The 55238-nt window shown below is 52.4% G+C and carries 56 protein-coding genes and 14 pseudogenes (1 of these 70 only partly in view); 28 read left to right on the top strand and 42 right to left on the bottom strand.

What is annotated here, in order from left to right; genetic code table 11:
* The first annotated feature begins 109 nt into the window (after positions 1-109).
* Positions 110-448, top strand: coding sequence for a hypothetical protein (locus tag HA50_RS27245; protein WP_084879882.1), 339 nt, complete (start codon positions 110-112; stop codon positions 446-448).
* Between the two features lie 10 nt (positions 449-458).
* A complete protein-coding gene (locus HA50_RS27240) occupies positions 459-1988 on the top strand; it encodes a conjugal transfer protein TraG N-terminal domain-containing protein (RefSeq protein WP_084879881.1) in 1530 nt (509 codons plus the stop codon).
* Positions 1989-2026: 38 nt separating this feature from the next.
* On the opposite strand, the gene HA50_RS27235 is transcribed toward HA50_RS27240, so the two are convergent.
* The 3 genes from HA50_RS27235 to HA50_RS27225 form a co-directional block, all read right to left on the bottom strand.
* Positions 2027-2341 (bottom strand): hypothetical protein, encoded by a 315-nt coding sequence (locus HA50_RS27235; protein ID WP_208617347.1) that lies wholly within the window; start codon positions 2339-2341, stop codon positions 2027-2029.
* 618 nt (positions 2342-2959) lie between these two features.
* Positions 2960-3280, bottom strand: coding sequence for a polyamine aminopropyltransferase (locus HA50_RS27230; protein WP_084879880.1), 321 nt, complete (start codon positions 3278-3280; stop codon positions 2960-2962).
* On the bottom strand, positions 3280-3615 hold the full coding sequence (locus tag HA50_RS27225) for a hypothetical protein (RefSeq protein WP_084879879.1): 336 nt from the start codon (positions 3613-3615) through the stop codon (positions 3280-3282). Before HA50_RS27225 ends, HA50_RS27230 begins: the two co-directional genes overlap by 1 nt.
* A gap of 1116 nt (positions 3616-4731) precedes the next feature.
* On the opposite strand from HA50_RS27225, the gene HA50_RS27215 reads away from it, so the two are divergent.
* The 10 genes and pseudogenes from HA50_RS27215 to HA50_RS27170 all read left to right on the top strand — a co-directional run.
* Positions 4732-5622: an integrase domain-containing protein gene (locus HA50_RS27215; protein ID WP_084879877.1), complete on the top strand. Its 891-nt coding sequence runs from the start codon at positions 4732-4734 to the stop codon at positions 5620-5622.
* On the top strand, positions 5615-5830 hold the full coding sequence (locus HA50_RS27210; protein ID WP_084879876.1) for a hypothetical protein: 216 nt from the start codon (positions 5615-5617) through the stop codon (positions 5828-5830). Before HA50_RS27215 ends, HA50_RS27210 begins: the two co-directional genes overlap by 8 nt.
* 511 nt (positions 5831-6341) lie before the next feature.
* Entirely contained in the window at positions 6342-6665 is a 324-nt protein-coding gene (locus tag HA50_RS27205) for a hypothetical protein (RefSeq protein ID WP_244193691.1), read from the top strand.
* 74 nt (positions 6666-6739) lie between these two features.
* Positions 6740-7111, top strand: coding sequence for a hypothetical protein (locus HA50_RS27200; protein ID WP_084879875.1), 372 nt, complete (start codon positions 6740-6742; stop codon positions 7109-7111).
* Positions 7112-7188: 77 nt separating this feature from the next.
* Positions 7189-7506, top strand: coding sequence for a hypothetical protein (locus HA50_RS27195; protein WP_084879874.1), 318 nt, complete (start codon positions 7189-7191; stop codon positions 7504-7506).
* A 109-nt stretch (positions 7507-7615) separates the two neighbouring features.
* Positions 7616-7924 (top strand): hypothetical protein, encoded by a 309-nt coding sequence (locus tag HA50_RS27190; RefSeq protein WP_084879873.1) that lies wholly within the window; start codon positions 7616-7618, stop codon positions 7922-7924.
* An 80-nt stretch (positions 7925-8004) separates the two neighbouring features.
* Positions 8005-8616 carry a hypothetical protein gene (locus tag HA50_RS27185; protein WP_084879872.1) on the top strand — a complete coding sequence of 204 codons (612 nt, stop codon included), beginning with the start codon at positions 8005-8007 and terminating at the stop codon, positions 8614-8616.
* 72 nt (positions 8617-8688) lie between these two features.
* Positions 8689-9672, top strand: coding sequence for an ArdC family protein (locus tag HA50_RS27180; protein ID WP_084879871.1), 984 nt, complete (start codon positions 8689-8691; stop codon positions 9670-9672).
* 96 nt (positions 9673-9768) lie between these two features.
* Positions 9769-10719, top strand: a complete 951-nt coding sequence (locus HA50_RS27175) for a DUF1281 domain-containing protein (RefSeq protein WP_084879870.1) — start codon at positions 9769-9771, stop codon at positions 10717-10719.
* Positions 10720-10846: 127 nt separating this feature from the next.
* Positions 10847-11245: pseudogene (locus HA50_RS27170) on the top strand (SAM-dependent DNA methyltransferase); the annotation flags it as partial.
* A gap of 109 nt (positions 11246-11354) precedes the next feature.
* Here the strand turns inward: HA50_RS27170 and HA50_RS27165 are convergent.
* From HA50_RS27165 to HA50_RS27125, 9 genes and pseudogenes are all read right to left on the bottom strand, one after another.
* Positions 11355-11732: an ASCH domain-containing protein gene (locus tag HA50_RS27165; protein ID WP_208617346.1), complete on the bottom strand. Its 378-nt coding sequence runs from the start codon at positions 11730-11732 to the stop codon at positions 11355-11357.
* A gap of 201 nt (positions 11733-11933) precedes the next feature.
* Positions 11934-12029: pseudogene (locus HA50_RS31870) on the bottom strand (GrpB family protein); the annotation flags it as partial.
* 146 nt (positions 12030-12175) lie between these two features.
* The gene (locus HA50_RS27155; protein ID WP_084880281.1) at positions 12176-12532 is read right to left on the bottom strand and encodes a nuclear transport factor 2 family protein; all 357 of its coding nucleotides are present in this window, start codon (positions 12530-12532) and stop codon (positions 12176-12178) included.
* Positions 12533-12824: 292 nt separating this feature from the next.
* Positions 12825-13010, bottom strand: a pseudogene (locus tag HA50_RS27150) (transposase); the annotation flags it as partial.
* A gap of 65 nt (positions 13011-13075) precedes the next feature.
* Complete coding sequence (gene istB / locus HA50_RS27145) at positions 13076-13855, bottom strand: IS21-like element helper ATPase IstB (protein ID WP_084879867.1); 780 nt, start codon at positions 13853-13855, stop codon at positions 13076-13078.
* The gene (gene istA / locus HA50_RS27140; RefSeq protein ID WP_084879866.1) at positions 13855-14877 is read right to left on the bottom strand and encodes an IS21 family transposase; all 1023 of its coding nucleotides are present in this window, start codon (positions 14875-14877) and stop codon (positions 13855-13857) included. Before istA ends, istB begins: the two co-directional genes overlap by 1 nt.
* Before the next feature lie 45 nt (positions 14878-14922).
* Positions 14923-15777, bottom strand: a pseudogene (locus HA50_RS27135) (NAD(P)/FAD-dependent oxidoreductase).
* Between the two features lie 87 nt (positions 15778-15864).
* On the bottom strand, positions 15865-16317 hold the full coding sequence (locus HA50_RS27130; RefSeq protein ID WP_244193690.1) for a helix-turn-helix domain-containing protein: 453 nt from the start codon (positions 16315-16317) through the stop codon (positions 15865-15867).
* Positions 16318-16426: 109 nt separating this feature from the next.
* Positions 16427-17194, bottom strand: coding sequence for an ABC transporter substrate-binding protein (locus tag HA50_RS27125; protein ID WP_084879865.1), 768 nt, complete (start codon positions 17192-17194; stop codon positions 16427-16429).
* A gap of 267 nt (positions 17195-17461) precedes the next feature.
* Between HA50_RS27125 and HA50_RS27120 the strand changes: the two genes are divergently transcribed.
* Positions 17462-17923 carry an amino acid ABC transporter permease gene (locus HA50_RS27120; RefSeq protein WP_244193689.1) on the top strand — a complete coding sequence of 154 codons (462 nt, stop codon included), beginning with the start codon at positions 17462-17464 and terminating at the stop codon, positions 17921-17923.
* Between the two features lie 185 nt (positions 17924-18108).
* On the opposite strand, the gene HA50_RS27115 is transcribed toward HA50_RS27120, so the two are convergent.
* Together HA50_RS27115 and HA50_RS27110 are read right to left on the bottom strand one after the other, a co-directional pair.
* Entirely contained in the window at positions 18109-18537 is a 429-nt protein-coding gene (locus HA50_RS27115; RefSeq protein WP_084879864.1) for a transposase, read from the bottom strand.
* Entirely contained in the window at positions 18538-19137 is a 600-nt protein-coding gene (locus HA50_RS27110) for an IS110 family transposase (RefSeq protein ID WP_084879863.1), read from the bottom strand.
* A gap of 249 nt (positions 19138-19386) precedes the next feature.
* Here HA50_RS27110 and HA50_RS27100 point away from each other — a divergent pair.
* A pseudogene (locus tag HA50_RS27100) lies at positions 19387-20116 on the top strand (amino acid ABC transporter ATP-binding protein).
* A 614-nt stretch (positions 20117-20730) separates the two neighbouring features.
* A pseudogene (locus HA50_RS27095) lies at positions 20731-21841 on the top strand (IS3 family transposase).
* Positions 21842-22447: 606 nt separating this feature from the next.
* On the opposite strand, the gene tnpC (HA50_RS27090) reads toward HA50_RS27095, so the two are convergent.
* The 5 genes and pseudogenes from tnpC (HA50_RS27090) to HA50_RS31865 all read right to left on the bottom strand — a co-directional run.
* Positions 22448-24040: an IS66 family transposase gene (gene tnpC / locus HA50_RS27090; protein ID WP_084879862.1), complete on the bottom strand. Its 1593-nt coding sequence runs from the start codon at positions 24038-24040 to the stop codon at positions 22448-22450.
* Positions 24041-24070: 30 nt separating this feature from the next.
* A complete protein-coding gene (tnpB, locus tag HA50_RS27085; RefSeq protein WP_084879861.1) occupies positions 24071-24421 on the bottom strand; it encodes an IS66 family insertion sequence element accessory protein TnpB in 351 nt (116 codons plus the stop codon).
* Positions 24418-24857, bottom strand: a pseudogene (locus HA50_RS27080) (transposase). Before HA50_RS27080 ends, tnpB (HA50_RS27085) begins: the two are co-directional and overlap by 4 nt.
* A 486-nt stretch (positions 24858-25343) precedes the next feature.
* Positions 25344-26524, bottom strand: a pseudogene (locus HA50_RS27075) (IS3 family transposase).
* A gap of 418 nt (positions 26525-26942) precedes the next feature.
* Positions 26943-28274, bottom strand: a pseudogene (locus HA50_RS31865) (IS3 family transposase); the annotation flags it as partial.
* Between the two features lie 76 nt (positions 28275-28350).
* Here HA50_RS31865 and tnpA (HA50_RS27065) point away from each other — a divergent pair.
* The 3 genes and pseudogenes from tnpA (HA50_RS27065) to tnpC (HA50_RS27055) form a co-directional block, all read left to right on the top strand.
* Entirely contained in the window at positions 28351-28986 is a 636-nt protein-coding gene (gene tnpA, locus HA50_RS27065; protein WP_084880278.1) for an IS66-like element accessory protein TnpA, read from the top strand.
* Positions 28983-29330 (top strand): IS66 family insertion sequence element accessory protein TnpB, encoded by a 348-nt coding sequence (gene tnpB / locus HA50_RS27060; protein ID WP_084879859.1) that lies wholly within the window; start codon positions 28983-28985, stop codon positions 29328-29330. The genes tnpA (HA50_RS27065) and tnpB (HA50_RS27060) overlap by 4 nt, the downstream gene beginning before the upstream one ends.
* A 19-nt stretch (positions 29331-29349) precedes the next feature.
* A pseudogene (gene tnpC / locus HA50_RS27055) lies at positions 29350-30731 on the top strand (IS66 family transposase); the annotation flags it as partial.
* Positions 30732-30802: 71 nt separating this feature from the next.
* On the opposite strand, the pseudogene tnpC (HA50_RS27050) reads toward tnpC (HA50_RS27055), so the two are convergent.
* The 4 genes and pseudogenes from tnpC (HA50_RS27050) to HA50_RS27035 all read right to left on the bottom strand — a co-directional run bounded on the left by tnpC (HA50_RS27050) (position 30803) and on the right by HA50_RS27035 (position 34565).
* A pseudogene (gene tnpC / locus HA50_RS27050) lies at positions 30803-32341 on the bottom strand (IS66 family transposase).
* A 48-nt stretch (positions 32342-32389) separates the two neighbouring features.
* Positions 32390-32737 carry an IS66 family insertion sequence element accessory protein TnpB gene (gene tnpB / locus HA50_RS27045; RefSeq protein ID WP_084879858.1) on the bottom strand — a complete coding sequence of 116 codons (348 nt, stop codon included), beginning with the start codon at positions 32735-32737 and terminating at the stop codon, positions 32390-32392.
* Positions 32734-33117 (bottom strand): IS66-like element accessory protein TnpA, encoded by a 384-nt coding sequence (tnpA, locus tag HA50_RS27040; protein WP_084879857.1) that lies wholly within the window; start codon positions 33115-33117, stop codon positions 32734-32736. The genes tnpB (HA50_RS27045) and tnpA (HA50_RS27040) overlap by 4 nt, the downstream gene beginning before the upstream one ends.
* Positions 33118-33449: 332 nt before the next feature.
* A complete protein-coding gene (locus HA50_RS27035; RefSeq protein WP_084879856.1) occupies positions 33450-34565 on the bottom strand; it encodes an IS110 family RNA-guided transposase in 1116 nt (371 codons plus the stop codon).
* Between the two features lie 43 nt (positions 34566-34608).
* Here HA50_RS27035 and HA50_RS31575 point away from each other — a divergent pair.
* A pseudogene (locus tag HA50_RS31575) lies at positions 34609-34743 on the top strand (transposase domain-containing protein); the annotation flags it as partial.
* A 94-nt stretch (positions 34744-34837) separates the two neighbouring features.
* Here the strand turns inward: HA50_RS31575 and HA50_RS27025 are convergent.
* The 12 genes and pseudogenes from HA50_RS27025 to HA50_RS26960 all read right to left on the bottom strand — a co-directional run.
* Positions 34838-35011 (bottom strand): annotated as a pseudogene (locus HA50_RS27025) (helix-turn-helix domain-containing protein); the annotation flags it as partial.
* Positions 35012-35213: 202 nt separating this feature from the next.
* Positions 35214-35759: a hypothetical protein gene (locus HA50_RS27020; RefSeq protein WP_084879854.1), complete on the bottom strand. Its 546-nt coding sequence runs from the start codon at positions 35757-35759 to the stop codon at positions 35214-35216.
* Between the two features lie 698 nt (positions 35760-36457).
* Positions 36458-36826, bottom strand: a complete 369-nt coding sequence (locus HA50_RS27005) for a hypothetical protein (protein ID WP_084879851.1) — start codon at positions 36824-36826, stop codon at positions 36458-36460.
* 41 nt (positions 36827-36867) lie between these two features.
* Positions 36868-37644: a hypothetical protein gene (locus tag HA50_RS27000; protein WP_084879850.1), complete on the bottom strand. Its 777-nt coding sequence runs from the start codon at positions 37642-37644 to the stop codon at positions 36868-36870.
* Between the two features lie 694 nt (positions 37645-38338).
* The gene (locus HA50_RS26995) at positions 38339-38749 is read right to left on the bottom strand and encodes a DUF1380 family protein (protein ID WP_084879849.1); all 411 of its coding nucleotides are present in this window, start codon (positions 38747-38749) and stop codon (positions 38339-38341) included.
* A gap of 43 nt (positions 38750-38792) precedes the next feature.
* On the bottom strand, positions 38793-39230 hold the full coding sequence (locus tag HA50_RS26990) for an antirestriction protein (protein ID WP_084879848.1): 438 nt from the start codon (positions 39228-39230) through the stop codon (positions 38793-38795).
* 495 nt (positions 39231-39725) lie between these two features.
* Positions 39726-39956: a hypothetical protein gene (locus tag HA50_RS26985; RefSeq protein WP_084879847.1), complete on the bottom strand. Its 231-nt coding sequence runs from the start codon at positions 39954-39956 to the stop codon at positions 39726-39728.
* A gap of 14 nt (positions 39957-39970) precedes the next feature.
* Positions 39971-40615: a DNA methyltransferase gene (locus HA50_RS26980; protein WP_084879846.1), complete on the bottom strand. Its 645-nt coding sequence runs from the start codon at positions 40613-40615 to the stop codon at positions 39971-39973.
* A gap of 332 nt (positions 40616-40947) precedes the next feature.
* Positions 40948-41283 carry a hypothetical protein gene (locus tag HA50_RS26975; protein ID WP_084879845.1) on the bottom strand — a complete coding sequence of 112 codons (336 nt, stop codon included), beginning with the start codon at positions 41281-41283 and terminating at the stop codon, positions 40948-40950.
* Entirely contained in the window at positions 41280-41528 is a 249-nt protein-coding gene (locus HA50_RS26970; protein ID WP_084879844.1) for a hypothetical protein, read from the bottom strand. The genes HA50_RS26975 and HA50_RS26970 overlap by 4 nt, the downstream gene beginning before the upstream one ends.
* Before the next feature lie 36 nt (positions 41529-41564).
* The gene (locus HA50_RS26965; protein WP_084879843.1) at positions 41565-42527 is read right to left on the bottom strand and encodes a DUF1281 domain-containing protein; all 963 of its coding nucleotides are present in this window, start codon (positions 42525-42527) and stop codon (positions 41565-41567) included.
* 658 nt (positions 42528-43185) lie between these two features.
* Positions 43186-43392, bottom strand: a complete 207-nt coding sequence (locus tag HA50_RS26960) for a helix-turn-helix transcriptional regulator (RefSeq protein ID WP_244193688.1) — start codon at positions 43390-43392, stop codon at positions 43186-43188.
* A 608-nt stretch (positions 43393-44000) separates the two neighbouring features.
* Here HA50_RS26960 and umuD point away from each other — a divergent pair.
* Both umuD and umuC read left to right on the top strand, forming a co-directional pair.
* A complete protein-coding gene (umuD, locus tag HA50_RS26955) occupies positions 44001-44423 on the top strand; it encodes a translesion error-prone DNA polymerase V autoproteolytic subunit (protein ID WP_084880276.1) in 423 nt (140 codons plus the stop codon).
* A gap of 8 nt (positions 44424-44431) precedes the next feature.
* Complete coding sequence (gene umuC, locus HA50_RS26950) at positions 44432-45706, top strand: translesion error-prone DNA polymerase V subunit UmuC (protein WP_013512848.1); 1275 nt, start codon at positions 44432-44434, stop codon at positions 45704-45706.
* 311 nt (positions 45707-46017) lie between these two features.
* Here umuC and HA50_RS26940 read toward each other — a convergent pair whose 3' ends face one another.
* From HA50_RS26940 to HA50_RS26920, 5 genes are all read right to left on the bottom strand, one after another.
* Complete coding sequence (locus tag HA50_RS26940) at positions 46018-46257, bottom strand: hypothetical protein (RefSeq protein WP_084879840.1); 240 nt, start codon at positions 46255-46257, stop codon at positions 46018-46020.
* Between the two features lie 178 nt (positions 46258-46435).
* Entirely contained in the window at positions 46436-46687 is a 252-nt protein-coding gene (locus HA50_RS26935) for a hypothetical protein (RefSeq protein WP_084879839.1), read from the bottom strand.
* Positions 46674-47468, bottom strand: a complete 795-nt coding sequence (locus tag HA50_RS26930) for a ParA family protein (protein WP_084879838.1) — start codon at positions 47466-47468, stop codon at positions 46674-46676. The genes HA50_RS26935 and HA50_RS26930 overlap by 14 nt, the downstream gene beginning before the upstream one ends.
* A gap of 422 nt (positions 47469-47890) precedes the next feature.
* Positions 47891-48220, bottom strand: a complete 330-nt coding sequence (locus HA50_RS26925) for a type II toxin-antitoxin system RelE/ParE family toxin (RefSeq protein ID WP_084879837.1) — start codon at positions 48218-48220, stop codon at positions 47891-47893.
* Complete coding sequence (locus HA50_RS26920; RefSeq protein WP_084879836.1) at positions 48189-48425, bottom strand: ParD-like family protein; 237 nt, start codon at positions 48423-48425, stop codon at positions 48189-48191. The genes HA50_RS26925 and HA50_RS26920 overlap by 32 nt, the downstream gene beginning before the upstream one ends.
* 463 nt (positions 48426-48888) lie before the next feature.
* Here HA50_RS26920 and HA50_RS26915 point away from each other — a divergent pair, with 463 nt between their 5' ends.
* The 3 genes from HA50_RS26915 to HA50_RS26905 all read left to right on the top strand — a co-directional run bounded on the left by HA50_RS26915 (position 48889) and on the right by HA50_RS26905 (position 50391).
* Positions 48889-49131 (top strand): hypothetical protein, encoded by a 243-nt coding sequence (locus tag HA50_RS26915; RefSeq protein ID WP_139811048.1) that lies wholly within the window; start codon positions 48889-48891, stop codon positions 49129-49131.
* Positions 49132-49205: 74 nt separating this feature from the next.
* The gene (locus HA50_RS26910; protein WP_084879834.1) at positions 49206-49832 is read left to right on the top strand and encodes a recombinase family protein; all 627 of its coding nucleotides are present in this window, start codon (positions 49206-49208) and stop codon (positions 49830-49832) included.
* Positions 49833-49872: 40 nt separating this feature from the next.
* Entirely contained in the window at positions 49873-50391 is a 519-nt protein-coding gene (locus tag HA50_RS26905) for a hypothetical protein (protein ID WP_084879833.1), read from the top strand.
* 109 nt (positions 50392-50500) lie between these two features.
* Here the strand turns inward: HA50_RS26905 and HA50_RS26900 are convergent, their stop codons facing one another.
* Entirely contained in the window at positions 50501-51232 is a 732-nt protein-coding gene (locus tag HA50_RS26900) for a hypothetical protein (protein WP_244193687.1), read from the bottom strand.
* Positions 51233-51487: 255 nt separating this feature from the next.
* Here HA50_RS26900 and HA50_RS26895 point away from each other — a divergent pair, with 255 nt between their 5' ends.
* A complete protein-coding gene (locus tag HA50_RS26895; protein ID WP_084879832.1) occupies positions 51488-51817 on the top strand; it encodes a hypothetical protein in 330 nt (109 codons plus the stop codon).
* Here HA50_RS26895 and HA50_RS26890 read toward each other — a convergent pair.
* Positions 51795-52613 (bottom strand): DUF4225 domain-containing protein, encoded by an 819-nt coding sequence (locus tag HA50_RS26890; RefSeq protein ID WP_084879831.1) that lies wholly within the window; start codon positions 52611-52613, stop codon positions 51795-51797. The two genes, HA50_RS26895 and HA50_RS26890, sit on opposite strands and share 23 nt — an antisense overlap.
* Positions 52614-52740: 127 nt before the next feature.
* Here HA50_RS26890 and HA50_RS26885 point away from each other — a divergent pair.
* From HA50_RS26885 to HA50_RS26875, 3 genes and pseudogenes are all read left to right on the top strand, one after another.
* Positions 52741-53022: pseudogene (locus tag HA50_RS26885) on the top strand (Tn3 family transposase); the annotation flags it as partial.
* Between the two features lie 566 nt (positions 53023-53588).
* Positions 53589-54170, top strand: a complete 582-nt coding sequence (locus HA50_RS26880; protein WP_084879830.1) for a hypothetical protein — start codon at positions 53589-53591, stop codon at positions 54168-54170.
* Between the two features lie 248 nt (positions 54171-54418).
* On the top strand, positions 54419-55238 hold the 5' portion of the coding sequence (locus HA50_RS26875; RefSeq protein ID WP_139811047.1) for an Abi family protein. The gene runs 137 nt beyond the window's last position; only the first 820 of its 957 coding nucleotides appear in the window; the start codon lies at positions 54419-54421; its stop codon lies off the right edge, out of view.

Raw genomic sequence — 55238 nt, 5'->3', positions numbered from 1 at the left:
GAACGTCAGGGTGCCCGTAACCAGGATAACCAGCTGCAGCAGAAATCCGGCAACCAGGACCAGGGGTTCAGCCAGATGAATCAGACGCAATCCTCCGGAGCACAGTGATATGAAACGCTCTTTTCTCCGCGGTCGTACGGGCCGCATTGTCCTGATGGTTACCGCCTTACTGCTTATAACCGTGGCCATGTTCGCACTGGCCTCTGTGTTTATGGCATACGACCCGGACGGCCACCTGACCCGACGCTGGCTGCATGACAGCCGATGGGCACTGTTTGCCTGGCGGCTGCTCATGTATGCCGGCATCGCGGTAGCCTGGCGGATGAAGGTCCGGCCGCAGATGCTGGCGCGCTGGCCGGAAGTCCGGAGTCGCCTGCCGCGCACGGAGCTGCTCAGTGTGTTGTTTATCGCGGCCACGGAGTTTGTGGCCTGGGCAGGCGTAGTGTGAGGAGAGGACAATGACTGCGAACAGTTTTCTGGAGTATTTTCTCATCCTGTTCGGCTGGGTGATGAACAACGCCATGTGGACCATCCTCGGCAATACGGGGCTTTTTGCCCTGCCTCTGGTCTTTAAGGTGATGGGTGTGTGGCTGAAAGTTCGGGAGGAAGGGGCGGACGAAGGCAACAAAGGACTGCTGGCACTGCCCCGTATCGAGCATGCCATCTACGTCTCCTTTGTCGTGATGCTGTTCTGCTGCATTCCGCTGCTGCCGGTGGATATCAGTACCATTAAATTTGACAGTTCACGGGCAAAACAGTGCGGGGTCAGTGTTCCCACACCGCAGAACTCCGGTTACAGCGGACTGGTGAACGACTTTGACGGCCGCACGGCCGAGGTGCCCATCTGGTGGTATCTGCTGCACATGATGTCGAAGGGCACCACTCAGGCGATGATTGCGTCCATCCCCTGCGGCACGCAGCTGCGCCAGATGCGGTTTGACGTGCAGAACACGAAACTGCGTGATCCGGTACTGCTACAGGAAGTGCAGGACTTTGCCGATCAGTGTTACTCCCGGGCGTACTTCCGTCTCAAAAACAGCAACAGCCAGCTCAGCGATGCCACCATCAACTCGGTGGGCTGGATAGGCAGCGACTATTTTCTGAATACGTCCGGCTATTACGATTATTACACCGCCACCACACCGAGGAGTCAGTGGCCGTATGACAGTACGCGTGACAGTGGCTACCCGAATACCGGTCAGGGAGGCTATCCCACCTGTAAAACGTGGTGGTCAGATAGCTCCTCTGGGCTGCGCAAACGGGTGCTGGCCAGCTTTGGTGACAACACGCGTAAGGAGATGCAGCGATCATTTCCGGGGACTCAATGGGAAGAGGTAGCCCTGCGCTGGCTGGTCAGCCCCCGAAATGCCGGCCTCTCCGGAGACGGAACGACGTATGCTGTGGGAAGTTCTGATAATGTGACCGGCGTTGTCGGTAATGTGACACGACTGACATCCACCATCGGGCTTGGCCTCAAGCAGGCAGAAGCGCTGCCGGGCTTTGATGCGCTGAAACAGGCCCTGCCGATGATTCAGGCGCTGCTGCAGATGATGATTATCACGGTGATCCCGGTGCTGATGATGTTCAGTGCCTATGAGCCCAAAACGGTGGTGACCATATCATTTGCACTGTTTGCGCTGCAGTTCATCACATTCTGGTGGGAACTTGCCGGGTGGCTTGATGACCGTCTGATCTCCATCCTCTACGACAATATGGCACAGCAGGGGCTTACCAGCAGTTCTGTGCCGTTCGCTAACTTCATGAGCTCAACCAACGACGGCTGGATCATGAACCTGGTGTTGGGAATGATGTATGTGGTGTTTCCGGCATTCTGGGTGGGAATGCTGGGATGGGCAGGAGCTAGGATTGGCGGAGTCATAGATTCAGCGATGTCGGCTGCCTCTAAAATGCCGCAGAAAGCTGGAAGTGATGGGACAAAAGCAGCAACTGACACAGTAAAAAAAGTAGCTTCAAAGGGGGCGAGTTAACCTGAGAAGGTTAGGCCAACTTATAGTAACCAGTTGGCCTAATCTTTTATTCCATTACGATAATACCCATAACCTTGCGTACCATTCATCCAGCCATCTACATCATCTGAATTCAGCTCATCATAAACGTCATCAATCTCGCTATGATTGCCAGACTTATTTGAGTTAGACACTATTGATGCGACAACTTTTAGAATCGATGAACCACACTCATTGGTTGCACTAGAGAATGCAACAGGTTCTGGCGCTTTACGTTTCAGCTTAGCTTCGTCATAAACGATGTCACGACGTTTACCAGCGAACCGGGCCAGGGTGGTGCTCAAATCATCGGCATCGAATCCATTGTTACTCATACTATGGTTCCTTGCTCTTTGGATGTCTCATATGTTGGGTTTTGCAACCACTCATAACGTTGAGACCAGGTTACTAAATTTCAGAAGAACTGGCAAATTATTGAGCAATCGAGCACGCCTTTTCTCCTCATACCCGATTACGTTGAAAAGGGAGTAACTTCACCAGACTCATTCCGCCAGTCCTTCACTGACTTTGACTTTAAATCCGCGTAAACATCTTCCATGCGGTTAACTGTGATGACGGTGATAACAACATTGACTTCTCAATCGTCACTTTCCACACCCTGGTAAACCAGCCTGAATCCATATGTCGCGATAGTGAGAAAACCTTATGAACGCAACCATGAATAGTGCGTTTTTGAGCGTTACTCGTTTGTCATCGTCCGTGTGAAATATGAATCCGCAACAGCATTTATATAATGAGGATTGTGTAGCACATTGTCACGGGTCAGGTCGGGAGGTATTAAAAAGGTTTTGGCCAGAATGATAACCTTCGGGACAATGTATCAAAGTCACAGCTAAACATCTTACCGACAGAATTACCCCGCTCCTGGTATGTTGACAGGGGAGTTTGATGATCTGTTTTACAGGCATAAATAATCACGTTGCCACTGGGCGTTATGCAGTGAAGAACGCTTTTAAAAAGCGAGTGTAATAAATATGAGAATGGAGAGGAAACGTCAGGGGGAATATGATAATTAATGACCAGCCAGCCAGCCAGCCAGCCAGCCAGCCGTTGTCGTTAAGACGGTCAGCACAGGAATGTAAAAAACTCCGTTTTGCCTGTAGGGGAGTCATGGCGTCGTCTGAATAAAGATCTGAAAATATAATGTCATATCGGTCCTTGTTTTTGCGATTCATAAAATCATTCGCGTCCTGAATATAGTAATGAGTTTGGGTATTGTCAGGTAGTGACAAATAGTCTTTTGCAACACGCATTACCGCTTCGGAAGTTCTACAACATCAAGGACGGTTTCATTATTACAGGCATTGATTGCACGAACCAGACAACCGCCTCCGAGTCCTAATACAAGTACTTTTTCAATAGTGGTAAAACTGAGGGACATTAACATCGCTCTGATGTATTGGTGAACAGGCACCAGCGGCGAAGCCTTAAGTATTTTGCTTTGTTCATAAATCATATCAAAGGTTAAAATGAAATGGTTGCGACTTTCAATAACGATAACATTTCCGTACTCATCCTCCAGTTGAACCAGTCTTTTCCCGGAGATACGGAAAGGCGAATTTAGTTTAACGGGATCTGAAATAGACATTAATTTTGTTCCAAAACGTTAAAGATAATGGCCTGAGAGGCTGGCAGGATTATTACATGAACGTGCGACTGGTTTACTCAGTATGTAAATGTTGATAATACGTCCTTCGTTAACTTTCCACTGTGCAGATATTAAATCTCATTTTTGCCACTTTAACATGTTGGGTCTTTTTTCTCATCTGAAAAACAGCCTTAAACCAGGGTGAGTTTCCGGTTTTGATGAACCACTTGAAAAGTGATCCCGACACGATCTACTATCTGCATCGTTGTAACGTTGCGTAAAAGCAACATGCCAATGTCCCGGCAATCTGAGAGGGACGCCTTCGGGTGATTGCATGCCAAAACCGTCATGACCTGAGAGACGGTGCCTTCGGGCGGTAAACCCGTTAGCCTTTGAAAATGGGGATCGCCGTAATAGCGATAAAGGATATTCCTTCACTAAATAACTGTCTCTGACAGTCTTACTGCAGACTTTCTGGTCTGTCTTCTTCGTTTCGTCTCGATTCTTTGACGACTGCATCCGTTGCAAACTTTGCGGAGTGGGTATGACCATTTGGAACATTTGGGCATCTTCCACGACTGCATTGAGAGCAGAGGAGCGCGGCGTCACTTGCGTTCGAGTGAAACGAGTACCAAGTGACGCGCGCAGCGCACAACTGGCAGAGCTGACGCACTGCCGTTTCAACAACTCTTTTACCAACTGACCAACACGTACTTAAAGGTTTTAAGGGCCTTAAAAACGTACATCATTCACTTTTTGTTCATTTATCAACCAAACGTTTTACCCATAAAAACGGGTCAGGACTTCATTCAGAGAGGAGAAAAATCGACACGATATCGATGGCGACACCAGTCAACATACTGGTGTGTGGAAGCAGACTGATTCATTTCAGCCCGGTGAAAACCGCGAACAGGTCAGAGACCTGGGGAGCTTCGCAATAACTCAACATTTCGCCGCCCCGATGCACAGATATCTGTCGAGACGCAGGAAGCGCAACCGTAAACCGTGCCGTCGGGGTGAAATTCATCGTCTGTAGCTGTGGCGCAGTCGGTGTCAGTGCTTTTCCGTTCACACAGACGGAAAAGCAATGACACCTGTTTAAATGGAGGGTTGACTATGGCAAAACTAAATAAGAATTTTAAAACGCTTGCCCGACAGGCTGGGGGAAGTTTTAAAACTGTTTCTGACCGTATGAAAATTGCGGACAGGTTCGCTGAACGTTTATTAAAACTGAACGTACAGATTAGAGATATTAAGAACATCAGGACCGGGCATATTGAGTTGTATATGAAAAGCCGCCTTTCCGAAGAGATTTCCAGACGTACACTTCAGAATGAAATGTCGGCTATCCGGGCTTTATTACGGGTTGCAGGAAAAACATTTATGGCTAATCCGGCTCACGAAAAACTGAGTAACCAGGCTCTTGGTATTTCAGAAACCAGCCGGGACGGAACAAAGGTTGCCATTCCCGATACTTATTTCAGGCAGGTACTGACGAGTGTGGAAAAAAAGGATGAAGGTGTTTCCTGTGCATTGAGGTTATCCCGGTTACTGGGTTTACGAACGGAAGAAACAGTACAGTCCGCGAAATCATTACGAACCTGGCAAAAAAACTTGCTCAATGGTGACGTAAAAGTACGCGTTGTCTTCGGGACAAAAGGAGGACGTCCCAGAGATACGACAGTGTTAGATCGTGAGGCAACGCTTTCCGCAATTAATACCGCGTTGAAATATCTGGACAAAAATAACGGAAAGTTAATCGACAAGCCTTCATTACATACCGCTATCGAACGTTATCGCAATATAGTTCGTGAAGCCGGATTAACAGGGAAATATGCACCCCATAGTTTGCGTTATGCCTACTCTGTTGATGTTATGAATCATCATATGAAAAACGGTTTCAGTAAAGAAGAGGCGCAGGCTCTTGCATCAATGGATTTGGGGCATGGGGATGGCAGGGGGCATTATGTGGCTCGTGTGTATAATAAGGTTGAGAGTAATGAGTGAAAAAGTTTTTGTTTTTGTCAACAATTTGGTTACTGGACGTGTATTTTTGAAACTGAGACACAGAATTGCACGTATTATCGACAGGGGGTACTACGAAGTGGCCTGCTCACAGGAGGCTCATGCGCATTACGGCGATAAGTTCACCCAAACTGATGCGTTTCTGTATTTCATACATGGCGCACTTTCTGAAATTTTCAGTGAAATCTAAGTGAAAGGGGAGGCGATTATGACCCATGAAAATATGATCCTGTGTTCTGGTCATTTTAAACAGGACACTTTTTCTCACGGGATATTTTCAGCCGTAGTGGCATTTCCGTTGAGGACTTCCTCTCCCTGGCTTACACCACAATATGGGAAGAACTTTGCGCTGACACTATTGCCGGAGGTGCGGGAATTGTGTACGCTTAATTTGCTAACGTTGTCTCTGACAACTGCCAATGCCTGAGTGATTTGAGACAGGCGCCTTCGGGTAATCACATGCCAATGCCATCATAACCTGAGAGATGGCGCTTTCGGGCGGATCAAACCTGTTAACCTTTGCAAACAGGGATCTGGTAACCAGATTAAGGTCCATTCAACTAATCTTCTGAATTTTCATCCCACGGGACAACGCTTCCCGTATCGGGTGGTTGTTTCCCTGAATCCCGGAGAGGCAACCATGCATTTACTCGGTTTTATTCATTCTTTTTCCATCGTTGCTGAACGCACACTGCGTTCATGTGCACCCCGCTCACGGCTGTCAGAGTGGTTTTTCTGGTTCAGAGCTGACGCGTGCCAGAGCCTTTATTCTGCTCGAAGATGAAGCGGAAGCAAAGATGCTCACTGAGTGCAGCGTTTACCATGCCGCTTATTTCTTCGGAGACCGTCAGTACCACGGTATGAAGAAACGCTGGCCCCGTGTATTACTCACTTATTTAACCAGAATCGGACTGGAGCTTGATGCCACCCAGTGGCAGGAAGGATGCCATAACGGTTTCCGGGAAGCGCGGCAGTCTCAGGCAGGTACGTTTGTACCCTGCTCATCAACCTTTGATTACGTCTGACTGAGTCAGGCATTCATCTCACCCGACGGGGACCTGCTCCCTCCCGGGCGGGTTTCCTTCACAGGAACCCGATCATGCCTTTATCACACTCATTGTTTGATTATTACGAGTCTCACTATGCCAGCGAGCAGATCGCTCACAAAATCACGCTGGCAAAAGCGGAAGGCAAGCTGCTGAGTATCGCAGCGCTTCGCCGCCTTGACCTTAATACCGGGACAGATGAAGACGGCTTTCCTTTTTACGTCTGGGATATAGCTTCTGTTGCCCGGGAACTGGCTGAACTGCGAGTCCGAAAACTTATACCGGTCTCATGGGAGGCATTCTTTAACGACCTTTGCCGCATGGCAGAATGTATTGATAAAGAAGCCTGGACGTATTTCTACAAAAGCGCAGTCGAAGACGAAGAGTGGTTTCTGACTATGGAAAACAGCGAAGCTGATTTCTGAGGTGATGCGCTGAACCCGTATGGGGATTTTCTCCATACGGAGACAAATCCTCTTATTTTACTGAAGAGGATTTACCTGTGAATACACTGACATTTGATTCTTTATTACTCGTTAAACATAACAGCAACGAATGGCACCGGATGTGGAGTAAACTGGCAAAGCATAAGTCAAACCGTTCACTTCAGGACCCTACTGTTGCTGATAATGATGGTGAAGTCTGGCAGTACATGGAGACAGTGGAAAAACGCGTTCTGTGGTCTGGAAAACGCTGCATCCATCGTTTCCGTCATCGTTATCACCCAGCCTGCGGTTGCGCCATGAGAATTAACATTCCTGCCAGCCGTACCTTTAACCCGGACGATCCGGATAACGCTTTTTATCATCACTTTGGTTAGTCATTAACCAAACGCTGGCGTCACTCATGACAAAGGCTTAAACCCATGCGGGGACAACCTCCCTGCATCTGCGGTGACGGTTTTCTCCGCATTTATTCAGGAGAAAACCATGAACAGTATAATGCTGTTACTTATCACCCGTACCACCCGCCTGCTCAGTTGCCTTTCAGAGGCAATGCGGCAGCGACAGGCTGAATGGTTCACCAACCGCAGCGGCCACAGCAGTTTCCGTGCGGAGGTCGTCCAGTCTGATGGCGGTTTTACCGCCATCATTTCGCGCAGAACGGGTTACAGTTCACGCGACTGGCAGTATCAGCAACTGGCCAGCGCCGGTCAGTTTGCCACTGCCCGTAAGGCTTTACGGGCCGGACGGCAGATGGCACAGCAGATGGCCGGGCTGCGTTACCGCTTCAACTGAATCTCGTTTACTGATTAACACTTCCCGGAGGGACCTTCCCTCCCGGGGAGGTTTCCTCTTTATCGTTACCCGGAGGGAACATGATCCGTTTTACATCAACAGAACTTCGCCCGCTGCTCACTCAGAACCTGGGTATGCAGCGACCGCTGATACTTGAAAAGACCCTGGGGATTTATATCCGCATACCGGATGATAGACGTCCGGGGGAGTGGCTGAAAGCCTGGGCTGTCGGCTGCAATCCGTCAAAAGATGCAGACTGGTCAGCACTTGCCGATGCGTTGATTCCTGACAGGGAATTCTCATTTAAAACCTTTATGGCGCAGAGCATGTTCGATGCTGTGCTGAATGACCATCACGACCTGCTCATGAAGCCCGTTATCAGTGACCTGAATAATGCACTGACTGTTCATAAGGAAACGCCTCCGCCACTTAAGGTGTATGTGCCGGTGGGCGAATACCGTGACCGGATTCAGTGGCTGTACGACCAGTCGTTACGCCACTTCCACGCCTGCGTGGGGGATTCTGAACGTCTCAGCTGGCGCGCACAGGCATGGCGTGTGCTGGACCAGGTGATACGCCTGGACTCAAAACGGGCGAAGCCGGGTGACCGCGAGATGTTTGACCGTGCGGTCGGGAGCGTACGTGACCGTATCCATTCGGTGATGTCCGACGGCTCCTTACGTTATTACTGATTTTTCCACTCACCGGTGGCGCATCGTCCGCCACCGGGCAGGGATGCGCCCCGCACTCAGAGGCTGCATCCCATGAAGACAACCACCGGCCGGCGTAAAGCGGCGGCAGTGCATACTCCCGACCTGTATCAGCAGGTCACTGACAAAATCATTCTGGCGCTCGAAAACGGCGTACCGCCCTGGCGGCGCCCGTGGCGTGCTGCTCAGAATGTGCACGGCAGCAGCCTGCCGGTCAACGCCGTCACCGGCCGTACCTACAGCGGTATTAACGTTCCGCTGCTGTGGATGGCCGCTGAAGAACACGGGTACACGTCCGACCGCTGGCTGACCTTCCGCCAGGCGAAAGATGCCGGCGGTTACGTCAGGAAGAATGAGACCAGCGCGCTGGCCATCATCTACAAACCGTTTGAGAAACAGGCCAGGGACAGCAGCAATAATCTGCTGTTCCGTGACGGCGAACCGGTCATGGAGCAACTGGCCATGCTGAAGCAGTTGCAGTTGTTCAACGTTGCCCAGTGCGACGGACTGCCCGAATCCGTGCAGGGTGAACAGCCCGACACGGTGGAGGCAGAACGGCCCTCTGAACTCAGTGCAGCTCAACTGCATCAGACTCGGCAGATACTCAGCGCCACTGGCGTTGGCTGCGACCATCGCCGGCAGGACCGCGCGTATTACCGGCCGGGTGCCGACTGCATCGTGATACCGGCGGTGTCACAGTTCCGGACAGAAGCGGACTACTGGTCCACGCTGCTGCACGAGCTGGTGCACGCCACCGGCCACAGCAGCCGCCTGAACCGGGAAGGCATCACCTCGTCATCGCGACAGTTCGGTGACCCTGTGTATGCATTCGAAGAGCTGATAGCGGAGACCGGCAGTGCCTTTCTCTGTGCGGAACTCGGTATCACCGGCGACGTGCAGCATGAGAGCTACCTGGCCGGCTGGCTGAAAGCCCTTCGTGAAGACAAAAAAGCGATTTTCCGCGCCTGCCGGTTCGCCCGGGAAGCCTCGGAATATTTACTTGAGCCCCTGAACCGGAATACGGAACAGGCGGCATAACCTGACCCGGCGGCCACGGCCGCCATCATCCCCCTGAGGGCATCTTCCTCAGGGAGATGCCCTCTTTTCGTTTTAACCGACAAGAGGAGTTTCACAATGTTTTCATGGTGCCATAACCGTCTGGAAATCACCGGTAAATCCGTCTGCCTCGATGTGATGCAGCCCTGGATTACCGGCACTGAAAAACCGCTTTACCGCCACGCTATCCGGCAGGCGATAAAGCTGTTTCTCGCCGGTTGTGCCGGCATACTGAAGCCCGTCAGGGCAGTGGAGTACGCCCCGTATCCGATGCTGACTGCATCCGGTACGGGCGCGCAGACCTCCTCCAACCAGGCGTTCCAGCACTTTATCGAGCTGCTGGAGCAGGATGCGTGGCTTGATAGCAGGACGCTCTCCCGCATGGAGAAAATCAGGCTGCAGTCCGGCATCGGTGCGCTGAAATGGGAAGCCATTCCCTTTGCAGCACGGCAGATAATGGCGCAGCTGATGGCCGTACATTATGCCGACTGGTTTGGCGTTGCCGGCGCTGGTGGTCCGTTTGACCCGCAGGAACGCTGGGAATGGCTCAGCATCATGCCGGAGACCACCTGTCCCTGTGACATGCTGATGGTGATGCCGTCACGTCTGGCCACCGAGCTCAGTGGCGAAAGTGGTCTGTTCACCGGGCTGTGCACTACGACTGAACTTTACATGCAGCTCTTTGGCATGGCGTTTCCGGCGGGTCATCAGTCCCTCTGGAGCCGCGATGAAGTGGGTTCACTCACGCTGAACTTCACATCGCCCTGGTATCCGCCGTCAGGTGAGGTCATGGGGCAAATGTCACAGCTGTTTGACTGTGAAATCCGTCACTACTGGATTTCACCGGATGACAGTACGTCAGGCTATAACTGCTTTGACCGGGGTGACCACGTAGACAGTGGTCCGTACTCGGCTGAGGCGCTGCGGCAGTCAGCAGCCAGCGAGGGGGCCCGTATGTTCCTGGTCACGCCGGAAACGGCCGCTGTCCCTGTTACCACCCGTGCGCACTACGGCAGTATCCGCGCATAGCAATGACACAAAGCCGGTTTATCCGGCTTCACTGACCGGCCACAGCGAAAGCTGTGGCCGTTTTTTCACCCTGAAGGGAACACAGTGTCCCTCCGGGTGCGTGTTCTCTGTATCTGAGGTCGCACGCATGAAAAATGTCATCAACCACGAAAAAGCCTTTCTTTCACTCTTCAGTCAGATGGCCCGTTACCATCGCCGGCATCAGGTATTTGAGGACTTCATCAGCTGCAGCGTCATCGCACTGGAGAATCGGCTGCAGTTCTGTGAAAAGCGCGAGCAGAAGTATCTGCGCATCGTGTCCCGGTTCGAAAAGCCCGACGTGGAGAACATGGCGCATCTGCTGGCGCATGTGGTCAGCGGGCTGGAGGAGGAGCCTGGCGATTTTCTCGGGCGGGTCTTTATGCAGCTTGAGATGGGGGATAAATACCGCGGTCAGTTTTTCACACCGTGGCCGGTTGGCAGGATGATGGCGCAGCTGCAGCTCGGTAACGTTGATGAACAATTCAGGGATAAGCCATTTATCAGTAAGCGTCACATATAGACCGTGTTATCGCTCACTCAGAGGTGTATCAGCTCAGACTTAAACTAACAGCGAAAATCGGACTTTCGGCTCTGGGAACACTTTTTAGCGGGATTTACCGAATTTTTGTTAGCGGCACAGAATGGATAACTGTGTCATCGATCTCGTAAAGCTTCCGTGCTGCACGGATTGAGAATGGATTATCGATTTTCTTAATTGTCTTTATCTCCCATGCCAGCAACCCGTCTTCATAATAAGATGCACACGCTTGAGGAATATCCTCCCGTCTAAACTCTCTGATTTCCCCAAAAGTAATGACGGCTACGGCCCTGCCTAATTCCTCTTGACCATCTGCTGTAAGGAAGTGCTCATTTTCAACCAGTAATATCTCTTCCCCGGCCTGAACTTCAGGATGCCATCGCCTTATTTCTAGCGTTTTCAGACCATTTGCGATTTGTGTTCCGGCTGGGCGAACTATAGAAAGTGCTTTCATTAGGATCTCCTTTATACCGACATTAGATTACCGTGATTAACTCAATAGTATCAGCTGCTTCCGAAACTGACACAAAGCAATCTGGCATACAAATGTATAAGGGAAACAATGCGCGCACAGCAGACATTTCAGTCATGACAGCTGAGTGTTTCCAATAGAGTGAACACAACTTTCCGGTAACGAACTTAATCTATCTCTATCGTTTGCGTCAATCAGCGCCAGTTGCAGATGACACTCGATAAAGTTCGCTTTAAGTGCGCTGTAACGATGAGTATCGTTCTTGCAGAGCAATGCTGCCATCCAGTTTGCTAATATCTGAATCAATAAACTTTCAGCTTCAAACATTTCAGGCCATTTCTCATCGTATGGCACGACAACTATTTTCCGCATAAATACGCTCTCCTTTGCGCTGTGTTCTCGAAAATAACATGTCGGCAACGAACCTACGCAGCTCCTTCTGCTGGTGTGCCCTGATGGAAAACCAAAGTCCACTGATCCCCCTCAGAGCGAAGCCAGCATGATGAACGAAGGGATTCACGGCTGCCGTCTGTATAAATTGTTCTGTAGTGAAGTATGGCACAGCCTTCTCCCAGGGCGGTAAGCCGGAAATTACTGCTGAGAATGGGCGATATAGTTTTCTCGCTTAACAGAGATGCTATCGTCTCCGCACGGTCAACCATCACTCCTGAACGTGTGATTTCCCGGAACTCAGGATGGAGGAGTCGCTCAAGCCATTTCCTGTCATTCCGCCTTGAATGATGAAGGGTACATTCGAGCACTTTTAGCTTTTCCAGGAGCATTGCTTTCATCCTCATTAAATCCTGACTGTAACATCATTGACAAAATTAGCCTTGTGACAAAAGGCCAGCCTCTGGCACAAAATAGTTAATTGCAGGGCTGCTAAGTCTGCTTTGAGCGCAGGCTGTGTGAAAACTCATAGCTTTAAGTAGCCTAACAATATTTCTCATCTGTGTTTTGAGAATATTGTTTAAGTTGACGAGGTAATCTGTGATTTTATTCGGGTGTATCAGAAGTTTTTATTGCGGGGAAGAGCCTGATATTTGTTACTGGAGGATAAAACGGCCGGAACCGTTAGCCGTATTGTTCCTGAAGCTGAAATATAAATCCTCTAGTACCCCATATCGATATCATCCTTTTCAGGTTATAAGCCAATATATGTAGACTCATTTCCGTACTGACATTTTTAAATTTCCGCATCAGAAAGTGCGTTGCACCCATCCACATTTTAATTGTCCCAAACGGATGTTCTACCGTTTGTCAACAGCAGTCGAACTTTGACCCACCTTTGTTTAACAACAGCAGTTGTAATTTGACCCACCTGATCACTCAGGATTAGATTCCGTTATCAGTCCTGCCTTACGTTTCTGTTTCAGTCGATAGCTCTCTCCTTTTATCTGCACTACGTGTGAGTGGTGTAGGATCCTGTCCAGCATCGCTGATGTCAGAGCGGCATCACCTGCGAACGTCTGATCCCACTGACCGAACGGCAGGTTCGACGTCAGGATCGTGGCACTTTTTTCGTAGCGTTTCGCCACCACCTGGAAGAACAGTTTCGCTTCTTCCTGACTGAACGGCAGATAGCCTATTTCGTCTATGATGAGCAGGCGGGGTGTCAGTACGCCCCGGTGAAGCGTGTTTTTATAGCGCCCCTGTCGCTGCGCCGTTGACAGCTGCAGTAGCAGGTCGGCGGCGCTGGTAAATCGCACCTTGATACCAGCCCGCACAGCTTCATAGCCCAGCGCGATAGCCAGATGTGTTTTGCCCACGCCTGATGGTCCCAGCTGCACCACGTTTTCTCCCCGCTCGATGAAGCTCAGTGAGCGCAGCGACTGCAGCTGCTTCTGTGGTGCGCCGGTCGCGAAGGTAAAGTCATATTCCTCGAAGGTCTTCACCGCCGGGAACGCCGCCATTCGCGTATACATTGCCTGTTTTCGCTGATGACGCGCCAGCTTCTCGTCCTGCAGAAGATGCTCAAGGAAGTCCAGATAACTCCATTCCTGGCTGACGGCCTGCTGGCTCAGCGCGTGCGCCGAGCCGACAAGACTTTCCAGCTGCAGCTGTTCTGCCAGCGACGCCAGGCGCTGATGCTGTATCTCTGTCATTAAGCGGCTCCCGGGCAGAACATGTCATAGATAGAGAGCGGATGATGCAGCGGATTACGGTCGAAGAGCTGGATGTCTTCTTTGATCAGCAACTGATCCACCGGCTTATCTGGCGGAAGCGCCAGCATGGATTGTTGCTCTTCCAGCCAGCGGTCGCAGGGTCGGCAGTGGATGGTCTGGTGCTCACGACTGTTGGCTACCTCGCTGAGCCAGCGGCGGCCTTCACGATTGGCGGTTTCAACGTCCAGCACAACGCCGGCAGGCCTGAGCCGCGTCATCAGCGGGATGTAGAAGCTCTGGCGGGTGTAGCCTACCATGCGTTCAACTTTGCCCTTTGTCTGCGCCCGGAACGGTCGGCACAGGCGCGGTGTGAAGCCCATTTCTTTGGCGAACTGCCAGAGGGAAGGATGGAAGCGATGCTGACCAGTCTGATAAGCATCGCGCTGCAGTACAACCGTCTTCATGTTGTCGTACAGCACTTCCTGTGGAACACCGCCGAAGAACCGGAAGGCGTTGCGGTGACAGCTTTCCATCGTCTCGTATCGCATATTGTCCGTGAACTCGATGTAAAGCATCCTGCTGTATCCCAGCACGGCAACAAAGACGTGCAGCGGGGTATGCCCGCAGCGCATCGTCCCCCAGTCGACCTGCATCTGGCGTCCCGGCTCGGTTTCGAAGCGCACAGCCTGCTCAGCTGTTACAGGTGGATGCTCTGCACGGAGGAAGTAACGCAGCAGCGTCAGGGAACCCCGATAGCCACGTTCACATATTTCGCGATAAACGACCGTCGCTGACAGTCGGTAAGGGTGAGCCTCTGCAAGTCGCTTCCTGATGTAGTCACGATGCGGATCGAGCAGACTGGCCGCTTTAGGGTGTGGCGAATAAACCGGCTCCGCCTTCTGATTTTTGAGATATTTTCGAACGGTATTGCGGGATACACCCAGATGGGAGGCAATGGTGCGAATGCTCATCCCCTGTTTGTGAAGAATATGAATTTCCATAACAGCCTCGAAAGTAACCATACGCTCTCCCTTTCAGAGAGAGCAGCTTAACCCCAGGGTCAAAATTCAGCTGCTGGGGTGGGTCACTATTCCATTGCTGCTAACACCCGTAATTGCTACAGTGTAACTTCCATCCAGACGACGACGCATTGCCAGCCCTGGAATACTCAGGCAGCCTTTGGTTATTTCTGCTGCCACGGTGGTCTTGAATGCTGTACCCAGTATGTTGGCGCTCGGTAGCTCAATCCCATAACGTGTGCCGAAACGCGAACTCCACGCCTCACCAGAGCAGATGACCCGACTAGTTTTGACCAGGCCGCGCTCCGTCCAGACTCTTGATACGCGTCCGCCACTGATGTCCATTCCTTGCACCGAGCAACGCTGTTGAATATTAGCTCCGTGTTTTTGCGCCCCCATTGCCAGTACAGGAACTGCCTGTGATGGCTCTGCCCGACCATCAGTTGGCGACCAGACGCCACCGATCCACGCTGTTTTGCCACCAACACGTTCCAGTTCTTCTTTTGCCGAAAGCAACTAACTGTGAAATCTAATATTTTTCGCCTGCTGGCCCCAGTTCTCCCATTTTGCAAGCTCTTCTGTGCTAGAGGTACCGTACAGTATGCCGGTACATCGGAAGCCTAAATCTTTGCCAATCTCATCACTCAGCTCAGACCAACGTTGCAGGCTGTGCATGGCCATTGGAAGTTCGTAAATGTCGCGGTTTTGTTGGCGAACCCAGCCCCAGTTCCGGCTGGATTGCTCACATCCCATCCCCCCTTTTTCGAACAGCGCTACTGATACACCGCGCTTCGCCAGTTCATAAGCAACCGACGTACCGATGATCCCTCCGCCGATCACGATCACATCAGCCTGTTCAGGAAAGGTCGGACTGTCTGGCACTGCATCAACCTTTACGCGCATAAATCGTCCCCTACATAGCACGTTCAAAATTGGTGAGCTGACTTAATATGCATTATCCATAGTACCTGTGCATTTTTGTTAGTATGATTAAAAAATTCTATGAATCAGCGAGCTAATGAACTGAAAACTGTCTCCGGGATATAAGGTAGTGCTATCGCCTGCAAGCTCAAGAGTCAGTTCTCCGCTCATCAGCAACCCGGCTTTTTCACCCAGCCCCAATAACATTTCTTCCGAGCGCAAACCTAGTGGAATCACAATAAACATAAATTGAATATCGTGTTCACCTGCCGGTGACAGCATCATTTTGGCAATGCCACGCTTACCCACGTAAAAATGTGGGCGTCCAGCACTACGTCGGACAAAATGCTCGATGCCATGTAGAGAAGGAGCCGTTTCCTCAAGAAATGCGGTGAGAGGGACTTTTAGTACCAGCCTCAATTGTTCTAATACCAGAATGGTAAGGTTAGTCAGATTACGTTCAATCTGGCTGATTGCTCCCGCTGAAACGTTAGCTAACGCAGCCAGTTCATTGATGGTCATGTTCCGCGCTTTGCGAATTTGCCGTAAGCGCGAACCAATATCCTTCTCCGGCGATTCATGAACACTTACTTCGGCAGTCTATTTGTTCATTCCATTTCCCATACAAAGCTTATGGCATACTCCATTTAGCTTTCAGCTTATCCAGAGAACCATCCGCTTTCATAGCTGTCAGCGCTGAATCAATTTTTGCCAGTAATGCTTCATTACCTTTTTTCACACCAAATGCAATCGGCGAGACGGATTCCGGCTTATATCCTTCTACAACATGCATACCCTTGAGGTCCCCCACATTTTCCTGAGCCTTCAGTATTGGGTAATCATTTAATCCCGCAGCTATACGACCAAGCGCCAGGTCACGCGTCATGTCTGCCGGGCTGTCATATACTTTAACGTCTTTTGCAATGCCGCTTTTCATCAAACTTTGCGTGTAATCGGTTCCGGCCATGCTTCCCACCACCTCTCCTTTGAGATCCTGCCATGAGGAGTAAGTTTTGTGGTTATCATCACGAACTACCAGCCCGGCACCAAAAGCAGTAACCGGCTGTGAAAACGAAATGCGCTTTGCCCGTTCCGTTGTCGGTGTCATACCTGCAACAATGACGTCAATTTTACCGGCAATTACCGACTTAATCAGTGTGGCAAAAGGTACGGCGGTATAGTTGATATCAAGATTTTCCCGTTTTGCTACTTCATGTGCGACATCCGGCATGAAGCCCTCAATCTTGCCAGTTTTCGTATCGAGAAAAGTCGTTGGTGCGCTGGAAGGAGGCGATCCCGCTGTCAGGCTGGCAGCGTAAGAGACAAAGCTGGCGCTCATCATTAAACCAAAGATTGCATTACGGCCGAGCGAAGAAACGTTAAAAGGTGAAGTAAACATAGACCACTTCTGATAGCGATGAATAAAACGATGCAGACATCTTTCACTAGAATGAAAACAAGCCCTGACTTGTCAATTAAAAAATCTATAAAATCCGAAAAAAGCAACATCGAGATTACTTATTACTTTACAATAAGTTAATTAATTATTGCCTTTCTTTATTACGAAAATAAGTAAATCCTATGTTTGTCAAAGACAAAGTCATTGACAGCTTCCTGACGTGTGATCATTTTAATGAAATCAATTCCCCACATACAGGAGCACGAGATGGACTGGAGTAGCATTCTGAACTATTTACCTTTTCTCCTGAAAGGGGCGGAAATGACGATTATCATCACGATTTTTTCTCTGATTATCAGTGCTCCACTGGGATTTTTATTTGCGGCAGGGGAAATGTATCCGTGGAAAATTATTTCCTGGCCAGTTTCGGCGATAATAAATATCACTCGCGGATTGCCAATGATCGTGGTTTTGTTTTATATATACTTCGTTTTTCCCGAAATAGGCATCACCCTCACCTCATTTCAAGCCAGCATCATCGGCATCGCCTTCTGCTTCTCCACCTATATTGCCGAAATATTCCGAGCGGGCATTGAATCGGTTGATCATGGTCAGTTAGAAGCTGCACGATCTATGGGCATGAGTTTTGAAAAAGCAATGCGACGGGTGATTTTACCGCAGGCATTCCATGTGGCACTTCCGCCGTATAGTAACAAGCTTGTCGTCTAATCAATCAATATCAGGATCAGATGGGTCTTTGTCGTCTTCGTAGTCATCTGTTGACGCTACAACATGTTGCAAGACATCGTCTTCATTCCTATGTGATTACCGCAGGGTTTTATACCCTGCAAAGCGTGTTTCGGAATTGAAGTTAATGACGAACTCAGTCTGATTTGATTATGATTCTCTGCTCGCTAATTTACTGCAGTAACTCTTTCCTGATAATAAGTACCTGATTTCCACATGCTTAACATCAATAACGTTAATTTTCTGGCCAATGCCACAACAACCTTTTTGTAACTCATTCTACGCCTGAGTTCATTTGCCCATATTGCCAGACCTGAATCAGTGCCGTAGCGGGTCAGGAGGCATGATGCGGCTTCGTAGATAAGCGTACGTGCCATTCGGTTCCCCTGCTTTGATATTCCGCCATTCCTGTCGACCTCACCGGATTGATATTTCCTAGGCGTTAATCCGAGAAAAGCACCGGCATCACTGACACGTCTGAAACGTGATGGATCGTCAATTGATGTTTTAAAACTCAATGCGGTCAGAACCCCAACACCCGGAACAGACTGTAATATCTGACATACAGGATCTTTTCGGGCGATTTTTTCCAGCATTTAGTTGAACTTCCTTATCTGCCCTGAAAGGCGTTCCCAGCTATCCAGCAGCATCAGAATTACCGGTTTAACAGTTTCGAGCGAAGGAGATGACTCAATAACCGCACGTTCAAAGACGCTGTTTTTGCCGGGCGGGAGTACAACACCAAATGTTTTCAGAAGTCCGCGTATCTGATTAGTGACGACAACGCGAAGTTGAACGAGTTTTTCCCGGCTGGTAAGAATGAGCCTTTGCTGATGGCATTCAAGACTTTTAACATGCACCGGTTTATACCAGCCGGAAAGGACCAACCGTGCAATTCCAAAAGCATCATTTAGGTCGGTTTTGTTCAACTGCATAGACAAAGAAGCATGTACGTGCCGGGCATGAATACAGTCAACATCCAGGCCATAGCTTTTGAGAGAATGGTAGAGCCAGACTGAAAGCGGTCCGGTTTCAAGAGCCACTTTTGATTTATCAAATCCTTCAGAAAAAAGGTAATTAGTTATAACAGCAGGATGTGTCTCGACTTTTACCATCCGAATCTTGTTACCGTCAGGGTCTATAACGCAGATGCTTGTTTTCTTCTGAGAAACATCAAGTCCAACGAAGGTTTTCATGGCAATCACCTCGGATTTTACAGGCTGGGATCGTATTAAGATTACAGCATGTGATGATGCTGAAAGATTCTGCTCTGGCTTCCACTATCGCTGTGACTGAAATGACACGCCAGGGACAGTTAATAGCGGCTTCAACTTTCGATAACACCACTGTCTATACCATCGTTGCAGTACTCTATCTGCTACTTTGTCTGCCTCTCCTGGCAGTGACCAAACGTCTGGAAACACGCCGGAGAAAAGGAGCCATAAATGATTGAAATTAATGATGTTCATAAACGTTTTGGACAGATTGAGGTTCTAAAAGGTGTTAGTTTTAGTGTCAGCGAGGGAGAAGTGGTATGTCTGATAGGCCCATCAGGATCAGGTAAATCAACAATTCTGCGCTGTATTAACGGGCTAGAGAGCTATGAAGAAGGCGAGATTCGTTTGTTAAATCAGCGCGTCAATCATCGCGACAAAGCCATCAACACGCTACGGCGACAAATCGGTATGGTTTAATCTCTTTCCACACCGAAGTGTGCTGGAAAATGTAATGGAGGGTCCAATACATGTGAATGGTGAGCCTCGTGCCATCGCGGAGAAACGGGCAAAAGAACTGCTGGCAATGGTCGGGCTGGCGGAAAAAATAAATGCGTGGCCCATGCAATTATCGGGAGGACAACAGCAACGCGTCGCCATTGCTCGCACTCTTGCCCTCCAGCCCCGTGCCATTTTGTTTGATGAACCGACTTCAGCACTTGATCCAGAACTGGTTGGGGATGTGTTACAGGTAATGCGTAACCTTGCCAGGGAAGGCATGACAATGGTGGTGGTTACCCATGAAATGCAATTCGCACGCGAGGTGGCTGATCGGTTGTGCTTCTTACATAGTGGACAAATTGTTGAGGAAGGACTGGCTGAGCATATCCTGGTACATCCACAGGAACCACGTACTCAGGATTTTCTCAGAAGGGTTTTGGGATCTGGCGTATGGCGATGAGCCGATTTATTATCGAGTTCGGTGTCCGCCAGGACGGCCACTTCTGAGAATAAAAGGCATTTACACAGAATATGTGTACATGCTTCGGTCTTTTCCGGTGATTTATTAATCCGGGAGGTTCCGACACCACCATCTCAAACCTGCTCATAATATTTGTTACTGCATGAACATAACAATATGATCACCCATTGCTTTCCATCCATTCTATTTAACGTATGACAGAGTTGTTATCTTTTCATCCTGTGACAGCTTACATAACATACAGCAGAAAAAAAGAAATGGATAATGGTAAATCCCGTCATTACTATGCTCTGCCAGCAGAATCTTATGACTGGGTAGACTGGCCCCCTTAAATCCGGAAGGCGCACACCCTTATGCATAACCGATGACTTAATTTCCTAGCCATACTCATGGAAGCCCGGAGCGACTTTACAGAACCCTGACTTCATTCAGTCTGGTGCATAACGACACGCACTGGCGCGGTAAGAAGACCATCTTTTTGAAGAACTACCACATTGGCGGATGGAAGCGGTGATGTAAGTATCCCAGTTAAGCGAACCATTCACTTTTAGAGATCTTCCGACATACTGATTATGTCCCCTGAGGAGATCACCATGCGTAAAGCCCGATTCACCGAACACCAGATCATTGCCGTTCTGAAGTCCGTCGAAGCCGGACGTACTGTCAAGGATGTCTGCCGCGAAGCCGGGATCTCCGAGGCCTCGTATTACGACTGGAAAGCGAAGTTCGGCGGGATGGAAGCCTCTGATATCAAAAAGATGAAAGACCTGGAGGATGAAAACCGGCGCCTCAAACAGATGTTTGCTGATCTCAGCCTTGAATGCCGGGCACTTAAAGACGTCATCCAAAAAAAGCTTTAAAACCAGCGATAAAGCCTGAGCTGGTCAGCTATCTGATCGCGCAGTTTGCCATGAGCTTACGCCAGGCCTGCAGGACATTGTCGCTGAGCAGGACGGTATTTCGTTATCAGCCGGACACGCGACGTGATGAGCCGGTGATTATGGCGCTGACCGTGGCGGCTGAACGCTATCCGCGATACGGATTTAAAAAGCTTTTTCAGGTCCTTCGCAGGCAGGGCAATAGCTGGAACCATAAAAGAGTTCACCGTATTTACTGCCTGCTGAAACTGAATTTTCGCCATAAGGGAAAACAGCGTCTGCCGGCACGTAATCCGGCTCCGCTGGCACGCCGGAGGCGATGAACCAGAGCTGGCCCATCGATTTTATGCACGATGCGCTGGTCTGCGTTAGACCCTTCCGGACCTTCAATGTGGTGGATGACTTTAACCGCAAGGCTCTCGCAATAGAAATCGATCTGAATATCCCGGCACAGCGGGTGGTCAGGATGCTGGACAGGATCGTGGCAAACCGGGGTTATCCGCTGAAACTGCGGATGGATAATGGGCCGGAACTGGTTTCGCTGACGCTGGCGCAGTGGGCTGAAGAGCATGGTGTGATACTGGAATTTATCAAACCAGGGAAACCAACGCAGAATGCCTTTATTGAACGTTTTAACCGGACGTACCGGACAGAAATACTGGATTTTTATTTATTCAGAACGCTGAATGAAGCACGGGAAATTACAGAGCGCTGGCTGGTTGAATATAACAGCGAACGACCCCATGAATCCCTGAATAACCTGACGCCGGAAGAGTACCGGCTGATAGCTGAAAAACTGGAACTCTCAAAAAGTGCGTGGAACTAAAACAGGTGCGCTTAAAAACTGTTCCAGTAGTTGCTTAATACTTATAATTGTTCAGAATTTTTCGGAAAAAACTCTGGATGAATGGGTGTACGATTGGGACATCCGGATTTATTTATCACGACTATATATCTCAACAGAAAATGCTTTTTTTAATATTTCAATTATAGGCTGAGGCAGAAATGCCTAAGCGAAAACTGATTATGCCCATAGAGTATGTCCAGTGTAAAATTTGCGTCAGGCGCATACTCTATAATCAAATTCTTCATCACTCTGCGTTGGACTGTATAACTCACAAGAATTCTGTGGAGATTCTGCTGATTGTCAAAACTTAACACATAATAAACTAGTTAATCATTAGCTGAACATATATAATATACAGAATTAGGAGCATGTTAAGGAAGCTCTTATATTATATCTGAGAGGGGGGATAGGAAATCACGGCCTATTTCTCAGATGTCATCACTGCCAGTTTATAATTTAAGTAGTTTCATATTTTTTAATATTTGTGTTATGTTTATTATTAATAAACCACTTCCCGTTAAGTTAAAATAAATATTATTCCATAATCCTATTTCTGTAAGCGTTAAGTGAGCGCCGTATTTACGGTTATTTATCGGTAAGAACCACGTTCCATGGCAGCAGTTCCGCCACTTTGTTGCTGGGCCATTCCGGCAGTACGCTCAGGATATGGCGAAGGTAGGCCTCCGGGTCGATACCATTGAGCCTGCATGTTCCGATAAGACCATACAGCAGGGCTCCGCGCTCATCGCCGTGGTCACTGCCGAAGAAGATAAAATTCTTTTTCCCAAGACAGACGGCACGAAGGGCTCGTTCGGCTGTGTTGTTATCAGGCTCTGCCAGGCCATCATCACAGTAGTAGCACAGCGCATCCCACTGGTTCAGGGCATAAGCGAACGCTTCGCCCAGACGGGACTTTTTCGGCAGAGTGGCGCTTTTCTCCACCAACCAGTCATGCAGGGATATCAGCAGCGGCTTACTTCGGGACTGCCTGGCTGCCAGCCGCTCAGTTGCAGGGAGGCCCCGTATTGCTTCTTCGATTACGTACAGCTCGCCGATACGTTTCAGGGCTTCCTCTGCTGTTGCTGTATGAGTGCTTATATAGACGTCGTGGATTTTTCGGCGCGCGTGGGCCCAGCAGGCCACTTCGGTTAACGGGCCACCGTCACGTTCTGCGCTGAACAACCGGTCGTAGCCTGCGAAGGCATCCGCCTGCAGCACACCATGATAATGGCGAAGATGTTGCTGAGGATGCTTCCCCTGCCGGTCCGGCGAGAAGGCGAACCACGCTGCGGGCGGGTCTGACGAGCCTGCGTTCCGGTCATCGCGAACATATGTCCAGATGCGCCCGGTTTTCGTCTTCTTTCTGCCCGGTGCCAGCACCGGCACTGGGGTATCATCCGTATGCAGTTTGCGGTGGTCCATCACGTAGTGATAAAGGGCATCATCCAGCGGTGCCATTAACCGGCAACAGGCATCCACCCAGTTAGAGAGCAGTGCCCGGCTCAGATCTACGCCCTGACGCGCAAGGATTTCTGTCTGCCAGTATAACGGGGTGTGCTCACAGTATTTGGCCGTTAACACCCGGGACAGCAGACCCGGCCCGGCGATACCCCGGTCGATGGGGCGTGATGGCGCAGGAGCTTCAACGATGCAGTCGCATCGGGTGCAGGCCTTTTTCACCCTGACCGTGCGGATCACTTTCAGGGCGCTGGAGACCAGTTCCAGCTGTTCCGCGCTGACTTCACTGAGGTATTTCATATCACTGCCGCAGTCCGGGCAGCAGCGTTCAACAGGATCCAGGCGATGGATCTCGCGGGGAAGATGCTCCGGGAGAGGCCGACGGTAACGGGACTGGCGCAGCTGGCGTGGTACCTGTTGATCGTTATCCCGACCGTTGTAACGATCGCTTTTCTGCTCCTGCAACTTCAGCAGTGCCTCTGCTTCTTCAACCTGCCGGCGCAGCTTTTCAGAACGGGTACCGAACAACATCCGCCGCAGTTTTTCTATCTGTGCCCGCAGATGCTCTATTTCGCGCTCTTCGTTCTCTATTTTCTCTTCAGCGCGGGACAGCGCCGAACGCATGAACGACTCAGTCTCTGCAATGAGGCTGAGCTGACTGTCTTTCTGGCGAAGCGCGTCTTCCAGCGCAGCAATACGGGCGAGATAGTCCTGACTCATGACCCCATTTATAATGCGGTCATGCTCTTTTTACAACATTGTCAGTGAGTTAAGGCGTGCTGTTTTTGGCTGACGCCAGTCCAGCTTATCGAGAAGCATGGCAAGTTGTGAGCGGGTGATCGCGATTTTGCCATCACGGACTGTTGGCCAGACGAACTGGCCTTCTTCCAGAAGTTTGATAAACAGGCACAGACCGTCAGTATCAGCCCAGAGTATTTTCACGGTATCGCCACGGCGTCCCCGGAAGATGAACAGGTGGCCGGAGAAGGGATCCTCATCCAGAACGTGTTGTATCTGTTCGCCCAGTCCGTTGAAGGATTTACGCATATCCGTGGCACCGGCGACCAGCCAGATTTTGGTGCCTGACGGGAGGGATATCATTGTGTCCTCCCGGTCAATTCGCGGATCAGCACGGCCAGCAACTCTGACGACGGGTTTTCCAGCGTCATTTTGCCGTGGCGGAACTCAACATGACAGGAAGTAGCGCTGGAATGAGCGGAGGAGAACGTACACAGAGTGTCATTCTCTGCAATGGGCAGCGGGTCGTTGATTACGTCGACGGACAACAGAGTCGGGGAAATCGGAAGCGGTTGTGGTACCACCGGCCCCACGATAGTTGCAGGCATTCGACAGAGATTCGCCCCTCTCTCTGCCAGAGGCGTAGCCACTTAAAAATGAGATTATTATCAACGCCATGTTCCCGCGCCAGTTGTGCGACGTTGGCATCTGGTCGTGAAGCCAGTTCGACCATCCGAAGTTTGAAGTCATTGGAATAGACGGTACGCGATTCAGTTCGCCAGTTGGCAGCATTTTCCATGAACAGAGCTCCTTCTAAATTAGACGGAGCTCTAAGCTAGCGATCCTGAGACCAGAATCACAGACGGCGGTGGCTTGACGCTTACCTATTTCTAGATTGAATAGAAATTCTTTTACGTCACTGGGGGGCGGTTTATCTTTAATAAGCTTTTAGTGCTATGGGGGTTGCAAAATTAGGATGAACACTCTAGATTGAAATCGCTGTGTAATTCTATAATACCCATCCTGTTTTCCGTTTGTAAAATTTTACCGACGCAAGTAAGGACAAAAAGCGTCGGTTTTTTTTATGATAAGCTATTGATATTTATAACCATTAAGCGATAGCTAACTGTTATTTGAATTTAAAATTAACACGCAATGCTCCCAACTCATTGATGTAGTTGTTAATGGTGTTTTTGAAGTACGATGTGTGTTCCGTATCAGTCTGCTGTTGGAGTTGCCTCCGCTAAAACGGATACGGTTAATTTATAGCTAGCAGAGAACTTCTCTATTCCCTCTGTAACTGCATTTTCAGACCTCTATGAGGATGCCAGTTATTATAGTCTTCCATCCATTCCGTCAGTTTTCCCATTACGGTCATGGCATCCGGTAGATCATTTACATATACGTAGTCGCGCTTGAACGTTTTCACGAACGATTCAGCCATCCGATTGCTTTACGGACTGTGCACTGGCGTCGTACACACGATGAACCCGAGTGAGGCGGCGAACGTTCTTGTTAAGTCCGCTATGTAGCAACTGCCGTTATCGGTCAGCTACTCAACGACATGTGGCAGGTAAAGCGTATTTCTAAAACGCTTTTCTACACTCTCTGTCAGCAGATCCTGCACCATAACGCTGTTTATTCCACCTGTTGCCGCCGACCAACTGATGGCTTAGCGATCACAGCAGTCAAGGCTGAACACCACCCGCACGACTTCCCGATTCCAGCAGAGGATTTCGAAGCCATCTGAACACCAGCGCGTATCCGGCTTAAGTGTCACGACGTTGCCGGTATGACAGCGCTCTGGCTTTTTATGGCCTGATTTTGCCAGCAACAGGTTATTCGCCTGCATGATCCGGTAAATACGTTTGGGGTTAACCCGCCAGTTTTGTTCCTTCACCGCACGATTGAGGTGTGCAGTCACGCGATGATAGCCGTTTGTCGCCCGCTCGCTGCATATCTGGCGGATAAGCGGTAACAATCGGGCGTCATCATCTTTGCTATAGTTGGCTGACCGGCGCTGGCGCTTCTTCAGCAGCCGTTCATAAAGATTCGAACGCGATACACATAGCACTTCTGCTATTCGGATGAGGAGGTATCATCCGGTGTCAGCAATGGCATGCGCGATATCAACTTTTTTGCCTGGGCTATCTCAAGCGCATCCCGAAGGATTTCTGCTTCCATCGTTTTGCTTCCCAGCATTTGTTCAAGCTGTTTGACTTTTTTCTCCAGCGCTTTGACCTCGGAGACGCTGACCACCCCGTAACCCGTGGCGATCGCAGACTTTCCACCATCGTTCATGGGCTGTTTCCACTTAAAAAGAAGACTGGGTGTGATGCCATATTGCCGGGCAACGAGTGAAACGGTTTAGCTGGGCTGCATGGCGAGCGCAACAAAACGGGCTTTCTCTTCGGGAGTATAACGACGGCGCTTTTGCTTGCCAGTGATAACTTCGATTCTTTGCACAGGACACTCCTTAAACATAGCTCTAAGACTATGTCTAACTGGTGAAGTGTCCGGTTTAAACGGGGGCTATTACAGCTGTCCCTCCTGTTCCGCTTCTGAAAGCATGGTTCTTAGTGGCAAAAGTAATACAGGGCATCAGCGTTAACTCTGTTCTCTCTGCCACGAGACATGGAAAATATATTTAATACAACAACTCAACCCGGTACATATCACAAGATCATTGGCATTCCCATGACGACGGCGGTTGCCCTGCCTCAGACCGGATTACGGGTATCGGACCTAACAGCATTTTACGCCTTTTAGATAACTCTGGCCGCAGTCAGTAACCTCTCGGACACAGCCTGGGAATTCTGGCGCAATGTGAACCCCCATTCTTACGAAACGTGAGCGGTAACTTTCAAGTTAGTTGTCGTGTTTTTCACCCTGTACGCTGCGCTTTTTCAGTGTTTAGCGAGACCGCTAGGACCGGGCTCCAGTTCCGCGTTTTGCCGGACCAGCGTTCCGGATGATGGCGTCTGGCTTCCTCATACAGCACATGACGCTTTTCCAGGTTTTCAAATCCAGTCCGTGATGTTTTTCATCCGGAGTCACCCAGCGCAGGCCACTGTGCCGGTGTGTGCTGTTGTACCACCGGACAAAGTGTTTTACCAGTCTGCTAGCACCTTCAAGGTCCCGGAACTCTTCACGGGGCCACAGCGGGCAGTATTTCAGCGTTCTGAACAGCGATTCAGAGTAAGTATTATCATTGCTTACCCGGGGACGGCTGTGAGACGGTGCAATGCCCAGTTCGTACAGTTTTGCCTGCATCGTGAAGCTCTTCATCGGCGCACCGTTGTCAGCATGCAGCACCAGTCCGCTGTGCCAGCATTTTTCTAACCACACGGCGCGCTGCAGCAGCGCAGATGCATACTGCCCGGACTCTTTCTAATGGACCTCCGCACCGGTTATCCGGCGGCTGAAGACGTCCGTTATCATATACAGATAAAACCGCTGTCCCGTTACTGATGTGGGGAGGTGAGTGATATTCCAGGACCATAGCCGATTCGGGGCCGTAGCCGTGTAACTCTGGGCCTGCTGTACATGCCGTGCGGGCGAGCCCGGCCACGGTGCCGATCCATGCCCTGAGCCTTCATCACGCGGCGAAGGCTGGACTCGAACGCGATGTATATCCCCCGGTCTGCGAGCGCCGGGACCATATAACAGGGCGGCCTGTCAGCATATCCCGGCTCTGTACAGACCTGCAGTATCCGGGCACGCTCTACTTCAGTCAGCCGGTTTGCAGGCGCTGGCCGCCGGGCAGAGGGGCGGCGGTCTTCACCACTGGTACCGCACTGACGTCAGCGCTGAAGCGTACGTAACGAGATACCGGCCAGTCTGCAGGCACGGTGCCGGCCTGCGCCACAGCGAACTGCCTCACCGATTAGCCTGATGAGGCGCAGCCTCTCCGGAAGGGACGTCATTCGTCCTCTTCGCTGTTCCGGAGGGCGCCCAGCTTTTCCTGCAGCACCAGCAGCGCGGCAGTTTCGGCCAGCGCCCGGTCTTTACGCCGGAGTTCCCTTTCCAGTGCCCGGATGCGCATCTTGTCAGCACGGGCCGCTTTCTGCGCGTCGGCCAGCTGGCGGTGCTGTGACTGATTGGCGGCCAGACAGTTCTGCTTCCAGTATCGGATTTGCTCAGTATAAAGACCGTTTTTTCGGCAGTATTATGCCAGCTCGTGCTCTGACATCGCTGCCGTTTCCAGCGTAACCGTCTCATTTAGACCGTCTGTTAGTCTCACTCCGGTTCAGGGAAAATAATGTCCATTATAAATGATGGACATTACCGTTATGAAATACCGGACTCTGCTCCTCGATGCACTGCACTTCCATTTTAATGAATATGTATCCAGACTCGAAGTCGGTCGCCGGCTTGGCATCCCCAAAAGCACCATCTGCGATCTCTTTGTTCGCTTCTCCAAGCAGGAGATGAGCTGGCCGCTGCCCAGTAGCATGACCTCCGATGAGCTCGAATCACTGCTTTATCCCTCGCGTACCGCCGCAGTCATCCCTGACATCCCTGAGCCAGTTTTGGTGGAAGAACCCGTTGTACGCAAGCGACCGCGGCGCCCGAATTTTCCCCATGAATTTAAAATCACCCGGGCTGAAAAGTCGCTTCAGCCCGGCGCCAATGTGGCGCAACTGGCCCGCGAGCACGGCATCAATGACAACCAGTTGTTCAACTGGCGTAACCTTTACAGACGTGGGCTGCTGCGCCCCCGGGATGGCAGTCCACTGCTCCTGCCCATCACGCTGACTGAAACCACTACGGGAGCTGAACAACCGACGCCGGGCATGCTACAACACGCAGCCGGAGAAACCTGCTGCAAGCTGGAACTTCCCTCCGGAATACTGCGTATCCGCGGGAGTCTGGCGCCCGGGCTTCTGCGCATACTGATCAGTGAAATGAAAGCAGGTACACAATGAGCATGTTGCCGGCAGGAACACGTATCTGGATAGTGGCCGGGATCACCGACATGCGCAACGGGTTCAACGGTCTGGCCTCTAAGGTGCAGAATGCGCTAAAAGATAACCCGTTCTCCGGGCAGGTCTTTATCTTCCGTGGTCGGCGGGGTGACATGATTAAAGTTCTGTGGGCGGATGCTGACGGCCTGTGCCTGTTCACCAAACGTCTGGAGCGAGGGCGCTTCGTGTGGCCGGTGACCCGCGACGGAAAAGTCCACCTGACGCCGGCGCAGCTTTCCATGCTGCTGGAAGGCATTAACTGGAAACATCCGCAGCGAACGGAACGTCCTGGAATACGCATATAACCTGTTGTAATGTTCGGGTATGGCCCGTTCAATCTTCGACGAAAATGCCCTGCTTCGGGCGCTGCTGGACGCTCAGCAGCAAAGCCTTCGCCAGATGGCGGAGTATAACCGTGTACTCTCACAGCGGGTGGCTGCTTACGCCAGCGAAATCAACCGGCTGAAAGCCCTGGTCGTCAAACTACAGCGTATGCAGTTCGGCAAAAGTTCTGAAAAACTGCGCATTAAAACGGAACGTCAGGTGTGTGAGGTGCAGGAACGTATCAGTGCCCTGCAGGAGGAAATGACGGAGGTGCTGGGCGAACAGCATGATCCCGTTATGCCACAGCCGCTACGCCAGTCTTCTGCCCGCAAACCGTTGCCGCCATCGCTTCCACGTGAAACCCGCACACTGCCGCCGGCGGAAACCGCCTGTCCGGCGTGCGGGGGTGACCTTAGCCCGCTAGGCTGCGATGTGTCGGAGCAACTGGAGCTCATCAGCAGCGCCTTTAAGGTTATCGAAACGCAGCGGCCAAAACTGGCCTGCTGCCGGTGTGACCACATCGTTCAGGCCCCCATGCCGTCAAAACCCATTGAGTGCAGCTACGCGGGCCCCGGCCTGCTGGCCCGCATCGTTACAGCGAAGTTCGCAGAACATACACCTCACTACCGCCAGTCGGAGATCTACCGCCGACAGGGCGTGGAGCTGAGTCGTGCCACACTGGGGCGCTGGTCCGGTGCGGCGAGCGAACTGCTGGAGCCGCTCTGGGACCTGCTGCGGCAGTATGTGCTGATGCCGGTAAGGTGCATACCGATGACATCCCGGTGCCGGTACAGGAGCCGGGCAGCGGCAAAACCCGGACGGCCCGGCTGTGGGTCTATGTGCGGGATGACCGAAACGCGGGTTCACAGCTGCCGCCGGCAGTCTGGTTCGCGTACTCACCTGGCCGAAAGGGTGTTCATCCCCAACAACACCTGACCGGGTACAGCGGCATCCTGCAGGCCGATGCGTACGGCGGCTACAGTGCACTTTACGAAGACGGGCGCATAACCGAAGCAGCGTGTATGGCGCACGCCCGCCGAAAAATCCACGACGTTTACGTCCGCATCCCCACCGATATCACCACCGAGGCGCTGAAGCGTATCGGTGAACTGTACGCCATCGAAGCGGAGATCCGTGGCAGTCCGGCAGATGAAAGGGTAACGGTCAGAAAAGCCAGGACCGTGCCGCTCATGCAGTCGCTGTACGACTGGATACAGGAGCAGATGAAGGTGCTGGCGCGCCACTCTGATACGGCGAAGGTGTTCGCCTACCTGCTGAAACAGTGGGATGCGCTGAACCTTTACTGCAGTAACGGGTGGGCGGAAATCGACAACAAAATTGCGGAGAACGCCCTGCGCGGAGTCGCACTGGGCCAGAAAAACTCTTATGACCTTTGTCAAGGATAGCGGCCATACTGTAAGCGAACAGCCAGAACCGTATTGACGAACGACGGTTATTCGGCAGACAGAGCGATGCGCCATGGCAGCAGTTCACTGACCCGCTTTACCGGCCAGTCTGCAATAACATCAAGCACATAGTGGAGGTAGCGTTCCGGATCAACACCGTTCACTTTGCACGTCCCGATAAGGCTGTACAGCAACGCACCCCGTTCACCACCATGATCCGAGCCGAAGAACAGCCAGTTTTTTCTCCCCAGACTCACCAGCCGCAGCGCGTTCTCGGCGATGTTATTATCTACCTCAACCCAGCCATCTTCTGCATAGCAGGTCAGCGCTGGCCACTGGTTCAGTGCATACGCGAACGCCTTTGCCAGCTCTGAGTGTCTTGAGAGCGTTTTCTATTTTTCCCGCAGCCAGCTTTCCAGTGACGCCAGCAGCGGCAGCGCTTTTTGTTGCCGTATCATCTGTCGTTCCGCTGCGCTTTTTCCTCTGATGTCCGCTTCGATGGCATACAGCCCCCCGATGCGCTTCAGGGCTTCTTCTGTCAGGGCCGACGGGGTTCTGGCGTGCACGTCATGGATTTTGCGGCGGGCATGGGCCCAACAGGCGGCTTCCTTTATATGACCGTCGCGGTACAGTTCGTTGAACCCGGCATACGCATCCGCCTGCAGCACACCGCTGAAGCCGGCAAGATGGGTCTGAGGATGGATGCCTTTTCTGTCCGGGCTGTACGCGAACCATACTGCCGGTGCCAGAGCTGACCCGGCGTTGCGGTCATCGCGAACATATGTCCATAACCGCCCGGTCTTCGTCTTTTTATTGCCCGGCAGCAGAACCGGTACTGGCGTGTCATCCGCGTGAAGTTTTCCATCGGTCAGGACATAGGTCTGAAGGGCCTCTTCCAGTGGGGACAGTAACCGGCAGCATGCATCCACCCAGCCCGACAGGAGTGAGCGGCTTAGCTCCACGCCCTGCCGGCTGTATATTTCTGACTGGCGGTACAGCGGTGTGTGTTCTGCATACTTTGATGTCAGGACCCGGGCCAGCAGGCCGGGCCCGGCGATGCCCCGTTCGATGGGGCGCGAAGGCGCTGGCGCCTGTACGATAGCGTCGCATTTTGTGCAGGCATGCTTTTCCCGTACCGTGCGGATAACCCGTAAGGCGCTGCGCATCAGCTCCAGCTGTTCGGCGGCATCTTCACCCAGGTAGCTCAGCGAACCACCGCACTCCGGGCAACAGGGCTCCGTCGGCAGCAGCCGCTTCTCATCCCGGGGGAGTGACTCAGGGAACGGTTTACGGGTTCGGGTCTGACGAAGCGGGCGCTGAACTTCCGGGTCATCCACCCGGCCGGTAAGGGTATCGCTTTCCGTCTGAAGCCGGTTCAGGTCGGCTTCCATCTGCGCAATACGGCGGGATATCTTTTCGGAACGGCTGCCGAAGTTCATCCGGCGAAGCTTATCCAGCTGCGCCTGCAGATGGTCTATTTCGCGCTCCCGGCTACTCAGCTTCTCCTGCAGGGCCTGGATCAGCGCTTCCTGTTCGGCCAGGCGCTGTTTCAGCAGAAGGATGTCGTCAGAAGAGGCATTATTCATAGCCCTTATTTTACCAGGCTTATTCTGCAACAACCAGGATAAAGAGACCTACAGCATGCTCAGGGATGTCAGCAACCGCTTTGGCTGTCGCCAGTCGATACCTTCCATCAGCATCGCCAGCTGTGCCGGCGTCAGGAAGATTTTGCCATCACGGGCCGACGGCCAGGCGAAGCGCCCACGCTCCAGCCGTTTTGTCAGCAGGCACAGCCCGTCGCCGGTCGCCCACAACAGTTTAACCTGGCTGCCGCTGCGCCCCCGGAAGATGAAGACATGACCGGACATCGGGTCATCTTTCAGCGCTGTCTGCACCTTTGCGGCCAGGCCGTTAAAGCCGTTGCGCATATCGGTGATACCGGCAACCAGCCAGATTTTTGTGCCTGCGGGAAGATTTATCATACAGGCCCCCGCATCAGCTCGCGCAGGACAGTGCTCATGAGCTCAGCAGAGGGGTAAGTCAGTGTTATTTCTCCGCCACGACATTTTATGTGGCAGGCAATGGGAGGTGAACAGGATGGTGGTTCGAATGTTGGGAGAGAAGGCTCCGCCTGAAGCTGCACGGGTATCAGGGCAGAAAGGGATGGTGAATTTTTTCGTGGCCGACAGACCCGTCCTTCACTCTGCCAGAGCCTTATCCATTTAAAGAGCAGGTTATCGTTGACGTCATGTTGACGTGCCAGAGCAGCGATACTGCCTTCCTGTTCAAGGGCCAGCCTGACCAGTTCCATTTTAAATTCAGGAGAATAGCGTTTCCGGGGAAGTTTTTCTTTGGCGCGCATGAAGTGTCCACTTGCAAAATAAGTGGGTGCTTAAGTTACAGGATCCTGGGTTCAGGACCAGACGGTACTCAGACGACGCTTACGCCATACTTATCTGGCGCAGCTTTGAATAGCTTCGCTGAGAACAGCATCTGACGCATAAAGACCTGAAGTAGCCGGGCTGTATCCTGGACTGAACAGACTCTTATCCGGGGACTCAATACCCCACGGAGGTTTTCGTCGTGAGCTGGCCTCTTTCTGGCTGCAGGTATCGGATTGTGGTTCACCGACCTAAGTTTTTGACGAGGATCACTCATTCCGTGCCCGGTACCTCAGGGTTTAACGCCGCACTGTTAACCAGACTGTCGGGCGGTGAGAGCAATTTCCCACATAAAACCGGTCAGCTCGCGTGCCACCGCTGTAATAGCTACCTGTGATTTCTTCCCTTTCTGCAAAAGGGCTTTATAGCGGGCACACAGCCGTTGCTGAGCTTTCCATGCAATATCTTTTGAATCCTGTGAGGCAGACACTGGCCGGTAAGTAATCAGCCAGCTCCCTACTTTTGCCGGGGAGCGGTATGCCCAGGCGGCTTCATAAAGCAGGCGTCGCAGCTCACTGTTTCCTGTTTTTGTAATTCCCCTTGTATGTACTTTACTCCCGCTGGAGTGTTCTCCGGGTATCAGTCCGGTGTATGCCATGACCTGCTTTGGGTTAGAAAAACGGGAAAAATCGCCAAGTTCTGAAGCCAGGGAAACAGCTATCGTTTTTCCCATCCCTTTCAGGGCCTGGAGCTGACAGACCAGGTTGTAGAGTGACCATTCGGGGAGCAGTCGGTCAATTTCCTGATCCAACTGGGCGATACGGTTCTCAATCTGCTCATGGTTCTGGCAGTAATGCTGAAAAGCAATCTGCTGCGATGGCAGGGGAAATGTCTGATTTGCCAGCCATATACGATGTCGGTATCCCCAGGGTTTCCTTTCGTAGCGTCTGTCGGTGCGTAACAGCATGCTCTGAATCCTCTGCCGGGCAATCCGACAGTCCTGTTTTGAGGCCGCACGTGCCCTGACCAGGTCACGCATCGCTTCATGTGTCAGGTCGGGGATCCACACAGGAGAAAGTTCACCTGCACGTAACAAGCGGGCCAGACCCATAGCGTCACGGTGATCGTTTTTAATACGATCAGTCGGAGATTTTGGGATCCGTGAAGGGGCCACAACGATACATTCAATATTCATTACGGTGAGCTGATGATAAATCCCGTATCCGCAGTGTCCCGCTTCGTAGCAGGCCATGATGCTGGCATACTGCTTTTGTAACTTCAAAAAGAAATGATGAATGGCTGGCTGTTGATTGGGGATGTTGCCATAAAAGCGGATTTCCCCACCGCGTTCCGGACTGGCGATTGCGACAGTCAGTGACTCTTTGTGAACGTCAAGACCGACATAAACTGAATACAGATTCCGCGACATAACGACCTCCAATAATGCATCGAGAGTAAAGTGATTATATAAAGGTCATACCTTCTGGTTGTTCGCAGGGTCAGACGAAGGTGGGGAACGCGCGGCGATACTATACTCGCTGATCAGCACCTGCCGGCTGAACGTTGTAGATCCGGAGGCGTGGCTGCGTTACGTCATCGGTCATATCTAGGACTGGCCAGCGAAAAGGGTCCGGGACCTGCTGCCATGGAAAGTCGATCTTACCTCTGTCTGAACGTCAATACGGTCTAAATGATTCGATTACTTTCGAGCAGAATGGTAAAGATCTGCTCCGGAGAGCGGGCTTCGGTCAGATCATGTTTGTCTTTGATAAGCCCCTCCATTTCAAGCCGTTTACGCCAGTCATGAACAGTAGACACACCAACGCCAATATCTTCAGCAACCTGCCTCATTGTCCAGTTATAAGGGGGGAGCAGATGTCTTATGGCTCTTTCTTTAAGTTCAGGGTCAACAGGTTTTCGTCCCATAACAGATCCTCACCCCCCGGGAATAATCAGAAGTGACAACTACCCTGACACAGGGGGTAACGGAGAAAATCGATCGTTCAGATCGAATATGTATGTATCCAGTGTGAAACGCTGCGCAGGCCGGTGACAGGGGAAATTATTTTTCCGGCACTTAAGATTTTCGCCGAAGGATCAGCACGGGCCAGTCCCTGCGGAAGTCCGTGCGCCAGCGCCATTGTCGGAAAAGAATTTCCAGCTGCATCAGTGCTCTCTTTGCGGGCGTGAAGGGGATGCGGTAAGTCCGGCTGTGAACGGTGAGTCCACTTTCATCGATGCAGGCCAGCACCCGGCGGGCGCGGAAGCCTGTCAGAAGATGCGAGGAAATGATAACGGTGCGGTTTTTTTCCAGTGCCTGACAGGTTGACGCGTTTACACTCTGCCAGAACAGACAAACCCGCGCCGGCGTCAGGTCTGTGGTGGGCTGCCAGGGGGCAAGATGCACCCATGCCCGTTTGCGACGATAGAGGATCAGCGTCATCGCTGGCCTGAACTGCCGCTCTGCCCATGCGAGAGGGCGAAGGAAGAAAGGAAGAATGAACAGCAGCGCCCAGACCAGATAAAACCCGGTGCGGGTGCCGTCGGGGGTAAAACTCAGGCTCATCGCGCCGGAAAGGGTCATCCAGAGCATAAAAAACGAGAAAACAAAGGGTTGCTGCATGCGAAAACTCACGATACCGGTGTTAACAGAGGCTTGCAGGAGAGCACCACGTTGTCACCACGGCACCCTGAAAATCTGAAACCACTTCTGAATATTTTCACAAGCAGGATTTCTGTCAGGGGCGGTTCAGGGTTTTCGGTTGCAATTATCAGGGGGGCTTTTAGCGTAGCGTCATTTTCAGCAGGCATATTCCGGCGGAGGTGATGGTGCGTGGACTTAACTGGTTAACAGGCAGAGGCAGACAGGAAAAACGGCCCGGAGAGAGGCCGTCGCCGGATGTCACACCGCCCCGGACTGTTGCTGATGAGTGGCGTGGCGCCCTGCTCAGACGGGCAGATCACTGCTGCAGGCAAACGAACACCGTCGTCTTATCCGGGTGCTGACAGAAACAGCCCGCTTTCACAGCAGGTCACGGAAGCCTGGTGGCTCAGGCCACTGGAGGAGATGGCGGGACGGTGCAGGCATGCCCGGCAGCCTGGCTAGCTAGCTAGGTACGCACTGCATAAACTGCGGCCACAGACGGAATGGCATGGGCCGCATGGTGGCCCTGCGGCCGTTTCTCAGGGCATTTACAAATGCCTCTGCCTGTGACAGGATTTGCGGGTCAGAATTCATGACAACTCTCCAGAGATTGATTTTGACGGGCCGCCAGCTGCGAACTGGCGACCGTGGAAGAAGCAGGCAGACGCCTGCTTTTTTTACGCCGGTGATCCGCCTGATGGTCCGGCACTGATTTCACTGAGACGTCCGGCCAGCCAGCCGCTGGCCCGCCCCCACGCCACCTCTCCCGCCAGGCCGAAACGCTCGTGCACGATGTGACTCGCCAGTATCCAGGTCCGGAATGAGGCCAGCGGCAGCACGTCGCCGGTTGCGGTGTCGGCAACCACCTGCGCCAGGTTGCTCAGCACGGACCAGAGCCGCGCATGCTGTTCGCTGTCGCTCAGATTCTGCGTGCGCAGTGTGGTCAGCTCTGCAAGACTGTCGGCCAGCTCCGGCGACAGACCGGCAGGTGGCGTGAATTTTTCCGGCAGGGACGTAGCTGCCCTGCCTGCGTGATGCGTCTTCATGGTTAACTCCCGACCCGGCAGTCTGACTGCCGGGTAAATAATCACGCAATATCAGCCACATACATGGCATACCCTGTCATCAGTGACAGCGCCAGGTGAGAACAGCCCTCCCGCCACGCGGCTTCACCGGTTTCCCCGAACAGGTTCAGGGCAAGCTGCCCGGCACGGTTCCAGGCTGACAGCGATGAAAACGGCACCACCGGACGCGGGCGGGTCCAGTCCGTTACCGTGTCGCAGACCCGATCCGCCATATTCTGCAGCGTGCCGTACAGCAGTTCCTCACGTTCCATTTCATCCATCTCTCTCGTGCTGAGTGCGGCCAGACGGGCCAGATCGTTGCGCAGTGCCTGACTGAGACCCGGAATTTCCGGCATGACAGTCTGTGTGTCAGCAGACTCCGGCACGGCCGTTTTCATGCTCCGGAGAATCTGTGCTTTCTTTTCTGCCGATGCGGCCTGAAACACCGCCAGCTCCGGCAGGTTTTCCGGATATTCTTCGCGCCACAGATATGACTTCTGATCCTGTGACAGGGACTCCACGGAGCGGACCATGTCATACACAGCCGGGGTGGTTATTCCGCCCATTTCTGCCAGCTCTGTCACCAGCAGGGCCGCTTCCTGCGGGGCGAAAAGTTCATCACCATGATCCGGTGCATCAATGCCGAGACGTTTAAATGCACGGAACATCAGCAGATCACCTTCCTTTTTTGCGAGACGGATGAGCGCACTGGTTTTGCGGGAAATAAAGGTGATGGAGGGGTTGTTCACCCATGTTTTGGGAGATTCTGGCGTGGCGGTGTTGACGTTCTGTGTGTTCATGGCACTTCTCCTGTTCCGGTGTGTAGTCATGTTTCGGTCGATCCAGTCGCGGCGAAGGGCAAAGTAGCACCGGCAGTGAACGGAGAAAGGGAGCCCCCGGAAGCCGCAGCGCAAGCGAGCAGAGCGAGTGCGAACGGGTGAGGAGGCAGCGAAGCGGTGCGCTTTCGGAAGTGAATCTGACTGTGCTACGAAAAGCCCTCCGCGAGTGGCGACCGGGACATGCTCTCCGGACGGGCAGACGGGCAGGAACACACCCGACACGACGGAACGGCGTGGCGGCATTAAAGGGCGCAGCGCGCCCGGTGAATGCACCGGCAACAGCCGGTTGCAGCCCCAGACCTTCGCCATCAGACCCTGGCCGGGAGGCCCGGAACACGCCCCGCGTGGTCCGGTGGAGCTTACCGGCTGTGCCGGTTAGCGGAGCGGGGCTGACGACCCGGCACCGCCGGGGAGCCGCCAGGGGGCCCGGCTTCAGTACCTGTTTTTCAGGCCGTTTCTGCATAAAAAACGGCAAAAACGCATCAGCAGGCTGAAAACCGGCATGCTACCCCGGATTTCAGAGACTTTCTGCATCTCCGTGTTGATAAGACGTGCGGAATGCGCGCCGCCGGCGCGGGCTTTCCGCACCGCCGCGCAGCGGCAGGGTTTGCCAGCGGACCTGATGCAGGTGAGGGCTTCCCTGCCCTGCCCCGGCTTATTTATCCAGCGCCGCCTGCGCCACTTTGATCGCTGCGTTCTCATATGGCCATCGCCGCATGGCGCTGCCTTCCCCGCCTTCCGCGTCCTCACGCCGCATATAATCCCCCGCCACGCGCAGCACCTTCTCCAGCGCGGCGGCGGGCACGCTCACCTCCCGCGTCTGAGCCTCCTGTTCCCGGATGTTGTCCAGCAGTACCCGCAGCGTATCCTCTCCCACCCCGTACTCGTGTAACCCGCCCAGGCTGTCCATCATGCTCAGCATTTCGGCGGCGCCGTCCTCCGTCAGGCCGCTGCCATCCAGCACCGCCATCACATCCTCTTTCGTCCAGACAATCAGCGTAATCAGCTCGTCAGCGCGGTATTGCTGAAGCAGTTTTGCGCAAAGCGCATTAACGGTTCCGTACATCGTTTTCTCCTCTGAGGGGCGGCTCTGCCGCCCCGGTGCTGACTCAGTCCAGGGCGCGGAAAATCGCGGCCGCTTCGGGGTGGCTGAAGGCATAATCCATCAGCTGACGGTGGCGCAGGCAGAAGTGCCGGCACAGTTCTTCTTCATCGTGGCGGTCGTACATCCAGCTGCGGTGGTTCAGCACCCGCGCCGTGATGATGATGCCCGCCGCCTCACTGCTTACGGTCACATCGCCGCCGTTCGCCAGGTTAACAACGCGCCAGCGTTCATCATCAGCCGGCTTCATAAAGCCGCAGCCGCCCTCTGTCAGGGCAAAATCCCACACGCCACCGTCATAGTCCGGCAGAAAGCGCTTCGCATAGAGGTACACGTTGCTTTCGGCGCGCATGAAGTCGTCGCCAAACAGCGCGGGCAGAAAACGAAAGCGCACATATCCATCGAGGACGCGCGCGGGCTGAAAGTCAGGGGTGGCTGTATTCATCAGAAATCTCCGCAGTCAGGGTGGTTAACAGTTCCGGCCGGTGCCGTGACTGAATGACAGCCCGGCGGAAAGCGGAGTGTTCAGGAGCGGCGACGAGGCCGCAGCGCAAGCGAGCAGAGGGGGGATTACGCACGGCGGTGACGCGAAGCATGAGCGGAGACGCGACGGGAGTAAGCGCCCCGGCGCGAGTGCGAACGGGCGAGGAGACGAGCGAAGCGGTCTCTTGAACACGCAGCGGCCGGGCTAAAGTGAAGTCACGGCACCGGCCGCAGACCGCACGGCCCGGGGGTTCTGCCCTCCCCCGCCGCAGGCGGCATAACAGCGGCGCGCAGCAACTTCCCTGTATCGGTGAACCTTTTGTTACGCTTATCCACAATCCGGGTGAATATCGCGCCCGAAATCCTGTGGATAACGCGGTGCCGGCAGGGGGAGAGCCCCGGCAGACAGGAGTGGTCATTATCTGACCACTCACTACAGCTTATATCCCGCTACAGCTTATCTGAGGTGGTGCTGAATCTGCGCCGCACGCCGGTACAGCGCCATCAGGTCGTTATTGATTTCCTCAATCAGCAGCCCCGTCATGCGCTGCTCACGGCTGGCGCCGTGCCGGAGATGGCGCGCAATCATGTCGCGCATCCGCAGGTGAAACTCATACAGCGATTCTTCCAGGTCGGCGACGTCGGCCGTCAGCGCGTCGGTATCGTGGGGCAGAGTGTGATCGTTCATCGTGTTCTCCGTCATCATGCCGCGTGGGCGGCGCGTTGTGCATACAGGCGGCGCAGGCCGGCGGCGTGGTACTGCTCCAGCAGCTCGATGCCAATCCAGCGCCGTCCGCACGCCTGAGCGGCCACGCAGGTCGAGCCGGAACCTGCAAACGGGTCCAGGACAATGGCACCGGGCTGCGTGAAGGTCTCAATCAGCGGTCGCAGGACGCTGACCGGCTTTTCGGTCGGGTGATGGCGGTTGCCGGTGTACTCCCAGGGCATCACGTCGGGCAGGGGCTGCGCCGGCAGCGGCGGGCGCCCTTTGGCCAGCACGTAGGCGCTTTCGTGCTGGTAGCCGACAAAGGCGGATTTAGACGCGTAGGGCTTGGTGAAGACGATATGCCCCACCACGCGGAAACCCGCCGCCTTCCAGGCCTGCATAAAGACGTCTACCCGGTTCCAGCCATAGAAGCTCACCGCCAGGCTGTTGTCTTTCAGCACCCGGTACATTTCATCGCTCGCCGGCTGCACCCACTCGCTGCTCACGTCGTTGGCAATCGAACGGCCGGAACGGTCCTTAAAGCCGACGAGGTAAGGCGGGTCGGTTAATATAAAATCGATGCTGTTATCCGGAAAGCCGCCCATAACCTGTACGCTGTCGCCGTGCATGAATCGTGACATAGCTGTGCTCCTGTGCATGAAGGGGGCACCGGTAGTGGTGCCGTGACCTCCACACAGACGGGCGAACAGCGGAGCAAACAGGGGCGGACGTGAAGCCGCACGCGCCGCCGGAGCGGACTGAATGTCCCGCGCACGGCGGGGAACGGGTGAACAGGCCGGCGACAGCGTCCCTTGTTTGCGAGGCCGCCCGGCTACCGTGAGGGCACGGCACTTCATCGCCGCCGGTTTCCGGCCGCAGGACGGGGAACGGCACGAAGGCGGAGCACAGCGACGTCATTATCCTTTCCGTGAAAAAGCGCCGCCCGCGCCGGGCGGCCGCCTTATTGCCGTTTTCAGTCCCGGAAGTCCTGCCAGTGGTTGCCATTCCGTTCACGCACCACCGGCGCGTCCGGCGTGCCGGTCACAGTCCACTCATCCAGGAAGCGAAGGCCGGTGAGCGTCTGCGCCTGTGCGTCGCTGAGCAGGACGATGGCCTTCAGCCAGACGTCATTGCCGCCGAAGCGCCAGTAACAGCCCTCACTCTCACAGGGTTCCGCCTTCCACCACGTCCGGCCCATGTGCGTACACCCCGCCTCTGTCATCTGCGCGTCCGCTGACCGGATAAGCAGGTGTTCCTCTGAACATGCACTCCGCCATTCAGTCTGAAAGGAAATCAGCCAGGTTTTCATACGTCCTTCTCCCGCCGGGCCAGCACGGTGTCAGCGCAGTGACACAGGAAGTACCCGCTCAGGCTGATGCCGGCATCCAGGGTGGCGTCGGCCAGCGCCAGCGTGGCCAGCACCTCCTCCGGGGTCAGCTCCGGAGCGATATCCTCAAAATCATCCGCAATCCATATGTGGCCAGCGCAGGGCGTGGCGGGGTCAGAACGCTGCAGCTGTGCAATAAAATCAGCGATGGTGACGGGTTTATTCATACTCTTTCCGGCGGGCCTGCGCCCGCCGCCTCCTTATCAGCCGCCAAAGCTGGCCACGTTATTCAGAATCCACGCCGGGCCTATTACGTCCCGGAATCCGTCTTCGTCTTCTTCCTTACTCCACTCCAGCGAATCGCAGCACGCTTCCAACTGCTCACCGTCGCTGTAGAGCGCATATCCGCAGTAATCAGCACCGGCTTCGGCGTACCAGTGCTCCACGGTGACGCCGTAACGCGCACTCAGTGCGTTCAGCACCGCCGCCGACGGCGGTGACCAGGGCGTGTCAAAATCAGCGTCAAAGGTTGTGTCAGAAGACCAGGAGATATTCAGGTCATGCGCGTGCGGCCACTTTGTTCCGCAGCGGTCAGTGGTGTCGCTGAACCCGTCCGGCACGCCTGCAAGCAGGCGACCGTTATACCCGTTGATTTCCACATCCAGGCGCGGCGGGCACAGCTGCAGCATGTCAAAGGGGGCGGACTGATGCGTCACCAGCTCTCCCCGGCACAGGCGGTTCCAGGCTTCAGCGGGGCTGCGGGTGCTGAACGTCACCTGCCAGTCCCCCTGCTTCTGCTGCCAGAGTGCGCAGATGACGGCCTGTTGTTCCGCAGACAGCGTTTCCCATTCCCTCCCCGGCAGGCCGCTGGCCCGCCACAGGTCATGCAGCCGTGCGCAGGCGGCTTCCGTCAGCACCACGCCCTCACTCAGGCAGCACAGCCACTGTGTAAACGCCTGATTACCTGACACATTGTGGTGCCCGCCGCTGCCCTCCCCTGCACACGACGGATAACCTTCTGCCCCTGTCAGGGCCGGATACGGGGCATAATGCGCCCCGTCTGCCGGATGCAGCAGCCCGGCACATCCGGCCAGAAACAGCTGGATACCCTCCGCTGCCGCCTGTGCATACGACGGATAACCCCCGCCCGCAAACAGCGCCCTCACCTGCCCGATATCTTCACTGCGGCCGTTCACGCACAGCCGGTTACAGCACCAGTTCGGCATGTTTCACTCCTCCGTTGATGGTTGCACGGCGCACTCTCACGCCGTGACGACACAGCAGCCGGGCCGCGAGCGGACCGGGCAACGGGCGCAGGAGGAAGCCGCATGCGCCGCCGGAGCGGACTGAATGTCCCGCGCACGGCGGGGAACGGGTGACGACAGCGGTGAAACGTACCCCTGACCGGGAAGCGCCCCGGCTAACGTGAAGTCACGGCGTGTCCGCAGGTAACCGGTGAAACCAGCAGAAAAGTGAGAGGGGGAGCAGAGAGCGGCGTCAGGCGGTATGCCGCGCCGCACAGAAGCGGAGCGCAGCGACGGCCTTCAGAAAGTGGACAAAAAAAAGCCCGGGAGGTTAAACCGGGCGATGAAGCCATATCGACTCAGGTGTCCGGTCTTCAGGCCGGCTCGCTTAAAAAAAGCCCCTGCGGCTGTCAGAGTGACCACAGGGGCGACGTGAGCGCATGAAAACGGCCATGCACCAGTGAGTAGCAGGAAAATAATAATTCAGCGGCGGGACAATGCAAGTCCGGGATGAAGGCAGCATAAGCGCACTGCCTGCGCGGGCGCACAGTTTATTTAACCCCGGTGTTGCTGGACGGATTAAAAAGCCCGCGCAGGCCTGTCAGAAATTATCACGCACCGGGAGGAATGGCCACCCTGTTCAGTCCGGCTGTTCATCAGCTGATTGCTTCAGCTCCCACATGGCCTGCCGGATGAGCCAGAATCCGGGTGTATGGAACACTTTACCCAGCCGCTCTGCCACTGCCGGGGTGACTGTCAGTCGCCCGCTCAGCAGCGCCCATACATCGGCGTTATCCAGCCCGGTACGCCGGCAGAACATCTCTGTGGAAATGTCATATTCTGCCATAAGATAAGCAAGAAACCGCCCGGGAGAAGTGCGCCCGTCCATAAAGGCCCCAGAGTTTTATTATTGTTACCGGCAGCATAAAACGCCGTCTCTGCTCTGCACAATAACTGACCGGAAATAATGACCCGCCCTTTACCGTCTGCCAGCAACGCTCGCCGCAGTCACGGCTGAGGCGTACCGCAGCGCCAGCGAGGAACGAACAGCCGTGGCGAGGAAGCGTCACGTCACCGGTGGCAGACCGAGTCTGCTTACGCCCGGAATGGACTGAAGACCCGGGGACAAAAAAAGCCCGGCGGAGACCGGGCAGAAGAAGGAGTCCTTAAGGAAGGCATCCCTGCCGCTACGCTATGTTGCTCACCGTGATTATAGTGCGCTTTCCGGCGAAAGCCGCGGGGAAATAAAATTAGCTGCCACGTCAGCCACATGGTTCACGCGGGACCGGTTCTCTCCCCCTGCCCTCTTGCGATCGGCTTAATGCGATACGATACTGTATATAAATACAGTTATACTCAGAGGTAAAAACCATGCCGCAGGCTTATAGCCCCCTTCCGCTTTACGGTAGCCAGTCGGGACATGCTGAGAGTGAAACGCTGCCTGTGCCGACAGGCATGACCCTGCTTCGTCCCGCAGAACACAGGACTCAGCTGGGCATTCCGTTTTATGCCGATCTGTGCCCGGCCGGCTTCCCCAGCCCGGCTGCGGATTATGTCGAATCCGAGCTCGATCTCAATGAGCTGTGCATCCGTCGCCCGGCGGCCAGCTACTTTGTCCGTGCCAGCGGCAGCAGCATGGAAGACCTGGGGCTGTTCGACGGCGACGTCATGGTCGTTGACCGGGCGGAAGAAGCCTGCCACGGTGATGTGGTGATCGCTGAAGTGAACGGGGAATTTACCGTCAAGCGCCTGCAGCTGCATCCGCGACTCGCGCTGCTGCCGATGAACCCGGCATATCCCGTCATTTATCCGGAATCGCTGCAGCTGATGGGCGTGGTGACCTGGTTCTTTCACAGCACCCGCGCGCGCCGGAGGTAAGTATGCCGATGTTCGGACTGGCCGATGTGAACAGTTTTTATGCCAGCTGTGAGGCCTTATTTCGCCCGGACCTGCGCGGACAGGCCGTGGTGGTGCTCAGTAACAATGATGGCTGCGTAATCGCACGCAGCGCCCGCTCAAAAATGCTCGGTATAAAAATGGGCGTACCGTGGTTTCAGATAAAGAACGCGGACTTTCCTGAAAGGGTGCATGTCTTCAGCAGCAATTACGGGCTTTATCACAGTCTCAGCCAGAGGGTGATGTCAGCGCTGGAAGAAATGACGCCAAAGGTGGAGCAGTATTCGATTGATGAGATGTTCCTGGAGCTGACCGGCATCAATGGCTGTGAAGACTTTGAGCACTTCGGCCGGCGGCTACGTCAGCATGTACTGGCAACCACCGGACTCACCATCGGCGTGGGCATGGGACCGACAAAAACGCTGGCAAAATCAGCACAATGGGCGAGCAAGGAATGGAAACAGTTCCGCGGCGTGCTCGCTCTGACGCCGGATAATCTGAAGCGTACTGCCACCCTCCTCTCCCGTCAACCGGTTGAGGAAATCTGGGGCGTGGGGCGCCGTATCGGCAAAAAACTGAACACGATGGGTATACGCACGGCGCTGGAGCTGGCGCGCACCCACCCGGCCTTTATCCGGAAAAACTTTTCCGTCGTTCTTGAGCGAACCGTGCGCGAGCTGAACGGGGAGTCCTGCATTCCACTTGAGGAACTGCCGCCGGCCAAGCAGCAGATTGTCTGCTCCCGCTCTTTCGGTGAGCGCATCACCGCAAAATCGGCCATGCAGCAGGCACTGTGCCAGTATGCCACCCGGGCGGCTGAAAAGCTGCGGGGTGAACGCCAGTTCTGCCGGCACATCAGCGTATTCATCCGGACATCGCCCCACGCGGCCGGGGAGGTATTCTATGGCAACAGCGCCGGCGAAAAGCTGACGCTGCCCACGCAGGATACCCGGGACATCATTGCGGTGGCCATGCGAGCACTTGACCACATCTGGCTGGAAGGCCGGCGCTACATGAAAGCCGGCGTGATGCTCGATGACTTCACGCCGCACGGCGTCAGCCAGTTGAACCTGTTTGATGAGGACCGCCCGAGGCCGAAAAGTGCGCAGCTGATGAAGGTAATAGATGGCATTAACCAGTCGGGGCTCGGGAATATCTGGTTTGCGAGTCAGGGCGTGGATACGGGCTGGCAGATGAAACGTGAGATGCTTTCACCTGCATGGACCACGCGCTGGAGCGATATTCCCGTTGCACGGGTGCTCTGAGACAGCGACGATATCCCGGACGATTCAGGATATCGGTTCAGGAGCTGCTTACTTCACCGGTGGAAAAGCCAGAATTCATCCATAATTAAAAGAGGAAGCCCCGGTTTTTTGTCCCGGAAGTAACGCCCCCGGGGCAGTCTGTCGCCGGGATGCAGCTTCCGGGCCCACTCATCAAACGCGGGACGGCACCTGCGAACGTTGCCTTTAAACATATCTGCAGACTGGGTGATGGTCAGCCCCCTTCCCTGCCCGCGGAACCGGCTATACAGTTCATGCATTAACATATTGACTCTCCATCCTGCTGCCACCGCTCAGCGGGATTTGTTTTTCTTCCAGCTGTCGTTGGCCAAGAATGCCGCGCGCGAAACGCAGGCCCCCCACAGCAGCTGAAGGCCAATTTTGATCAGCTCGCTGGCGTGCGGCAAGAAAAAGAGCGGCACAATGAACAGGGCACTCAGGAGAAAGCCCCATTCAGCAGCACTTTTTCTATCTTTGCCGGTGAGCTTTATAATTCCGAGATATCCCGATACAAGATATAGAAACCTTTTCATAGCCACCTTATTCTTTGATGAAAAATCACCTCATCAAACGTAATTTGATGATAAAAAGGAGATAATTCACTTTATTTAATGTATATACAAAAGCATATACATTAAACTATTCATTATCCCACATTAATCTTATGCGTATAATCAACACTCCGTTTTGTATATACATTTATATATACAATCATGTGTTTTCAATAACCAGTTGCGCCAACTTTGCAATCCATTTGTCATCGTCCATATGACAAGCAGCACGAAGAACACGAGATCTCGAAATGTTTTTCAGAGGAAGATGCTCCTGTACTCTTTCTACTAGTAAGGATAGGGCGTCATCATCTAAACCGGTTAACCGAAGGTTCATTTGACGGCCAGTCGTTATATTTCTTTTTTCAATAACGCGGGTAACCCCTTTTGCTACCCTGTCACTTCTTGCCATCGTCATCCCCTTTGATGATACTTAGCAGCTCCTGAGCGAATGCTTTGTAGTCCCGATAGGGTCTTTCATTTTTAGCAAACGTCATAACCGGCCTATGTTGCTCAGTGGCTTGCTTGTACAATTCACTGTATCGGATCTCAGTCTTAGCCAGATTATATTTGCCTTCAGTAATATAACCATCTATTGCTCTTAACATTTTTGAGTGGGAGACATTCACTTTTGTCTTTACAAGTGTATATACAAAATTCTCATTTCTTTTGATTTCCCGAACAACCTGGAAAAGGTCATCAATCCCCTTCACCGCCCTTCTGTCCATGTCTACCGGCACAACGATGAAGTCAGTGATAAGCAACGCATTTTCAATGCTCAGATCTATGGCTGGACGTAAATCAATGAGAATAAAATCGAAATCAGTTTTAAGTCGTTTGAGGCCTTCTTCGAGAATATTCAGCCTGTGGCGAAAACGTTCTGCGCTTCTGGCCTCTACAGCAAGTGTTATGTCCGCTGGGATTACATAAAGGTTTGGTATTTCGGTATCTATATCGCGAGCTGTGTAAACTATTTTGTTGATATCAAATTTAGGGTCTTCAAACAGATCAGTTACCGTATAGTCTTCTTCGCCCCTCCCAACATCGTCACTAAGATTGCCTTGATGGTCCAAGTCTACAAGTAAGGTTTTAAAACCCATAGCTGCGAAAGCACAACCAACAGCTATACATCCAGTCGTCTTGGCAACTCCCCCTTTGCTATTAGCAAAGGAAATTATGTATGGCTTTTTCATTTAGCACCCTATGTATATACAAAAGTATATGCATATTATCTAAATCAACGTACCTGTCAATGTATATACAAAGGTATATGCAAAAAAACTCATTTTGTATATACAAATGAGTATACAAATAAAAACAAATTTCATTATAAATACATTAAAAACATATACTTAAACACAAGAAATCAAGATGCTTGATGGTCATCCTTACACGATGAGAGTGGGGTAGAGGACTAACAGTCCCCGTGATTATAGGGGTTGGGTTGGGTTGGGTTGAGCGGTTACCCAGACTGGCCACTCATCAGCCACCTGATAAGGCGACGTTGAGGTTTCATGGATGATAATGGGAATAGAAATATTTGACTGGTTCCCTCATTGAGGAGGGAATCATAAGATAACTCGCTGCTCAAAGCGGTAAATTTGCTTACTCGGCTTTAACCGATTAGTTTCAAGTCTGCTTTGCGGTGCCTCTTCTGCTCATCGTAGTAATTCTCATGCGTGCCCAAGCTTAGGAGGTAGATTTCCAGCTTTTGCTCCTGCCAGGCGTAGCCAAGCAGGTATCGCTGCTTCCCCATGTAAAACTTATGCACCCACAGATAGCTGAGATCACCTTTCTTGCGTTCGCCTATCTCCGGGTTTGCGATGATGCGGTCGATCTCTCCGTCAACGCTGTCCTGATCCTGCTCGGTCAGCCGGTTAAAGGCTTTCTCAAAGCGACTTGACTGGTAAACCTCAATTTCCTTCTCTGTCTTTTCTGCGCACATATTTCTTCATTCTCCCGTTGTCCATTTCTGATTTCGCCAGCAGGATTTCGTTGATGAAGGAAAACGGCAGATCGGGGTTATCTTCAGCAATGCGCCCAATCTTAGCCCAGTGCTCAATCTGCTTGGGCACGCTACGGCTCATTGCGTCTGCATGAGTTTTCACTTCTTCAACAAAATCATCGTCTAAGCGGATGCTTGTTGCCATTTTAAACCTCTTGATGTAGTCACCCTTGCCTATAGGTATTGGGGTGGTTTCAATCGATACGTCAGTGTATGACGCACTACAGATAACATTATGCGACAAATTGTCGCCCAATGCAACCTTATGGCGCACATAGCCAGCTTACATGCCTATTGCTTTATTTGACAGCGAGACAATGAAAAACATCTCAACAAGAAAATAATCAATATCGGTACAATTACAAATGATACAAAAACTAATGTTAATACTCATAAAGTAATTATTATGATGCAAACTAATTTAAATCACCCGGAATGCCTAAAATTCAATCAAAATGGTCAATTAGAGTAGTCAATTGATAGATAGCCAATTTAAACTGCAACCTGTTATTATTGTCCTGTTAAATCACACGGGTCAAATTAAGTATACTCAAAATGACCGCTATCAGGCTTGATAACAAGGGGGGTGATTAATGTCGGGAACAAGAATGAAAACTTTTTCGGGAAGGGTGGAACGCGTTGTTCATGTGGCCACCGTCAGTGACGTTAACCTGATGCTGTATGGCGTTCTGTTTTCAGGGGAGCCTGATTGGTTGCGCATCTGCACGACTGAGATTAAACACGCTGAGAAAATAGCGTTCCTCAGCCCGGAAACTCACGTTGAAATCAGGGTACGCAATGACATAAATATCCAGGGGACGACGTACAGTGAATTTAACTCTCTTAGTTGATGTAAATGAAAATTCCCCGGGTACTGTGGTGCCTTCAGGAATCGGGTTCGTTAAGAGAATGGGAACGATGACTAATGCAGATTGCACGGATATACCTCCGTGTCAGTACTGACGAGCAGGAACTGACGCGACAGAACAGCATCATTGAAGATGCAAAGGGCAGGGGTTTTTATGTCGCCGGTGTTTACAAAGAGAAGGCATCAGGAGCCAGAGCAGACCGGCCAGAGCTTCAGCGCATGATTGCCGACCTGCAGCCCGACGAAGTAGTCGTCGCTGAGAAGATTGACCGAATAAGTCGTTTACCACTCGCGGAGGCCGAGCAGCTGATCGGCTCGATAAAGGCTAAAGGGGCAAAGCTGGCCATCCCCGGTATAGTCGATCTGTCTGAGCTGACCATCAAACAGGATGGCGTGGCCAGAATCGTGCTTGAGTCAGTTCAGGACATGCTGCTTAAGGTCGCCCTGCAGACGGCGCGTGACGACTACGAGACCCGAAGGGAAAGGCAGCGACAGGGCGTTGAGCTGGCAAAGGCTTCGGGTAAGTACAAGGGCAGAAAGCCAGACAATAAAACGCATGAACGCATTATTGCCCTTCGTGAATCCGGTATGACTATAGATCGGACTGCCATCCTGGCAGGCTGCAGTATCAGTCAGGTAAAACGAATCTGGTCGATATACAAGTCAGAAAAGTCAGGTCAGTAGTTAAACATTAATCAGGTTGTGTAGCCGAGAGGATACGGAAATGACTATTTTACTGGGCAGTGTGCTTTTGGCCATATTGCTCCTCTGCATTTATATGATGCGGAAAATCAGTCAGCAGTCTTCCAGGATTAGCCAGCTGGAGTCAGCGATTCGGGGTCAAAATACCGGGGAAAAGTTACCTTATAAATCGTTGTCACTTCTGGACAGCCTGAGACGAAAGGCGAAACAGTGGAATAGTTCCGAAGACAACCCTGAACTGTTATCAGTGCGTCCTGACTTTATTGAATGCCTGGATGATTACCTTTCCAACATCTTCTGCGCTGTACCGGAATTGAACGACCGTAGTGCGATACTTTCTGTAATCGAGCCGCGTCCACTTTATAGCTCACTGTATATGACTCATTCTGTGATGGTCTGGTTTGAATCGCATCCCGTCAGCTTCCCCGTGGCCAGTCGTGAGCAGGCAGAGCGTATTGCAGGATCCCTGAATGCCAAAGGAATTGAAGCACGGTGGACAACCAGAGAGGCACGTTCGTTGTCTGACTCCATAGCTGCATAGGGGGTATGACGCCCGACGGGGCGATTTCATACGTTATGTAATTTTTGTCCAATAAATCATCTGGTCATTTGAAAACGGCATGCTTGTATACGTGCACGCCGTAATTTTTTTAACGAAAAAAATCCCATCGGGGATTCCCCTCAACGACGTTGAGAGCCCTGTAAATGGGCAGAGCGTACTTGCTAAATGGAAGAATACAAACTTTGCTGCCATGACTGACCGCCCAGACGTTAAATGGTTTCAGGCGGATTATCTGCAGCATCTCAAAAGGGACTGTAGATTTAGGGGCTACCCAGGCAAGCATTCTGCTCCTGTGGCGTTTGAAGAGTTCTACCCTGTTTTTTCCTTCTAAAGCCACGTAGAGGGGAATCCCCTCAGGTCGGTAATACTGTTGATCGCTGACGCTATCGCCACTCATTACACAGTTATCTGACCAGTCCATGACCTCTTCGGGTGAATTATTATGAAAGCCGCCTTCGATACCGCGGTTGTAAGTGTTATACGTTCCGGAGATCACAAGCTGAGGATGAATGAGGCATTTTTCATAGTCTCGTATCTCAGAGCTTATGGTGCAGAGAAACGGTAGCGCAACGTGAGCGAAATCGGTAGGTGAGCTCGCCGTAGCAGAACGTCTGGATTTCCTTCCCGCGTCCGCGGGTTCATAAAGGCCTGTAAGCCACCGGAGTTTCCTGATGATTGCCGGATGCAGATAAGACACCCGGTTCGCCATGTCCATGTCATCCTTGAATTTGACAAAGTCACGGCATGCCCCGACTAATGGGCTATTCCAGTCGTAACTCTCTGTTTTACAGCTTTTATTAATCTCTGAATCTGTACTCACGGCATCCACCTGACTGACCTGATTTAGTTACTGTTTTGCAGAACGGGACGGAAGCACCGGCATCTCTGTTTTATCTGCCACATCCCAGAACGGGGTTTGACGGTCAATCGTGTAAAAAACCACGTTAACGACATAATATTATGTTTTTAAAAGAAAATAATTAATGCCAGTCTTGGATTTGTATGTGGCGATTTATCACCTGATTTCGGGTAAACTGACCTGTGATGTTCAGTTGAATTTTAAGGATACAAATCCATGAAAGTGAGCGAAGAAACACTCCTAGAGTCAGGCTTCAGTCATACAGATCTCCAGAAAATTAAAAGCAATGTGGAAAATTTCGGGGGAACTCTTGATGAAGTGATTCAGGATTTAGCAAAACGATTTAATGTAGCTAAGTGGATAACTATTGTTGCTTTCGTAATCCTGATTTTTACATCTGTGTTATCGACAAAAAATAACACTCTCTCTCTGGCTTTTTCGTTGATTGTAGGATTACCTTTTATCTGGTATTTGACGCCCGCCAAACTCGCATTCAAAGCCTGGCGGTATAAACAATATGCTTCTAGGATTGAGGGCGATCAGTAATTGTCATCAGATCAAAAATAATTTTAGCCTGTACGCCGTATCCAACTATCTTCATAGTTAGTTTTGGTCGACTTAACGTACTGACTTTTCTGTAATAATCGACTGGTATATAGCGAAATAGTCTCCATGTTCCAGGCTTCCTTATTAAACCAAAAATGCTGTAAGCATTAGCAATAAGTGAGATTGATTTATACACGCCTAATCCACTTTTAGAACTAAACCCCATGAATTCAGCCGTAGACATAGCTGCATTAGCAGCAAACCCTTCTGATGTAGAATCATGAAGTACCTGATGGCTAAATTCTTTGCTTAGTCCATTGAATCCATCCACAACGAGTATTGCTCCAGCCAGCACACCTAATGGATTAGCGCTGGCAAGTAGCGTTGTTCCTAAAGCTATCTCTGCTCCCGAAAGCACTACGTTCACAGCAGAAATCACATACCCGACAATTTTGTTATTTTCCCGGACGAACTCCACTTTGGCGTAAAGTTTTGCTGTCTTCATACGTAACATCCGGCCCTGTTCTTCGAGGTTTTCGGTCTCTACCCTCAGATTTTTGATGCATGCTATGCACTCTTCATCCGATTTCGCGCGCCGGGCAGCGGCAAATTGCTGCTCTACAACCTTTTTTATTTCCTGAACAAAATTAATCCGGGTCAGACCATCCTGAAGGTGAAAGGCGGAAAGTCTGTTGGCAGTATCAACCAGTTTTCTGGCTTCAAGGTTAACCATTGTTTCAGCCCAGGATTTATTTCTTCCGCCTGAGCGCATCATATCAAGTAATACCGCGTCCATTCTGTTCTCCCTGTATATTACTTCATCGATAATACCCCGTTATTATCAGCTGTAAACTGTCTTTTCAGCTGGAAATATGTCGGCCTCGATATACCTGTTTTCTCCGATACAGCCTTAAATGATGCCTGGTGCGCTGGGCCTGGTTACGAATGCGGTAGTGCTCTGGAACACGCTTTACATGCAGGGAGCGCTTTCACATCTCAGGATTATGGGCGAAACGCCAGAGGATGAACATATTGCCCGCCTGTCACCGCTGATGCACGGGCACATCAATATGCTGGGGCATTATGCGTTCACGCTGCCGGAGGATATTCTGAAGGGAGTGTGTATTCCGGTCTCGCGTGAACGTCGATTCTGGTCTGGAGAAAACACAGATTCTGGCGGTATGAACGTAGATTCTGGATGCTAATACACCAACAAATTTCCTCAGCTCTGATGCAATGGGATTCCACTGTAACGTCATGAGTGTTCGGTGCTCACTGCGCTGCGCTCCGCCTCACTCCTGACGTTACAGTGCTACTGATGAATATTGGAGAGAAGCTGTGGTTCCAGTAAAAAATCGCTCCAACTGGTTATTATTAGCCTGCTGTATTCTCTCCACCAGAATTCGCGTTCACGGGCCAGAATGAGTGTTCATTTTCAACGGAATACGCAGGGAGAATTGAGACCATTAAATTTCAATTTAAATAATGAATTATCTCCTTAACGTGGTTTTTTACACGATTGACCGTCAAACCCCTTTATAGGAAATCTAATGTCATGCGGTGACTTACAAAGTGCAGGACAGAAGATCCGGTTCTGCCTTTTTCCGGATCCGACCGGAGATGTGACAAACAGATACTGACAATTGGTTAAAAAATATCAATAACATCACTAAATGTATTTTTTGTGATATTTATTGCGACATGTATTATTTTAGGTTGACTTGCCTATTTACTGGGGATGTAGATATTTAATGGCCAAGGTTAGACGCATATGAACGAAAATAGCGAAAATGACGAAAAAGGCTTTACCCGTACGCTTACGGTACGGAACGTACCGCTTGGCATTGATATTGAAATTGCCGAACAGGCAAGTGCGGCAGGCAAGTCGAAGGGGGATTTTCTGCGGGAGTTTCTGGCCGCCTCGTTTGGTGACCTGATCGGCAACTTCATGCGCTCTAACGGGCTGGTCGCGCTGATGGACCGGGACGTGGCAAAAATGATGAACGCCCGTCTGGCGGACTACTGGTTTGACGCCGCGCAGACGCTGGCCGAGAACCGCGCCTGGTGCCGCCTGCTGGGGATCCATAAGGAAGGGGACCTTCAGCGAATCATGCGCGACGGCGTGCCCCTGCTGGAGATCCGCGCGAGACAGCTCGTTGACGTCACGCACATTCCTAACGGAAGCTCGCTGGCGTTTGCGCTGTTTGCCGAAGCGGCCAGACGCGACCTGCGCACCCTGCTGCAGGTGCACCGCGCACTGTTCTTCCTGCAGAAAGAGGAAGACTTCCTGGACATGGTGGATCAGATCCGCGAGGCGCAGCGCCTTCCTCCGACTGAGCGACCGGTTTACTGAGGATGAGGCTCTGAAACGAGAAAAGCCACCGTAAAGGTGGCTAATCCAAACTACTTCTGTCGCGTGAGACCTCCGGAGAGGCGACTCCGCCTTGATGGGACTATTAGGCCATAACCCGGCATCATCGTCAATACGGTGCATGATTGTCCGGGAAATTAAGGAATAAAGATGGCGCAGATTGATGACTTTATTAACGCCAAGCGTCTGGAGATTTACGTTAAACACCTCAAGGTAAAAAAACGCAGGCCATGGCGGCCTATCACTGGAATAAACACCTGGCCGCCGCGATCATGCCCGCGCTGCAGTGCATGGAAGTGACGCTGCGTAACGCCATTGATCTCGCGATACGTACCGCTCCCCCGAGCGGAGCCGCTGGGCTATGGCACGCGGACAGCCGTTGGGTAACGAGCCTGACCGAATACATGGGGCACACACTGGTCCCGGCGGCGGACAGGTTCAAATTAGCCAGATCTCCCCACGACAGGCAGGACGTGCAGGGGTACCTGCTTAACAAGTACGGCCGCCGCATTATTAACCGGAAGCTCACAGAAGAAACGCAGGTTGAGCAGGCTAAAAACCAGATCCGTACTGACGGCAAGGCGGTGACGACAGAACGTATCATTGCCGGGCTGACGTTCGGATTCTGGACGACGCTTCTGACGGATAAATATGAAGATCAAAGCAGTAACCGCCTGCTGTGGCCGGGATTGTTTGCAGACGTTTTTCCTCATGCGCCTGCAGGATTCGGCAGAGAAGATGTCAAAAAGGTGATATTCAGGATAAAGGATCTCAGGAACCGTGTATCGCATCATGAAGCCGTCTGGAAGTTCAGTAAAGACGATCCTGTTACTGGTAGACCGGACCCGAAACGTCCGGTATACGGCGCCGCGGCCAGCTGTAACCTGCTGAACAAGCATTACGATGATATCCTGGCGGTTATTGGCTGGATTAGTCCTGACAGGCTGAAGAATTTCCTCAGTCATGGCGCAGAAAGGCGCTTTCGAGCCCTGTGCTCAATTGACGGACTGAACGCTTACTGTAATCCTGCCAGAATCAGCCAGACCGTGG

It is taken from the genome of Pantoea cypripedii, from assembly GCF_002095535.1.
Taxonomy (GTDB): domain Bacteria; phylum Pseudomonadota; class Gammaproteobacteria; order Enterobacterales; family Enterobacteriaceae; genus Pantoea; species Pantoea cypripedii.
This window is presented reverse-complemented; position numbering and strand designations above follow the sequence as displayed.

Coding starts and splice junctions, on each gene's coding strand:
- HA50_RS27240 (WP_084879881.1), top strand. CDS start 459: ATGACTGCGAACAGTTTTCTGGAGTATTTTCTCATCCTGTTCGGCTGG.
- tnpC (WP_084879862.1), bottom strand. CDS start 24,040: ATGAGTCAGGACTATCTCGCCCGTATTGCTGCGCTGGAAGACGCGCTT.
- HA50_RS27190 (WP_084879873.1), top strand. CDS start 7,616: ATGAACAGTATAATGCTGTTACTTATCACCCGTACCACCCGCCTGCTC.
- HA50_RS26910 (WP_084879834.1), top strand. CDS start 49,206: ATGCAGATTGCACGGATATACCTCCGTGTCAGTACTGACGAGCAGGAA.
- HA50_RS27175 (WP_084879870.1), top strand. CDS start 9,769: ATGTTTTCATGGTGCCATAACCGTCTGGAAATCACCGGTAAATCCGTC.
- HA50_RS27245 (WP_084879882.1), top strand. CDS start 110: ATGAAACGCTCTTTTCTCCGCGGTCGTACGGGCCGCATTGTCCTGATG.
- HA50_RS27000 (WP_084879850.1), bottom strand. CDS start 37,644: ATGAACACACAGAACGTCAACACCGCCACGCCAGAATCTCCCAAAACA.
- HA50_RS26975 (WP_084879845.1), bottom strand. CDS start 41,283: ATGAAAACCTGGCTGATTTCCTTTCAGACTGAATGGCGGAGTGCATGT.
- HA50_RS26960 (WP_244193688.1), bottom strand. CDS start 43,392: ATGGCAGAATATGACATTTCCACAGAGATGTTCTGCCGGCGTACCGGG.
- tnpB (WP_084879861.1), bottom strand. CDS start 24,421: ATGATATCCCTCCCGTCAGGCACCAAAATCTGGCTGGTCGCCGGTGCC.
- HA50_RS27230 (WP_084879880.1), bottom strand. CDS start 3,280: ATGCGTGTTGCAAAAGACTATTTGTCACTACCTGACAATACCCAAACT.
- HA50_RS27120 (WP_244193689.1), top strand. CDS start 17,462: ATGGACTGGAGTAGCATTCTGAACTATTTACCTTTTCTCCTGAAAGGG.
- HA50_RS26940 (WP_084879840.1), bottom strand. CDS start 46,257: ATGAAAAGGTTTCTATATCTTGTATCGGGATATCTCGGAATTATAAAG.
- HA50_RS27165 (WP_208617346.1), bottom strand. CDS start 11,732: ATGAAAGCACTTTCTATAGTTCGCCCAGCCGGAACACAAATCGCAAAT.
- HA50_RS26970 (WP_084879844.1), bottom strand. CDS start 41,528: ATGAATAAACCCGTCACCATCGCTGATTTTATTGCACAGCTGCAGCGT.
- HA50_RS27020 (WP_084879854.1), bottom strand. CDS start 35,759: ATGCAGCAACCCTTTGTTTTCTCGTTTTTTATGCTCTGGATGACCCTT.
- HA50_RS27035 (WP_084879856.1), bottom strand. CDS start 34,565: ATGTCGCGGAATCTGTATTCAGTTTATGTCGGTCTTGACGTTCACAAA.
- HA50_RS27235 (WP_208617347.1), bottom strand. CDS start 2,341: ATGAGTAACAATGGATTCGATGCCGATGATTTGAGCACCACCCTGGCC.
- HA50_RS26930 (WP_084879838.1), bottom strand. CDS start 47,468: ATGAAAAAGCCATACATAATTTCCTTTGCTAATAGCAAAGGGGGAGTT.
- HA50_RS27225 (WP_084879879.1), bottom strand. CDS start 3,615: ATGTCTATTTCAGATCCCGTTAAACTAAATTCGCCTTTCCGTATCTCC.
- HA50_RS26925 (WP_084879837.1), bottom strand. CDS start 48,220: ATGTGCGCAGAAAAGACAGAGAAGGAAATTGAGGTTTACCAGTCAAGT.
- HA50_RS27180 (WP_084879871.1), top strand. CDS start 8,689: ATGAAGACAACCACCGGCCGGCGTAAAGCGGCGGCAGTGCATACTCCC.
- HA50_RS27115 (WP_084879864.1), bottom strand. CDS start 18,537: ATGCTGGAAAAAATCGCCCGAAAAGATCCTGTATGTCAGATATTACAG.
- HA50_RS27110 (WP_084879863.1), bottom strand. CDS start 19,137: ATGAAAACCTTCGTTGGACTTGATGTTTCTCAGAAGAAAACAAGCATC.
- HA50_RS27005 (WP_084879851.1), bottom strand. CDS start 36,826: ATGAAGACGCATCACGCAGGCAGGGCAGCTACGTCCCTGCCGGAAAAA.
- HA50_RS26935 (WP_084879839.1), bottom strand. CDS start 46,687: ATGGCAAGAAGTGACAGGGTAGCAAAAGGGGTTACCCGCGTTATTGAA.
- HA50_RS27125 (WP_084879865.1), bottom strand. CDS start 17,194: ATGTTTACTTCACCTTTTAACGTTTCTTCGCTCGGCCGTAATGCAATC.
- HA50_RS26990 (WP_084879848.1), bottom strand. CDS start 39,230: ATGAATACAGCCACCCCTGACTTTCAGCCCGCGCGCGTCCTCGATGGA.
- HA50_RS26995 (WP_084879849.1), bottom strand. CDS start 38,749: ATGTACGGAACCGTTAATGCGCTTTGCGCAAAACTGCTTCAGCAATAC.
- HA50_RS27210 (WP_084879876.1), top strand. CDS start 5,615: ATGAGTGAAAAAGTTTTTGTTTTTGTCAACAATTTGGTTACTGGACGT.
- HA50_RS27130 (WP_244193690.1), bottom strand. CDS start 16,317: ATGACCATCAATGAACTGGCTGCGTTAGCTAACGTTTCAGCGGGAGCA.
- tnpB (WP_084879858.1), bottom strand. CDS start 32,737: ATGATAAATCTTCCCGCAGGCACAAAAATCTGGCTGGTTGCCGGTATC.
- HA50_RS26895 (WP_084879832.1), top strand. CDS start 51,488: ATGAAAGTGAGCGAAGAAACACTCCTAGAGTCAGGCTTCAGTCATACA.
- tnpA (WP_084880278.1), top strand. CDS start 28,351: ATGAAATACCGGACTCTGCTCCTCGATGCACTGCACTTCCATTTTAAT.
- HA50_RS26980 (WP_084879846.1), bottom strand. CDS start 40,615: ATGTCACGATTCATGCACGGCGACAGCGTACAGGTTATGGGCGGCTTT.
- HA50_RS27215 (WP_084879877.1), top strand. CDS start 4,732: ATGGCAAAACTAAATAAGAATTTTAAAACGCTTGCCCGACAGGCTGGG.
- HA50_RS27200 (WP_084879875.1), top strand. CDS start 6,740: ATGCCTTTATCACACTCATTGTTTGATTATTACGAGTCTCACTATGCC.
- umuC (WP_013512848.1), top strand. CDS start 44,432: ATGTTCGGACTGGCCGATGTGAACAGTTTTTATGCCAGCTGTGAGGCC.
- HA50_RS26905 (WP_084879833.1), top strand. CDS start 49,873: ATGACTATTTTACTGGGCAGTGTGCTTTTGGCCATATTGCTCCTCTGC.
- HA50_RS26985 (WP_084879847.1), bottom strand. CDS start 39,956: ATGAACGATCACACTCTGCCCCACGATACCGACGCGCTGACGGCCGAC.
- HA50_RS26915 (WP_139811048.1), top strand. CDS start 48,889: ATGAAAACTTTTTCGGGAAGGGTGGAACGCGTTGTTCATGTGGCCACC.
- HA50_RS26965 (WP_084879843.1), bottom strand. CDS start 42,527: ATGCCGAACTGGTGCTGTAACCGGCTGTGCGTGAACGGCCGCAGTGAA.
- istA (WP_084879866.1), bottom strand. CDS start 14,877: ATGGTTACTTTCGAGGCTGTTATGGAAATTCATATTCTTCACAAACAG.
- HA50_RS26890 (WP_084879831.1), bottom strand. CDS start 52,613: ATGGACGCGGTATTACTTGATATGATGCGCTCAGGCGGAAGAAATAAA.
- HA50_RS27155 (WP_084880281.1), bottom strand. CDS start 12,532: ATGCTCCTGGAAAAGCTAAAAGTGCTCGAATGTACCCTTCATCATTCA.
- istB (WP_084879867.1), bottom strand. CDS start 13,855: ATGACAGAGATACAGCATCAGCGCCTGGCGTCGCTGGCAGAACAGCTG.
- HA50_RS26880 (WP_084879830.1), top strand. CDS start 53,589: ATGAACGAAAATAGCGAAAATGACGAAAAAGGCTTTACCCGTACGCTT.
- tnpB (WP_084879859.1), top strand. CDS start 28,983: ATGAGCATGTTGCCGGCAGGAACACGTATCTGGATAGTGGCCGGGATC.
- umuD (WP_084880276.1), top strand. CDS start 44,001: ATGACCCTGCTTCGTCCCGCAGAACACAGGACTCAGCTGGGCATTCCG.
- HA50_RS26920 (WP_084879836.1), bottom strand. CDS start 48,425: ATGGCAACAAGCATCCGCTTAGACGATGATTTTGTTGAAGAAGTGAAA.
- HA50_RS27185 (WP_084879872.1), top strand. CDS start 8,005: ATGATCCGTTTTACATCAACAGAACTTCGCCCGCTGCTCACTCAGAAC.
- tnpA (WP_084879857.1), bottom strand. CDS start 33,117: ATGCGCGCCAAAGAAAAACTTCCCCGGAAACGCTATTCTCCTGAATTT.